We start from the raw sequence: 55048 nt of genomic DNA on the forward strand, positions 1-55048 counted from the left end.
ATCACCGCACTGTCGGGGGAAACGTCCTTGAACCATTGCTTGAATTCAGTACATTGCGGGGCCGGCAAGTCCGTCAGGTTCAGTTGCGCCTTGAGCCAGCGGGTGCGTGCCGGGTAGACGCATTGCGCGTGTTGTTCGCCTTTGCTTGCCGGGGCGTACAAGGCCTGCACAGTGGCGGCCAGTTCGCGGTCCGGATGTTCGTTGCCGTCCGGCGCGAGGAAAAACTTGCGGTCACTGACATAGCTGCGCCAGCCACCGAGCTTGGCAGTTTCGTAGTGGCCCAGGGAGATCCAGAATGGGTCGTTAGCCAGTTGCTGCAAACGTTCAGAGTCGATGTTTGGCGCGGCGGACAGCGGGGCGCAGGCACAGAGCGCCAACCAGGCAAGGCGTTTGAGCATAGTGGGCAACTTAATGGAAAGAAACAAAGACCCAAGGGGGCGCAGGTCCAAAAAATAAAACCCGCCCCCCAAGAGGAGCGGGTGGGTCGAGCTTATGCTTGAGTGGCGTATTTGGCCAGGCGAGCATCGTTCTTGATAACGGACAGGGTGTTGGTATGCACGTCTTCAGCGGTCACATCAGCCTTGCTGAAGATCTGCTGGAAGTGCTCGTGGGTAACTGCTGCGAAATGCTCACGATCTTCCGGCGCCACGCCCAATACCACGGCATAGGTCGTCAGCGCTTCGCCGTTGCCTTTAGCCATGTCTTCGGACAACTCATTCATCATGCCATTCATGGCCAGCCAGGATTTGCCGCCATAGGTCAGCGACGCGTTAGTCGAGCAACCGTTGGTACCCGATGTCATACCGAACGTTGCGTTACCGGAAGTGCCGTTGGTGGTGGATGCCAGGAAGTGAGCCGGGGTGCCACGCTGACCTTCGAACAGCATGTTGCCCCAACCGCAATCCGGACCGCCTGGCGCCTGAGCCATGGCGTTGATGGATACAGCGGTGAAGAGAGTACCGAGAAGAATCCGTTTCATAGCTTTGTTCTCTTTATGTGCATACCAATGGACAGGGTCTGGCCCGATCTGGCGCCAGTGGGCCGGTTATTGTTCCAGCCGCGCAATTTGGAGTTTAGGCACGTTCCAAGGGTTCCGTTACTTTTTGCTAAATATTCGTCAAAACATCGATTTAGCCCCGGCCAGCCTGACGATGGCGGTTTGGCTACGCTTTGACTGAAGGCGCGCCTTGCAAGTGGAGTGGAGGCAGCGCCAGAATGCCGCTATCTGCCCCGCCTGATGTAAGGAAGCCCGATGCCTGATCCTGTTGCTGCCAGCTTGCGTCTAGCGCCCGAAGCGCTGACCCGTCCGTTTTCCGCTGAACAGTTCAGCTTCTCTACCACCAATGATCTGGAGCCCTTTCGCGGTGTGCTTGGCCAGGAACGTGCGGTCGAAGCATTGCAGTTCGGCGTGGCCATGCCACGCCCCGGCTACAACGTATTTGTCATGGGTGAGCCCGGCACCGGCCGGTTCTCGTTCGTCAAGCGCTACCTGAAAGCCGAAGGCAAACGCCTGCAGACCCCGGCAGACTGGGTCTATGTCAATAATTTCGACGAGCCGCGCGAACCCCGGGCCCTGGAACTGCCTTCAGGCACCGCCGGCGCGTTTATCGGCGATATCAACACCTTGATCGACAATCTGGTGGCGACGTTCCCTGCGGTGTTTGAACACCCGTCCTACCAGCAAAAGAAAAGTGCCATCGACCGTGCATTCAACCAGCGCTACGACAAGGCGCTGGATATCATTGAGCGTCTGGCGCTGGAGAAGGACGTCGCGCTGTACCGCGACGCCAGCAACATTGCGTTCACCCCGATGGGGGATGGTAAGGCCCTGGACGAAGCAGAGTTCGCCCAACTGCCCGAAGCCGATCGCGAGCGTTTTCACGATGACATTTCCGGCCTCGAGGAACGGCTCAACGAAGAGCTCGCCAGCTTGCCGCAATGGAAGCGTGAGTCGAGCAATCAACTGCGCCACCTTAATGAAGAAACCATCACCCTGGCCTTGCAGCCATTGCTGTCACCGTTGTCGGAGAAGTATGCCGAGAACGCCGCGGTCTGCGGTTACCTGCAGGCGATGCAGGTCTACCTGCTGAAAACGGTTGTCGAGCAATTGGTCGACGACAGCAAGATCGACGCTGTCGCCCGCAAGATGCTGGAAGAACAATACGCCCCGAGCCTGGTGGTCGGTCATTCGGCCAGCGGCGGCGCACCGGTGGTGTTCGAGCCGCACCCGACTTATGAAAACCTGTTCGGGCGCATCGAGTACAGCACTGACCAGGGCGCGCTCTACACCACGTATCGGCAGCTGCGCCCGGGTGCACTGCACCGCGCGAACGGCGGTTTTCTCATCCTGGAAGCGGAGAAAATGCTCAGCGAGCCATTCGTATGGGATGCGCTCAAGCGGGCCCTGCAGTCGCGCAAGCTGAAGATGGAATCGCCACTGGGTGAGCTGGGCCGCCTGGCCACCGTGACGCTGACCCCGCAAAACATCCCGCTGCAGGTCAAGGTCGTCATCATCGGGGCTCGGCAGCTGTACTACACGCTGCAGGACCTCGATCCAGACTTCCAGGAGATGTTCCGCGTGCTGGTGGATTTCGACGAAGACATTCCGATGGTCGACGAAAGCCTGGAACAGTTTGCCCAACTGCTGAAAACCCGCACCTCGGAAGAGGGCATGGCGCCCTTGACTGCCGATGCGGTGGCGCGCCTGGCGACCTACAGCGCGCGTCTGGCTGAACACCAGGGGCGCTTGTCGGCGCGCATCGGCGACCTGTTCCAGCTGGTCAGCGAGGCGGATTTCATTCGTCACCTGGCGGCGGATGAAATGACCGACGCCGGGCATATCGAACGAGCCCTCAAGGCCAAGGCCACCCGTACCGGGCGGGTCTCGGCGCGAATCCTCGATGACATGCTGGCCGGAATCATCCTGATCGACACCGATGGCGCGGCCGTGGGCAAGTGCAACGGCCTGACGGTGCTGGAAGTCGGCGATTCGGCCTTCGGTGTGCCAGCGCGTATTTCTGCCACGGTTTACCCGGGTGGCAGCGGCATCGTCGACATCGAGCGTGAGGTCAATCTGGGCCAGCCGATTCACTCCAAGGGCGTGATGATCCTGACCGGTTACCTCGGCAGCCGCTACGCCCAGGAATTTCCGCTGGCGATTTCCGCGAGCATCGCGCTGGAGCAGTCCTACGGTTACGTGGACGGTGACAGCGCGTCGCTGGGCGAAGCTTGCACGCTGATTTCGGCGTTGTCGAAAACACCGCTCAAGCAGTGCTTTGCGATCACCGGCTCGATCAACCAGTTCGGTGAAGTGCAGGCGGTAGGCGGGGTCAACGAGAAGATCGAGGGCTTTTTCCGACTCTGCGAGGCCCGCGGCCTGACGGGTGAACAAGGTGCAATCATTCCGCAGGCCAACGTGGCCACGCTGATGCTCGATGAGAAGGTCCTGGCGGCGGTGCGCGCCGGGCAGTTCCATGTGTACGCAGTGCGCCAGGCCGATGAGGCCCTGAGCCTGCTGGTCGGCGAACCAGCCGGTGCACCGGACGAGAATGGCGAGTTCCCGGAGGGCAGCGTCAACGCCCGGGTAGTGGAGCGCCTGCGGGTGATTGCGGAAATGATCAGCGAAGAGGACATGAGGGAGGCGGAGAAGGAAGCGGCGCAGGAAGCCTTGGTGGAGGCCAAGCCGGCCTGATAGGCCCCTGAGGTTTCACCACTTACCTGTGGGAGCGAGCCTGCTCGCGATGACGGAGTGTCAACCAGCTGATATTTTGGACGACACACCGCCATCGCGAGCAGCCTCGCTCCCACCTGTGCATCCGATTAAACTGTGCAAAGTGCCATCACTCTGGCGCCAATATTCACACAATGACCATTCGGCGCCTTGTGGTTCTACCTGGCATGCTTTCCAGACTTTTCTTCTATTCTCAGGTCAAGGATATCGACAGTATCACTGGATCGAAACAGTCTTCTGATGGAGGCTGAATACCGGATCTACCGAGGGTCGCCGCCATGTCGCGCAACCTCTGCCTCACCCGACAATGCCTGGGCCTTGTGACCCGTATCGAATGCGCCGTGCGCCCCCTGGCAGGAGACAAGGGCATGTGGACCTTGCTGTTTGCTGCCGGAATGGCGGGCGAACAACCTTCTGCCATCAAGGCACAGGGACCTTTCCATGGCCCATTTGTGGCTGAATCAATCCTCGACACTATCGTTGAAAGCCTGACCTTGCATGGTTATCAACTGGCCGACGACCCGCAAATCTGGTGCCTGCACTTGCAAGCCCAGCTGCGGGAAATCAATGGCGGACGCACGCGCAACCTGGCCGGTTTCGAGTTCCGCCCGGATCACTGAGTGGGCTATTGATCAAGGCTGGCGGTATCAGCCTTGTCGAGCTTGACCTCAAACCCATATTGCACGGTGGTGAGATCGATCCGCTGATAGGTTTCCAGGCGGGCAGGCCGGCCATAGAAGTAGTGCACGCCCGTCAAAGCCGGGCCCTCCGGGCTCGCATCGTGACTCACAGCAAGTATTTCCTTCAGGTAATTACCACTGTCGTCCCGGGCGTAGAAACGCCAGTCCTGCTCCGGGAATGCCTTCAGGTCGACCAGCAGGGCATTGCCTTTGAGCTCCAGGCCCTTGGGCAGTTGACCAGCGTCCAGGTTTTTCTTCTCGATGCTGGCCAGGAACAGCGGGATCGAGCCTACGGTATAGGCAGGCGTCTGCGGGAACAGGTTCAGGTCATAGGTGATGGTGCCGCGCAGAGGATCGACCTGGAACGCTTCGGGTGGCAATTCGATCGGCTCGTCACGTTTTCCACTGGCGTCTTCGGTGAAGAAGCTGACCGGGCTGTCACCGGGGTTGAAGGAGCTGCCCAGCAGTTCGTCGTTAAAACTTCTCCTGTGATCGAACTCGATCTGCGCGGCGCTCGGGTCATCGACCGACTGACGGATGCTCACGCCTTTTTTCAGTTGGTCTTCACTGAGGGTCGCGCCTTTGAGCCAGTTCGCAGCCTGGTCGTCGTACACCACCACTGGTAGCTCAAGGGTCTGGATGGTTTTTTCCGTGGTGCGAGGATCGAACCGGCGTACCGGCAAATCGAGGTCCTTGCGGGTCACTGTGGCGGTGGAGAAATCCAGTACGCTAACTTCCAGGGCGTCGATCGGCCCGTTGAAATAGACCTTCGAGTAATGCCTGGTTTGCTGCTTCTCAAAGGCCCGCTGCTGCGATTCGAGTTGTTTCTCGAAGGCCTCGCTCCAGGTTTTCTGCTGCTGCAATAACGCCAATTGCTTTTGATAAAACGCAATTTGCTCGGCCGTTTGGTTGATCGAGCCCGAACGCGAGAGAAACTGCCCGGTGCTGTCCCTGGCCTGGACGATCAATGGATTCAGGGGCGTGTCAGCCACCTCGGCAGCCATTGGGGCGCTATTGCTGAACTCGATTTCGGCGTAATTTTTTTCAAGCTTCAACAGTTTGACGCTGAGGTTGTCGTTACTGCGAGTCTGGCCGACGTCCTTTTTGGTCAGATTGAAGCTGTACAAACGACGCGGCGCGATAACTTCCACTTTGCCCTGCAGGCTGACGGGCTGAGGCTGGTGTTTGTTGTCGACGTCAAGGCCATCGATGAAGGGGTAGGTGACGGTCAGGTCATCGGGATTGGTCAGGTTGGAGCTCGAGGGGCTCAACTGGATGCCGGGATCGGTCTCCGACCACTCCGGCTGGAACCCGATGACGCGTTTGTTGCTCAGTGTCACCGACAGCCATTCCACTCCATGGGGGAACACAAAGGTATCCGGAATGTTGAAATTGAAGGGGAACACCGGCTGCAGGTCGGTCAGGTAGTCGGAGCTGGAATCCTTGTGCAGCACGAACAGGCCGTTGATGTAGGTGTCGACCAGCGCCTGAGGCGTGGGGTAGTGCTTGAGCACGGCGAGCGCATCGTCGCTGTATTCGGTTTCCAGCGGCTTGCTGTCGAGCTTGAGTTGCGCACGTTCGAGCAATAACAGCGAGCCACCCAATTCGGCGACGGCATCCTTGAGTTTGGGATCTTCGATGGCGTCCAGGGACTTTTCGAACCGGGCCGTTTTCTCTTCGAGGCTGACCTGGGCTTTTTCATCGCTGGGCGAGCAGGCGCTCATCAGTAAAGCCAGGCACATTCCGGCGCCCGTCAAAGGCAATCGCACATCCATTTTCCCGTCTTCCTGTCCGATGTCGCTGAGCTGTCAATTGTTTCGACACTAGCAGAAAAAACTTGTCACATATGTGCAGGTTGTGGATTTTCCGCCTGTTTCTGGGTGTAACAGCGGACTGTTATACTCGCGACCATTTCAGCCCAGGTGTGAGATTTAATGGAACGCTTTATCGAAAATGCAATGTACGCCTCGCGCTGGCTGCTGGCGCCGATCTATTTTGGCTTGTCGTTGGGATTGCTGGCTTTGGGGCTGAAATTCTTTCAGGAGGTCTTCCACGTCATTCCCAGCGTGTTCTCAATGGCCGAATCGGATGTGATCCTGGTGCTGCTGTCGCTGATCGACATGGCGCTGGTGGGTGGCCTGCTGGTGATGGTGATGATTTCCGGGTACGAGAACTTCGTTTCCCAACTGGACATCGACGACCACAAAGAGAAGCTCAACTGGCTGGGCACCATGGACTCGTCTTCGCTGAAGATGAAAGTGGCAGCGTCGATCGTGGCGATTTCCTCGATCCACCTGCTGCGGATCTTCATGGACGCCAAGAACGTCGACCCCGAGCACCTGAAGTGGTACGTGATCATTCACATGACTTTCGTGGTGTCGGCCTTCGCCATGGGTTACCTCGACAAGCTCACCAAGCACTGATCACGGCCACTGTGGGAGCGAGCTTGCTCGCGATGGACTTCAACGATAACGCGGGGTTCTGAATGAGCGCGGGCCTTGAGTTCTCCGTCGGAACGCCGCCCGGAGCGAGCTCGCTCCTGCAGTCTCAGGCAGTGAACCGGACGAGCGGTGTGGTTTTTGGCTTGTGCTTTGAAGCGACGAAGCCTATCCCTGTAAAGGTACTGGCCCGCCACCGTTCGAGGTGCATCAATGAACCTGCAAGAGCTCAATGCCTTTGCCATCGCCCACAAGGTCGATGAGCTGAACCTGATTTCCCTTGAAGGCGGCATCTACCTGTTGGAGGCGCGCATGCACGGCGCAGCCTATCCATTGAGTGATGCCCGCGGCAAAGTGCTTCATCTGCGCTCGGTGGAGCATGCCCGTGAAGTGCTGCATGCTTTTCCCACCTTGCCATTCAACCTGGTGCACACCTCGGTACATGACGAAATGTGCGGCCTGGGCGCCAGTGCCGAGGAGAGCCTGAAGGTGCCGATCGCCTTCCGTTCTGCCTGGCAGGGCTGAGGGCTCTAATCAACCGATTGGCAACTGTGCTAGTCTGCTGGCCCTTTTGGTTCCGGGCGCTCCGGGACGCGCTGTGTACGCACGGCATGTTCCGGGGCCGTCCGCACAGCGGAGCAGTGTCATGTCCGAAGTAAATCTGTCCACCGACGAAACCCGCGTCAGCTACGGTATCGGCCGTCAGCTGGGCGACCAGCTGCGCGACAACCCGCCACCGGGCGTTAACCTGGACGCGATCCTGGCAGGTCTGACCGACGCCTTTTCTGGCAAGGAAAGCCGTGTAGGCCAGGAAGAAATGTCCGCCAGCTTCAAGGTCATTCGCGAAATCATGCAAGCTGAAGCCGCTGCCAAGGCTGAAGCTGCAGCAGGCGAAGGCCTGGCCTTCCTGGCTGAAAACGCCAAGCGTGACGGCATCACCACCCTGGCTTCGGGCCTGCAATTCGAAGTGCTGACCCAGGGCGAAGGCGCCAAGCCAACCCGTGAAGATCAGGTTCGTACTCACTACCACGGCACCTTGATCGACGGCACTGTGTTCGACAGCTCCTACGAGCGCGGCCAGCCTGCAGAATTCCCGGTTGGCGGCGTGATCGCTGGCTGGACCGAAGCCCTGCAACTGATGAACGCTGGCAGCAAATGGCGTCTGTACGTGCCGAGCGAATTGGCTTACGGCGCTCAAGGCGTTGGCAGCATTGCGCCGCACAGCGTTCTGGTGTTCGACGTCGAGCTGCTCGACGTTCTGTAAGCCTATGCCTGTCCCTGTGACAGGCTAATGTGGGAGCCAGCCTGCTGGCGATGGGGCGACCGGGTTTTGTTCAAGACCGAGTTGACACCATCGCCAGCAGGCTGGCTTCCACAGTTTTTATCGTACAGGTCATATTTCGATCTTGTGTTGCAGCTCATGCGCAGGGCGCAATGCCCGGGCGTAGCAGAACAGAAACAGGTTACGCACCAGCTCCTTGAGTACGACCGGTTCGCTGGAACTCAGGCCGTTGACGTCCAGATCCCCCTGGTCCTGCAGTTCGTTCAGGGCTTCTTCTTCAAGCACCGCACAGACTTCACCGGTTTCCCGATGCAGGATCCTGAGGTAAGGGTGTGGACGGTCAAGCCAGGCATCGATCAAATAAGTCATCAGTCTCATCTCCATTGATTTGGGATTCAATGAGAATAATTCTTATTCATTAAATAGCAAGGACCTATTGGCGGTTTGCGCTTTTTTTCGGGTTAAGATTGCGTAAGGTCAATACGGCTGGCGCCTGGCCATCGCGGGGGGAGGGGCGCCATCCGGCGCAGAGCGCAGGATGGGCTACAGCAGGATCAGACTTTTCTGACGAACTCGGATTTGAGTTTCATCGGGCCAATGCCGTCGATCTTGCAATCGATATCGTGGTCGCCATCGCACAGGCGGATGTTCTTGACCTTGGTGCCGACCTTGACCACCAGCGAAGTGCCCTTCACCTTGAGGTCCTTGATCACGGTGATGGTATCGCCGTCCTGCAGGACGTTGCCGACCGAATCTTTCTTCACGGTGTCATCGGCCGCCACTTCGATTTCGCCGCCAGTCGACCACTCGTGGGCACACTCAGGGCAGATCAGCTGCGCGCCGTCTTCGTAGGTGTATTCGGAATTGCATTTCGGGCAGGGTGGCAACGTGCTCACTAGGGCTCCTTGGATTGAGGATCGCTAAAAGTCGCACATTATATAGGGTTTTGTTCGAAGAGGGTGTCACGGCAAAAGATCGCAGCCTTCGGCAGCTCCTACAGGGTTTTGTGTACACCTGTAGGAGCTGCCGAAGGCTGCGATCTTTTGATTTTGCGTTTGCCTTTAATGCGTGCGGGCTACCGCAAACTCGCTCAGCTCAACCAATGCATCGCGGTATTCGCTGGCTGGCAGCGCCTCGAGGCATTTGATCGCGCGGGCTACGTAGTCCCGTGCGAGTTGCGCTGTGTATTCCAGCGAGCCCGACGCCTCCACTGCTTCTCGGATGCTTTCCAGGTCTTCGATACCGCCTTTCTGGATCGCCTTGCGTACCAGGGCCGCCTGTTCCGGCGTACCTTCGCGCATGGTGTAGATCAGCGGCAGGGTCGGCTTGCCTTCAGCGAGGTCGTCGCCGACGTTCTTGCCCAGGGTCTCGGCATCGCCCTTGTAGTCGAGCAGGTCGTCGACCAGCTGGAAGGCAACCCCCAGGTGATCACCGAAAGTGCGCAGGGCTTCGCTCTGCTCCGGTGTCGCACCTGCCAGGGCCGCAGCGCTGTGGGTCGAGGCCTCGAAGAGCATGGCGGTCTTGCCGCGGATGACTTCCATGTAGGTTTCTTCGGTGGTGCTGGCGTCGCGGACCTTCGACAGCTGCAACACTTCGCCTTCGGCGATGATGCGGGTCGCTTGCGAAAGGATTTTCATCACCGGCATGGAGCCCAGTTCGACCATCATTTCGAAGGAGCGCGAATACAGGAAGTCGCCCACCAGTACGCTCGGGGCGTTGCCCCACATGGCGTTGGCGGTCGAGCGGCCACGGCGCATGCCGGACATGTCGACCACGTCGTCGTGCAGCAGGGTGGCGGTGTGCAGGAACTCGATGGTCGCGGCCAGCAGACGCATGTCATCGCCTTCGCGGCCGAGGGCCTTGCCACACAGCAACACTAATAAGGGTCGCAGGCGTTTGCCGCCAGCCGAGGTAATGTAATCGCCGATTTTCGATACCAGCGGCACTCGGGAAGTCAGCTGCTTCTTGATGATGCCGTCGACGGCGCTAAAATCGTCCGCCACCGCGCGGTAGAAAGCTTGGGGTTGCATCAGCGACAGTTGCTCCAGAAGGGTTGCGCGGCATGCTAGGACCCACGTCGGCGGGTGTCAAGGCACGATGGACGGCCTCTTGCATCAGCCCGGCAGCTTGCGTACAATCGCGCACCCTGAACTTCCTGGGCAGCACCTGCCTTACGCAATTGCAATCGGGCCTTCCAGCCCAATGCAGCCATGCCAGCCAATACCTCTTCTTATAAAGAGCTGGGTGAGCAGGATTATCGGAGAAATACCATGTCTTATGCAGTAATCGTTACTGGTGGCAAGCAGTACAAAGTTGCTCCAGGTGAATACCTGAAGATCGAAAAACTGGAAATCGCTACCGGCGAATCCGTTACTTTTGATCGCGTTCTGTTGGTTGCCAATGGCGACGACGTGAATATCGGCGCTCCAGTTGTTGCTGGCGCTACCGTTGTGGCTGAAGTGATCTCCCAAGGTCGTCACGATAAAGTCCGTATCATCAAGTTCCGTCGTCGTAAGCACCACATGAAGCGTATGGGCCACCGCCAGTGGTACACCGAGATCAAAATCACCGGTATTCAGGCTTAATTTCAGCCTAATTCCTCACTAGGAGAATTGACTCATGGCACACAAAAAAGCTGGTGGTAGTACCCGTAACGGTCGCGACTCAGAAGCCAAACGCCTTGGCGTGAAGATGTATGGCGGCCAGAAAATCATTCCGGGCAACATCATCGTGCGTCAGCGCGGCACCCAATTCCACGCCGGTTATGGCGTTGGCATGGGTAAGGATCACACCCTCTTCGCGAAAATCGAAGGCGTGATCAAGTTTGAAGTAAAGGGCGCTTTCAACCGCCGTTACGTGAGCGTTGTCGCCGCTTAATTGCGCGATCGCTGGAAAAGCCCTGTCTCGCGACGGGGCTTTTTCGTTTGTGGGGTGAGTCTCTTGCAAAGCTGTTTGTAATGAGCTCCAGCGCTGTATTTGCGGTCGTTGATTGAGGTCGCTGCGCTCATTTTTGCAAGAGTCTTATGTCTGGATTTTTTCGGCTCGTCCGCATGACGAGAGGCGTTTTGTTATGAAGTTTGTTGATGAAGTATCGATTCGAGTAAAGGCCGGTGACGGCGGCAACGGTTGCATGAGCTTCCGTCGCGAAAAATTCATTGAGAATGGTGGTCCTAACGGCGGTGACGGTGGTGATGGCGGCTCGGTCTACATGGTCGCCGACGAAAACCTCAACACCCTGGTGGACTACCGCTACACCCGCCACTTCGATGCCGAGCGTGGCTCCAACGGTGGCAGCACCGACTGCACCGGCAAGAAAGGTGAAGAGCTGGTGCTGCGCGTTCCGGTAGGCACGACGGTTATCGATTCGGCGACCCAGGAAGTCATTGGCGACCTGACCAAGGCTGGCCAGAAACTGCTGGTGGCTCATGGTGGCTGGCACGGTCTGGGTAACACCCGTTTCAAATCCAGTACCAACCGTGCTCCGCGCCAGACCACTCCGGGCAAGCCGGGTGAGGCGCGTGACCTGAAGCTGGAGATGAAGGTGTTGGCTGACGTGGGCCTGCTGGGTCTGCCGAATGCTGGCAAAAGTACTTTCATCCGCTCGGTTTCGGCCGCCAAGCCGAAAGTCGCCGACTACCCGTTCACCACGCTGGTACCGAACCTGGGTGTGGTCAGTGTCGATCGCTGGAAAAGTTTTGTGGTTGCGGACATTCCGGGTCTGATCGAAGGTGCTTCCGACGGTGCTGGCCTGGGGATTCGCTTCCTCAAGCACTTGTCGCGTACCCGTCTGCTGCTGCATCTCGTGGACATGGCGCCGCTGGATGACGCCAGTGCTCCGGATGCTGCTGAAGTGATCGTCAGCGAGCTGACCAAATTCAGCCCGTCCCTGGCGGAGCGTGATCGCTGGCTGGTGCTGAACAAGTGCGACCAGATTCTTGAAGAAGAGCATGATGAGCGCGTCAAGGAGATCGTTGATCGCCTGGAGTGGACGGGTCCGGTTTACGTGATTTCCGCCATTTCCAAGCTGGGCACCGAGCGCCTTTGCCATGACATCATGCGTTACATGGAAGATCGTGCAGATCGTCTGGCCAATGATCCAGCCTACAAGGAAGAGCTGGCCGAGCTCGATCAGCGCATCGAAGACGAAGCCCGTGCCCAGCTGCAGGCTCTGGATGACCAGCGTGCCCTGCGTCGCAGTGGCGTGAAGTCGGTCCATGATATCGGTGACGATGATTGGGACGAAGAAGACGTGGATGATGAAGACGGTCCGGAAATCATTTACGTGCGCGACTGATCTGTTGCTATAAACTTGAACGCCGCTCAATCGAGCGGCGTTTTAGTATCTGGAAATCGATTGTTGGTCACGAATAACCACGAATAACGTCACGGGCAGTGCCAGGTCGCGCTGTCCTCAAGCTAAGGTTGAAGATGATGCGGAGCAAGGTGACAGGTGCGCAGCGTTGGGTCGTGAAGATCGGCAGCGCTTTGCTGACGGCGGATGGCAAGGGCCTGGATCGCGCGGCAATGGGTGTCTGGGTCGAGCAGATGGTGGCTTTGCATGAGGCTGGCGTTGAGCTGGTGCTGGTGTCCTCAGGGGCGGTAGCAGCGGGGATGAGTCGCCTGGGCTGGAGCGTACGACCCAGTGCCATGCACGAACTCCAGGCGGCGGCGGCCATCGGCCAGATGGGCCTGGTACAGGCGTGGGAGTCGAGCTTCGCCGAGCATGGCAGGCACACCGCGCAGATCCTCCTGACCCACGACGACCTGTCCGACCGCAAGCGCTACCTCAACGCCCGCAGTACCTTGCGTGCATTGGTCGAGCTGAAAGTCATCCCGGTGATCAATGAAAACGACACCGTGGTCACTGATGAAATCCGTTTCGGCGACAACGACACCCTGGCGGCGCTGGTGGCCAATCTGGTCGAGGCTGATCTGCTGGTGATCCTGACTGATCGCGACGGTATGTTCGACGCTGATCCGCGCAACAACCCCGATGCCAACCTTATCTACGAGGCGCGGGCCGATGATCCGGCGCTGGATGCGGTTGCTGGCGGCACGGGTGGTGCCCTGGGTCGTGGCGGCATGCAAACCAAGTTGCGTGCCGCACGACTGGCCGCGCGCTCTGGTGCTCACACTATCATTGTTGGTGGGCGTATCGAGCGCGTGCTGGATCGTCTGAAGGCGGGCGAGCGCATTGGCACGTTGTTGTCACCTGAGCGCGGCATGCTGGCGGCGCGCAAGCAGTGGCTGGCCGGGCATCTGCAAACCCGTGGCACCCTGGTGCTGGACGCGGGTGCGGTGACCGCTTTGTCCCAGGGCAACAAGAGTTTGCTGCCGGTGGGTGTCAAGCGGGTGCAGGGCAGTTTCCGGCGCGGCGAAATGGTGGTGTGCGTAGCGCCGGATGGTCGTGAGATCGCCCGCGGCCTGGCCAACTACAGCGCGCTGGAGGCACAAAAAATCATTGGTCAGTCGTCTGAGGCGATTGTCGGTCTGTTGGGTTACATGGCGGAGCCGGAGCTGGTTCACCGCGATAACCTGATTCTGGTCTGAGGGAATATTCGAATGCGTGTGGCAAAAGGATTGTTGGGTCTGCTGTTGGCGATGCCGCTGCTGGCCTCGGCCGAAGAGATTGGCCAAGTGTCGACGGTGTTCAAGATCGTCGGCCCGAACGACCGCATCGTCGTCGAGGCGTTTGATGATCCGAAGGTTGAGGGCGTGACTTGCTACCTGTCGCGCGCCAAGACTGGCGGAGTGAAGGGTGGGCTGGGATTGGCGGAGGATCGCGCTGAGGCGTCTATCGCCTGCCGCCAGGTCGGGCCGATCAGCTTCAAGGGTGAGTTGAAGGATGGCGATGAGGTGTTCAAGGAGCGCACCTCGCTGGTATTCAAGACCATGCAGGTGGTGCGTTTCCTCGACAAGAAGCGCAATACCCTGGTGTATCTGGTCTACAGCGATCGCCTGATCGAAGGCAGTCCGCAGAATGCGGTGACGGCTATCCCGATCCTGCCGTGGGCCCAGTAGGAGCGAGCTTGCTCGCGAAAACCAGAGTGCGCCGCGTACATTCAGGCGGCGCACGTAATAGTTGACGACCTTCGCGAGCAAGCTCGCTCCTACAGTTTTTTTCGCTCCCATCAAATCGCAGGCAATAAAAAACCGACCCTGAGGTCGGTTTTTCAACAAGCTTATCGCTTAAGCGGCAACAGCAAGGTTCAGAGCCTTGACGTGACCGTTCAGGCGGCTCTTATGACGAGCTGCCTTGTTCTTGTGGATGATGCCTTTATCGGCCATACGGTCGATAACTGGCACGGCCAGAACGTAAGCAGCTTGAGCTTTTTCAGCGTCTTTTGCGTCGATGGCCTTAACTACATTCTTGATGTAGGTACGAACCATGGAACGCAGGCTGGCGTTGTGGCTGCGACGCTTCTCAGCCTGTTTTGCACGTTTTTTGGCGGAAGGTGTGTTGGCCACCGTCGAGCTCCTCGAAAGACTTTTTAGGAAATAGCAAACAAAATAGGCCGCGAATCATGCCGATGAGTTGATGTCTTGTCAAGGGCGGTTGAAACGTTCCGCTAAGTGGTAGGTATAAAGAGGCGGGATATTTATTTCCGGCGCTTGACCTGTAAACTCGCGAGCTTTGGCTCTGTGCTGCTGCGGCGCGGAGTATCGCATAAGTAGGCGCTTTGTTCGCCTGCTGTTTATCGACAGGCACAAACTCTTTCAATGAATCTGCTCAAATCGTTGGCCGCCGTCAGCTCTATCACAATGGTTTCCCGGGTTCTGGGATTCGTTCGTGACACGCTTATCGCACGCACATTCGGCGCCGGAATGGCGACTGATGCCTTCTTTATCGCGTTCAAGCTGCCCAATCTGCTGCGCCGGATCTTCGCCGAGGGCGCGTTTTCCCAGGCTTTCGTGCCAATTCTTGCCGAATACAAAAGCCAGAAGGGCGAGGAGGCGACCCGCACGTTCATTGCCTACGTTTCGGGCCTGCTGACCCTGGTGCTGGCGCTGGTTACGGCCTTGGGTATGCTCGCCGCGCCCTGGGTTATCTGGGCGACGGCCCCCGGTTTCACCGACACCCCGGAAAAATTCGAGCTCACCACCAGCCTTTTGCGGGTGACGTTCCCGTATATTCTGCTCATCTCGTTGTCGTCGCTGGCCGGCGCGATTCTCAATACCTACAACCGTTTCTCGGTGCCGGCTTTCGTACCGACGCTGCTCAATGTCAGCATGATCATCTTTGCGGTGTTCCTCACGCCGTACTTCGATCCGCCGGTCATGGCGCTCGGCTGGGCAGTGCTGGTCGGTGGCCTGGCGCAGTTGCTGTATCAGCTGCCGCACCTGAAAAAGATCGGCATGCTCGTGCTGCCGCGCCTGAGCCTGCGCGATACCGGCGTGTGGCGGGTGATGAAGCAGATGTTGCCGGCAATCCTGGGGGTGTCGGTGAGCCAGATCTCGCTGATCATCAACACCATCTTCGCCTCGTTCCTGGTGGCCGGTTCGGTGTCCTGGATGTATTACGCCGACCGCTTGATGGAGTTGCCATCCGGTGTGCTGGGCGTGGCGCTGGGCACGATTTTGCTGCCAACCCTGGCCAAGACATACGCCAGCAAGGACCGCCAGGAGTATTCGCGGATTCTCGATTGGGGCCTGCGCCTGTGCTTCGTGCTGGTGCTGCCGTGCTCCCTGGCGCTGGGTATCCTCGCCGAGCCGTTGACCGTGTCGTTGTTCCAATATGGCCAGTTCACCGCATTTGATGCGTCCATGACCCAGCGCGCCCTGATCGCCTATTCCGTCGGTCTAATGGGCATTATTGTGATCAAGGTGCTGGCGCCGGGCTTTTATGCGCAACAAAACATCCGTACCCCGGTGAAAATCGCGATTTTTACCCTGATCATCACGCAGTTGTTCAACCTGGTGCTGATCGGGCCGTTGGCGCATGCCGGACTGGCCCTGGCCATCAGCGCCGGCGCCTGCATCAACGCCGGCCTGCTGTTTTACCAGCTGCGCAAGCAGCAGATGTATCAGCCGCAACCTGGCTGGTGGAAATTCGCCCTGAAGCTGATAGTGGCCGTGCTGGTCATGTCCGCCGTGTTGCTGGCGGGCATGCATTTCATGCCGGTCTGGGATCAGGGACATATGCTGGAACGCTTTCTGCGCCTGGGGGCGTTGGTCGCCGCCGGTGTGATCGCTTATTTCGGCATGTTGTTTGTGCTGGGCTTCCGTTTGCGCGACTTCAACCGCAGGGCGCTCAGCTGAGGACGCAAGAACAGGGGCGAGCCGGTGTTTTGGTCGGCTTGATGACTTTGGTTACGGTGTTGCCTGTCGTCGGCCGCCGGGTGTGGTTATAATCGACCACTTTATGAGCAAGAAGCGCGTTATGCAGCTGGTTCGAGGCCTCCACAACCTGCGCCCCCAGCATCGGGGCTGTGTCGCCACTATTGGCAACTTTGACGGTGTTCACCGTGGCCACCAGGCAATCCTGGCGAGGCTGCGTGAGCGTGCGCTCGAGTTGGGCGTGCCCAGCTGCGTGGTGATTTTCGAGCCGCAGCCCAGGGAGTTTTTCGCCCCGGACACGGCCCCGGCCCGTCTGGCCCGGCTGCGGGACAAACTGCAGCTGTTGGCCGACGAAGGCGTCGACCGGGTCCTGTGCCTGGCCTTTAACCAGCGGCTGAGCAAGCTCAGCGCCAGCGAGTTCGTCGAAACCATCCTGGTGGACGGGCTTGGCGTGCAGCACCTGGAGGTCGGCGATGATTTCCGGTTTGGCTGTGATCGCATCGGCGATTTCGAATTCCTGCAGCAAGCCGGGCTGGTTCACGGTTTTACCGTCGAGGCGGCACAAACCGTGGAGCTTGAAGGTATTCGCGTCAGCAGCACCCAGGTTCGCAATGCGCTGGCCGCCGCCGATTTCGCCCTGGCTGAACGGCTGCTCGGCCGGCCGTTCCGTATCGCCGGGCGGGTCTTGCACGGCCAGAAGCTGGCGCGCCAACTGGGTACGCCCACGGCCAACATTCAGCTCAAGCGTCGTCGTGTTCCATTGACCGGGGTGTACCTGGTCAAAGTCGATATCGACGGCAAGACCTGGCCCGGCGTCGCCAATATCGGTGTGCGCCCCACGGTCCAGGGGGATGGCAAAGCCCATCTCGAGGTTCATCTTTTAGATTTTGCCGGCGATCTGTATGACCGGCGTTTGACGGTGGTCTTCCACCACAAGCTGCGTGAAGAGCAGCGTTTCGCCTCTCTGGAGGCGCTTAAGACGGCAATCAATGCGGATGTTGCCGCCGCCCGTGCCCTGTCGCACCTAGCGCCAATCGCTAATGAAGAGCCTTAAATGACCGACTATAAAGCCACGCTAAACCTTCCGGACACCGCCTTCCCAATGAAGGCCGGCCTGCCTCAGCGCGAACCGCAAATTCTGCAGCGCTGGGACAGCATTGGCCTGTACGGTAAGTTGCGCGAGATTGGCAAGGATCGTCCGAAGTTCGTGCTTCACGACGGTCCTCCGTACGCCAACGGCACGATTCACATCGGTCATGCGCTGAACAAGATTCTCAAGGACATGATCATCCGCTCGAAGACCCTGTCGGGCTTCGACGCGCCATACGTTCCGGGCTGGGACTGCCATGGCCTGCCGATCGAGCACAAAGTCGAAGTGACCCACGGCAAGAACCTGGGCGCGGACAAGACCCGCGAACTGTGCCGTGCCTACGCCACCGAGCAGATCGAAGGCCAGAAGTCCGAATTCATCCGTCTGGGCGTGCTGGGCGACTTCGCCAACCCGTACAAGACCATGGATTTCAAGAACGAGGCCGGTGAAATCCGCGCCCTCGCTGAAATCGTCAAGGGCGGCTTCGTGTTCAAGGGCTTGAAGCCTGTGAACTGGTGCTTCGACTGTGGTTCGGCCCTGGCCGAAGCGGAAGTCGAGTACGAGAACAAAAAGTCGTCGACCATCGATGTGGCGTTCCCGATTGCCGATGAAGCCAGGCTGGCTGCCGCTTTCGGTCTGCCATCGTTGGGCAAGCCGGCTTCGATCGTGATCTGGACCACCACCCCGTGGACCATCCCGGCCAACCAGGCGCTTAACGTTCACCCGGAATTCAACTACGCCCTGGTCGACGTCGGCGACAAGCTGCTGGTGCTGGCTGAAGAGCTGGTCGAGTCGTGCCTGGCCCGCTACAGCCTGGAAGGTTCGGTCATTGCGACCACCACCGGTAAAGAACTGGAACTGATCAACTTCCGTCACCCGTTCTACGATCGTCTGTCGCCCGTTTACCTGGCCGAGTACGTGGAACTGGGCGCTGGCACCGGCGTGGTTCACTCCGCCCCGGCCTACGGCGTGGACGACTTCGTGACCTGCAAGAAATACGGCATGGTCAACGACGACATCCTCAACCCGGTTCAGAGCAACGGCGTGTACGTTCCGGCGCTGGAATTCTTCGGCGGCCAGTTCATCTGGAAGGCCAACCCGGCAATCGTCGACAAGCTGACCGAAGTCGGTGCGCTGCTGCACACCACCATCATCGAACACAGCTACATGCACTGCTGGCGGCACAAGACCCCGCTGATCTACCGCGCTACCGCGCAGTGGTTCATCGGCATGGACAAAGAGCCAGTGACCGGCGACACCCTGCGCAAGCGGGCAATCAAGGCCATCGAGGAAACAAAGTTCGTTCCGGCCTGGGGCCAGGCGCGCCTTCACTCGATGATCGCCAACCGTCCGGACTGGTGCATCTCCCGCCAGCGCAACTGGGGCGTGCCGATCCCGTTCTTCCTGAACAAGGAAAGCGGCGAGCTGCACCCACGGACTTCCGAGCTCATGGAAGAAGTCGCCAAGCGCGTCGAAGTCGAAGGTATCGAAGCCTGGTTCAAGATGGACGCTGCCGAGTTGCTCGGTGATGAAGCGCCGCAGTACGACAAGATCAGCGATACCCTCGACGTCTGGTTCGATTCGGGCACCACGCACTGGCACGTCCTGCGCGGTTCGCACCCGATGGGCCACGAGAGCGGCCCGCGTGCCGACCTGTATCTGGAAGGCTCGGACCAACACCGTGGCTGGTTCCACTCGTCGCTGCTGACCGGTTGCGCCATCGACAATCACGCGCCGTACCGCGAGCTGCTGACCCATGGCTTCACCGTCGACGAGTCCGGTCGCAAGATGTCCAAATCCCTGGGCAACGTGATCGCGCCGCAAAAGGTCAACGACACCCTGGGCGCCGACATCATGCGCCTGTGGGTGGCTTCCACCGATTACTCGGGTGAAATGGCGGTTTCCGAGCAGATCCTGCAACGCAGTGCGGACGCCTACCGGCGCATCCGTAACACCGCGCGCTTCCTGCTTTCCAACCTGACCGGTTTCAACCCGGCCACCGACATCCTCCCGGCCGAAGACATGCTCGCGCTGGACCGTTGGGCCGTGGACCGTACCTTGCTGCTGCAACGCGAGCTGCAAGAGCATTACGGCGAATACCGTTTCTGGAACGTCTACTCCAAGATCCACAACTTCTGCGTGCAGGAGCTGGGCGGTTTCTACCTCGACATCATCAAGGACCGCCAGTACACCACTGGCGCCAACAGCAAGGCCCGTCGTTCGGCGCAAACCGCGCTGTACCACATCTCCGAAGCGCTGGTGCGCTGGATCGCGCCGATCCTCGCGTTTACCGCCGACGAACTGTGGGAATACCTGCCGGGCGAGCGCAACGAATCGGTGATGCTCAACACCTGGTACGAAGGCCTGACCGAGCTGCCGGACAACGTCGAACTGGGGCGCGCCTACTGGGAGCGGATCATGGCGGTGAAGGTGGCGGTCAACAAGGAAATGGAAATCCAGCGTGCGGCCAAGGCCGTCGGTGGCAACCTGCAGGCCGAAGTGACCCTGTTTGCCGAAGACGCGCTGAGCGCAGACCTGGCCCAACTGAGCAACGAACTGCGCTTCGTCCTGATCACCTCGACCGCCAGCGTGGCGCCTTTTGTCCAGGCCCCGGCGGACGCGGTAGTCACCGAAGTCAGTGGCCTGAAACTGAAGATCGTCAAGTCCGCCTTCGCCAAGTGCGCCCGTTGCTGGCACTGCCGCGAAGACGTCGGCGTGAACCCGGAGCATCCGGAAATCTGTGGCCGTTGCGTTGATAACATCAGCGGCGCTGGCGAGGTTCGTCACTATGCCTAACGCCGTTGGCCGTTTCGGACGGCTGGGCTGGCTGTGGTTGAGCTTGCTGGTCCTGGTGATTGACCAGGCCAGCAAGTTCTACTTCGAAGGCTCCCTGAGCATGTACCAGCAAATCGTGGTGATCCCTGATTACTTCAGCTGGACCCTGGCCTACAACACTGGCGCGGCGTTCAGCTTCCTGGCTGATAGCTCCGGCTGGCAGCGCTGGTTGTTTGCCCTGATCGCTATCGTGGTCAGTGCAGTGCTGGTCGTGTGGCTCAAGCGTCTGGGACGCAACGAGACCTGGCTGGCAGTCGCCCTGGCACTGGTGCTGGGTGGCGCGTTGGGCAATTTGTATGACCGCATTGCTTATGGCCATGTGATCGATTTCATCCTGGTGCACTGGCAGAACCGCTGGTACTTCCCTGCATTCAATTTCGCCGACAGTGCCATCACTGTCGGTGCCGTGATGCTGGCGCTGGATATGTTCAAAAGTAAAAAGACCGGAGAAGCCGTTCATGACTGAGCACGTATTGGCTGAGCAACGCATCCGCCAGAACACCGAAGTCACTTTGCACTTCGCCCTGCGCCTGGAGAACGGCGACACCGTCGACAGCACCTTCGACAAAGCCCCGGCGACCTTCAAGGTGGGCGATGGCAATTTGTTGCCGGGTTTTGAAGCGGCGCTGTTCGGCTTCAAGGCCGGTGACAAGCGCACGCTGACGATTGCACCGGAAAACGCGTTTGGCCAGCCGAACCCGCAGAATGTGCAGGTCATCCCGCGCTCGCAGTTCCAGGACATGGACCTGTCGCCAGGTTTGCTGGTGATCTTCAACGATGCGGCCAATACCGAACTGCCAGGCGTGGTAAAAGAGTTCGATGACGAGCAGGTGACCATCGACTTCAATCACCCGCTGTCGGGCAAGACCTTGACCTTTGACGTCGAGATCATCAGCGTCGTATCGCTGTAACTAACAAATCGGCTTTCTGTAGGAGCGAGCTTGCTCGCGATGGTCGTCAACGATAACGCTTACATCCTGGATGTACGCGGTGCCTGCTCGTTTTTCGCGAGCAAGCTCGCTCCTACAGGGCAAGACACGAGGCACAGCATGCAAATCAAACTCGCCAACCCCCGTGGCTTCTGCGCCGGTGTGGACCGTGCGATTGAAATCGTCAATCGCGCCCTGGAAGTCTTCGGGCCACCGATCTACGTGCGCCACGAAGTTGTCCACAACAAATTCGTGGTCGAAGACCTGCGCGCCCGCGGAGCCATTTTCGTCGAGGAACTCGAACAGGTGCCCGACGACGTCATCGTGATCTTCAGTGCCCACGGCGTATCCCAGGCTGTGCGTACCGAAGCCGCCGGCCGTGGCCTGAAAGTGTTCGATGCCACTTGTCCGCTGGTGACCAAGGTTCACATCGAAGTGGCGCGTTATAGCCGCGACGGTCGTGAGTGCATTCTGATTGGCCACGCCGGGCACCCGGAAGTCGAAGGCACCATGGGCCAGTATGACGGCACGAATGGGGGCGCGATCTACCTGGTCGAAGACGAAGAAGACGTCGCGAACTTGCAGGTGCGTGATCCCGGGAAGCTTGCATTCGTGACCCAGACCACCTTGTCCATGGACGATACCAGCCGGGTCATCGATGCCCTGCGAGCGCGTTTCCCGGCGATCGGTGGTCCGCGCAAGGACGATATCTGCTACGCGACGCAAAACCGCCAGGATGCGGTCAAACAACTGGCCGATGAGTGCGACGTGGTGTTGGTCGTGGGCAGCCCGAACAGCTCCAACTCCAATCGCTTGCGTGAACTGGCTGAACGCATGGCCACTCCGGCCTATCTGATCGACGGCGCCGAGGACCTGCAAAAAAGCTGGTTCGACGGCGTTCAGCGGATCGGCATCACCGCAGGCGCTTCGGCACCGGAAGTGCTGGTGCGCGGTGTGATCCAGCAGTTGGAGGCGTGGGGCGCTACCGGTGCCGACGAATTGGCAGGTCGTGAGGAGAATGTGACGTTCTCCATGCCCAAGGAATTACGCGTCCGCTCCCTGCTCTGAATCTTCTGCGCCGACGCAGAGGGCCTGTTGCAGCTTGTTGCTGCGAAGGCTGACTCGACCGGTTGAGGCCAGTACCACCTGATACTGGCTGACCGGCTCGCGTGACGCGCACACATGCAACGTCCCCGCTTGAAAGCCGCCTTGCAGCGGTTCGCCGAGATGGCTGAACCGTATCGCGCTTTTGACATTCTTGTTGCCGACCACCTTTGTACCTGCGCTACCCTGACGTTCGACCAGCAGTGGATTGCTGCTGTCTTCATAGCCCTGGCTGCTGGCATCGACAATGATTCGCCATCCCTGGCTCCAATCGCCGTTAATACCGTGGATCATGATGGTCTGGCTGCGGGTGATTGCCTCGCTTCGCGCGCTGCGCAAGCCACCGACCAGCGACTTCGCCGCCTCTTCGCGATAAATTGACTCGGTGAGCGTCGCGTACACCGGGGTGACCAACGCCAGAACAATCCCGGCGATCGTCAGTCCCATAAGCAATTCGACCAGGTTGAAGCCTCGCTGATGCATGTCATTGCGTCCCTGGAGTGTGATCATGCGCATTCCCTGCGCGAGTGAAGGCAAAACAACCGAACATCTTGCGGCTGAATGTTCTAGCGTGTAGCAGCAGGTATAGCCGACGGCAACGGAGGGCACTGATGGATCGTGGTACAAAAGGTTTCACGCTGATCGAGTTGCTGGTTGCACTGGCCATTTTTCTGATCCTGATCACCATGGCCGTGCCGGCGTTTACCAGTTCAGTGCAACGTACCAAGGCCGACACCGAGGTTGGGGACCTGCGACGGGCCCTGAGTTACGCGAGGCTGGAGGCGATTGACCGAGGCATTACCACTCAGGTTCTTCCGAAAGGCGGCGCATGGACCGGCGAATTGACGGTTTCCGACATTTCCAGCTCGCCAGCCAATGTATTGCGGGTTGTTCCTGCAATGAGCAGCGGGGCGAGTCTGGCGCTAACCTCAGGAGTGACCGCCATCAGTTTCAATAACCTGGGCGGGCTGGCGGCACCTGCTACTGCAGTGGCGATCACTTATGTGCTGGGGGCACAGAGCCGAACGCTGAATGTGTGTTTGAACGGACGTATTCTATTGGGTGGAAACTGCGGATGAGGCAAGGGAGCAAGCGTGCCCAGGAGGGCATGACGCTGATCGAGGTGCTGGTTGCAGTGTTGATTCTGACCGTGGGGCTATTGGGCGCAGCGGCGATTCAGCTCAATGCCCTGAAGTACACCGACAGTTCGCGGATGACCAGCCAGGCGAGCTTCATTGCCTACGACATGATGGACCGCATTCGCGCCAACTCCGGCGCCGATTATACGATCACGCCCCCGACCTCGGGCAACCTGAGCGTGGCCCGGGATCAGGACCTTTTCGACTTCACCGGCAACATCGCCAGCGCCTTGGGTGCCACTGCCACGGGTACCATTGCCTTGAGCCAACGGGTGTACACCATCACGATCACCTGGGATGATTCACGCGCCGCCAATACTAATACTCGCCGCAGTTTTGTATTAACCAGTCGCGCCACCGTCGACCCGGTATCAACGCCATGAATCGCGCTCAAAAAGGTTTTGGCCTGATCGAGCTATTGATCGCCCTCGCGTTGAGCCTGGTGGTCGTCCTGGGCGTGGCGCAGATTTTTATCGCCGCCAAGAACACTTACGTCAGTCAGAACAACGCGTCCAACATGCAGGAAGACGCCCGGTTCGTGCTGGGCAAAATGATTCAGGAAATTCGCATGGTCGGCATGTTCGGTTGCCTCGGGATCATCACTGATTCCAGTTCTGCGAGCGACTTCAGTGCCAGCCAGATCACGCCCATCAGCTGGGACAGCACCAACCTCAAGCTCACGCTGGTGACTGGCGATGTCGGCGTAAATGGTGGAGCGCCCACCTGGACAGTGATTTCCGATTGTCGAAACAGCGCCACGGCCTACAGTCAGGCGAAGGCCCCGGTCGCGGGGCAGTTGGCGTTTCCGATCCGGCGACTTGTCTACAGCCTGAAAAACGGACAGCTGACGATGGGCGTACATGGTGGTACGCCCACCCAATTCGTACTGGTGGACAATGTCAGTGCCTTCGACGTCAGCTTCGGCCTCGCCAGCTCTGCCAGCGAAGTGGCCGCTTCCAGCTACAGCAGTAACCCCTCTGATCCGGCGCGTATTCGCAGCGTGCGCCTGACGTTGACCCTTACCGACCCTGAAAAAAGGGTACGTGATCAAACCTTCAACGTGGTTGCCGCCTTGCGCAATCGCCTGCAATGAGAGAGGGGCCGATGAGTATTCCCGATGCGGTTCCTCGCTCCCAGCGCGGTATGGCGCTGTTGGTCAGCCTGGTATTTCTGCTACTGCTGACGCTGATTGGTCTTTCCTCGATGCAGAGCGCCACCCTGCAGGAAAAAATGGCCACCAGCGTGTCGTTGCGCAATCAGTCGTTCCAGAATGCAGAAGCGGCATTACGCATGGGCGAAAATGCGGTGCAACTGTCCACCTATACCTTGGCCGTGTGCAGTGGGACCATCCAGTGTGCGCCGCCCGCAGAGTCCACCTTGATGACTGGCGCCGGGTTCAATACGACGTCAGGAGTGACCTGGATCGCCGCCGGCAGTGGCTTCTACGGAGTACAGAACATCGGAACCACAGTGAATGCGGTGAATGTGCCGAGCAATACCTCGGCAACGCTTTACCGCGTCACGGCCGTGGCCGTGGTCGGTGACAACATTCGCAGTGTGGTGGAGAGCATCTATGCGAAGTACTGAGCGGCGCGCCGGCTGGTGGCAGATACTCTGCGGCATGCTGGTGAGTTTTTACCTGGCGGCTCCGGCCTATGCCTTCACCCCGTCCGACTCGCCCCTGCTGAGTGCGGCCGCGGTGGCGCCGAACGTGATGTTGCTGATCGATAACTCGGGGAGCATGAACAACATCATCTATGCCGCCGCTTTCGATCCGAACATCAATCGCACACCGGCCCGTGAGTGCAACACGTTCCTGGGGGTGTGTTACGCCTCGACGGCCATCACCGGGGATTCGATATTCCTGTCGAGCCTATCCACGTCAGGCTGTTCGAACGGCTACTCCTCGTTTTACAACAACAGCGTTTCACCACTGTGCATCAAACTGCCAGACCCCGCAGGCAACGGCGATACCCGCTACTCGGCGAATTACATCGCCTACGTTGTAGGCCTGGCCAACGGCCAGAGAACGGATTTTTCCACGTCCAGCTCGCCCATTCCCATCGAATCACGGATCAGCGTGGCGCGCAGCGTATCGACTTCGCTGGTTACCGCCAACCGCACGCTACGCATCGGCCTCGCGACGTTCAACGCTGTAACCAGCAACAACCGGGGTAACGGCGGCTACATCGCCGTCCCCATCGACGATCTGACCACGGATGCCAAATTCAACGCGCTGACCGATTCCATCGACGCCTTGCGGGCTGTCGCCAACACGCCATTGGCGGAAACCTACTACGAAGTCACCCGCTACATGCGCGGCCTGGGTTCGTACTACAACGGCTCCAGGACCTATACCAGCCCGATCCAGTACCGCTGCCAGAAAAACTACGGTGTGGTGATCACCGATGGTTTGCCAACCTTCGACCGAACCTTTCCCACTGACGACCCCCAGGCCACGGCCAAGGGCGGCCCAAGACTGCCCAACTGGGACGGCATCAACAATGATGGTGACAATCCGCTGGGTGGTGACGACGAGGGTGATTCGCTGTTTCTGGATGACATCGCCAAGTTCGCCTTTGATATCGACATGCGTTCCACCGGGGTTGATCTGGCGAAAAAAGCCTGGGATTCGGCAGATTTTCCCAGGCAGAACATGAACACCTACACCGTAGGATTTACCACGGCCAACCAGATGCTGGAAGACGCGGCAAGGTACGGCCAGGGCAAGTACTACCTCGCCACCGATAGCACCGACCTGACCACTGCGCTGTCGTCGGCCTTGAGCGAAATCACCTCCAAGGCCGGTTCGGGTGGCAGCGGCACCACCAGCAGCGCGGTGGTCGGGATCGGTTCTTCGTACTACCAGACCAGCTACGACCCCAAGGACTGGCGCGGCACTATCAAATCCTTTGGCTTCACTGCCACGGGTGCGGTGGATACTGGCTCGTTGCTGTGGAGCACGGACAAGACGATAGTTCCCGGCGCGACTGCACCGACTTACCAGTCCTGGAATACCCAGGACAATGTGCCGGTGACCCTGGGGTTCAACAACTTCTCGACGGCGCAACAGGCGGTCCTGAACCAGGGGCTGCCCACCACCATCAAGGGCACCGATCTGGTGGAGTGGAGCAAAGGCATCAACAAGGCCGGGTTGAAGGTACGCAGCGCTTTGCTCGGCGACATCATCAACTCGCCGCTGGTGCTGGCCTCGCCTACGGAGAAAACGGCTTCCGACCTGGCCGGTGATAGCAGCTACAGCACCTACCTGGCCAATAAGGCTGCCAATATGACTGCCAGCCTGGTGGTCAACGGCAACGACGGTTTTGTCAGCGTCATCAACGCCAGCCCCACGAGTAACGCCAGCAATGGCAGCCGGCGTTACGCCTACATGCCCTCCAGCGTCCTGCCGTCGCTGCGATATATCGCCGATCCCACCTACATCAACGGCACCAGCCACAAGTTTCTGGTAGACGGCCAGGTCGGCGTGTTCGACGCCAAAATCGGCTCCGGCTGGAAAACCATGGCCGTGGGCGGAACCGGGGCGGGCGGCAGGACGTTTTACGGGCTGCAGCTGTTCGACGCTACGGCGGGCAACGTGACCAAGGCGGCCTGGGAGATCAGTGCGCCGGCCACGCCGACCCCTGCAAATGCTTTTAATGACCTGGGTTATGCCTACGCTCGTCCTGAAGTGGCGCGCCTGGACGATGGCCGCTGGGCGGCGTTTATCTCCAACGGTTACGGGAGCAACTCAGGGGTTGCGGCGTTGTACGTCATCGACCTCAGCAACGGCTCGCTGATCAGGAAAATCGTGGCCGACAGCACCGGAAACGACAACGGGCTGTCCTCGGTGAAGCTCAAGGTCAACTCGCAGAATGTGGTACAGGCCGCTTATGGCGGTGACCTCAAGGGGCGGCTGTGGAAGTTTGACCTCAGCAGTACCAGCAGCGATGCGTGGAACGTGGCGTTTGCCGGCAAGCCTTTGTTTACCGCTACCACCGCCGGCGGCACGTTGCAGCCCATCACTGCGCAACCCTTGCTGGCCGACAATGCCCTGGGCGGTAAAGTGGTATTTTTCGGCACGGGCAAGTTCAATGAGACCGCAGACAAGACCAACAAGGATCTGCAGGCCTTTTACGCCGTATGGGACGCCGACGGTGGTTCAGGACAGTTCACCCCGGCCAATCTGCAGCAGCAATCGGTGCAGAGTGTATTCTCGGGCAGCGCCGGACAATTCATCACCACCAGCCAGGAGGAAGTGACCTACCCGGCAGAGAAGGGCTGGTACCTGCCACTGGTCTACAACAGCGCGCTGACCGGTGAACGAGTGATCAACCAGGCGGCCCTGGTGCTGGGGCGGATCGTCTTCACCACCGCCAGCGTCGATACCACCGACCCCTGTGCCAGTTTTGGTACCGGCAAACTGGTCGAACTGGATGCGTTCAACGGTAAGATGCTTAATTATGCTGTGCTCGACACCAACGGTGACGGGCTGGTGGACGGCACGGATGCGATTTCCAGCGGCGTGGTGTTCACGGGCGGAATACCGGTGCTCAACGCTATCGTCAACGGGGGCGCCCGCAAGATCGTCAACGACTCCAGCGGAACGCCAACCTCGTTGGTTGAAAAGGCCGGCGGAGGCAGCCGGCGCATCATGTGGCGACAAATTCAGTAAGCGAGAGTGCAGGCATGCGTAGATCGAACCGCGGTTTTACCCTGATCGAGATCATGATCGTGATTGCGATCATCGGTATCGTCATCACCATTGGCTATCCGAGCCTGACCGAATATGTAAAAAAGGGCCGCCGGGCTGAAGTGGCAGGTTTGCTCTCCGAGCAGGCGCAGATACTCGAGCGGTTCTATTCCAACTCGAAAACCAGTGTGTACACCGGCGCGACCTTGAGCGCGGGCAACGACTACTACACCATCGTGCCCACCCTGGCCGATCAGACTTTCAAACTGACGGCCACCCGGAAAGTCGGTTCGGCGATGGCCACTGACAAGTGTGGGGATTTCACGATTACCAACACCGGCGCCAGAGGCATGGAAAATGCCGCAGCCGGGCTGACCACCAAGGATTGCTGGGGGCGCTGAGTTTTTTTCGGGTGCGTTTTGTGCCCCTGTCTATCTAATGGTTGGATCAGAACATGACCAGGCAACAGCACGTGGTGATCGTCGGCGGCGGAGTGATTGGCCTGCTGACGGCATTCAATCTCGCCTCTGAAGTACAAAGCGTTGTACTGCTGGATCGATCAAATGTCGGCCAGGAAGCGTCCTGGGCCGGTGGCGGTATCGTTTCGCCGCTGTACCCGTGGCGTTATAGCCCGGCGGTTACCGCGCTGGCGCACTGGTCACAGGATTTTTATCCACAACTTGGCGCGCGCCTGTTCGCGGCCACTGGTGTGGACCCCGAAGTGCACACCACCGGCCTGTACTGGCTGGACCTGGACGATGAAGCCGAAGCGCTGGCCTGGGCGCTACGCGAACACCGGCCGCTGCGGGCGGTGGACCTCTCGGCGGTGCATGATGCCGTACCTGTACTCGGGCCGGGGTTTTCCCGGGCGATCTACATGGCCGATGTCGCCAACGTGCGCAATCCGCGGCTGGTGAAGTCCCTCAAGGCTGCGTTGCTGGCATTGCCGAATGTGACTGTTCATGAGCAGTGCGAGGTGCGCGAGTTCATTCGTGAAGGCGAGCAGGTGGTGGGCGTGCGGACTTCGGCGGGCGCGATTGCGGCTGACCAGGTGGTACTGACTGCGGGGGCGTGGAGCGGGGATCTGCTCAAGACCCTCGGGCTTGAGCTGCCGGTGGAGCCGGTGAAAGGCCAGATGATTTTGTACAAATGCGCTGCCGATTTTTTGCCGAGCATGGTGCTGGCCAAGGGGCGATACGCGATTCCTCGCCGCGATGGGCATATTCTGATCGGCAGTACCCTGGAGCACGAGGGCTTCGACAAGACGCCGACCGAGACCGCGCTGCAGAGCCTGAAAGCTTCAGCGGTGGAGTTGATTCCGGCATTGGCGGACGCTGAAGTCGTCGGGCATTGGGCTGGATTGCGTCCGGGTTCACCGGAGGGTATTCCGTACATTGGCCAGGTGCCCGGGTTCGAGGGGCTGTGGCTCAATTGCGGACATTATCGCAACGGCCTGGTACTGGCGCCGGCGTCGTGTCAGTTGTTTGCGGATGTGATGCTGGGGCGCGAGCCGATCATTGATCCGGCGCCCTATGCGCCAACCGGGCGGCTCTGACAGAGGATCAAAAGATCGCAGCCTGCGGCAGCTAATACGGGGAGTGCGATCTTCCTGCTTTAATCCAGCCCCAATTTCTTGAGCCTGTAGCGCATCGAGCGGAATGACAGATTCAGCCGCTGAGCCGCTGCCGTGCGGTTCCAGCGGGTTTCCTCCAGCGCCTGGAGGATGAGTTTGCGTTCCACGTTTTCCAGGTAATCTTCCAGGTTGTCGATCTGCGTCAGGTCCGGTAAGTCTCCATCCGCTGTGCAATTGCCCTCCATGAGCCGAAGGTCGCTGGATTCAATCTGCTGGTTTTCGCATAAGGTATAAGCGCGCTCAAGAACATTCTCCAGTTCCCTGACGTTGCCCGGAAAGCGATAGTTCTTCAAGGCTTCCAGCGCGTGGGGGTGGAGTTTCACCGCTGGCTCGCCGCTGTTGCTGGCCAGTCGCTTGAGCATATGGCTCGCCAGGGATTCGATGTCGTCACGACGTTCGCGCAGCGCTGGCACCCGCAATTCGATCACGTTGAGGCGGTAATACAGGTCCTGGCGAAAGCGTTCAGCGGCAACTTCGGCGTCGAGGTCCTTGTGGGTGGCGCAGAGAATTCGCACATCCACCACGGTTTCCTGTTGTCCGCCGACGCTGCGCACGGCTTTCTCCTGAATCGCCCGCAGCAGCTTGACCTGCATGGCTAACGGCAAGTCAGCCACTTCGTCGAGAAACAGGGTGCCGCCATTGGCGGCCTGGAACAGTCCGGGTTTGTCGTCGATGGCGCCACTGAAGCTGCCTTTGCGATGCCCGAAAAACTCGCTTTCCATCAACTCGGACGGAATCGCCCCGCAGTTCACCGGAACGAATGGCTGGTTGGCGCGCGGACCTTGTTCGTGGATCAGTCGAGCGACCAGTTCCTTGCCACTGCCGGATTCACCGCTGATGTACACCGGGGCCTGGCTGCGTGCCAGTTTGTCGATGTGTTTGCGCAGGTTGCGCATGGGCAGGGACTCACCCAGCAACCGGCGTTCGATTGAAATCGCGGTGCCACCCACGGGTGACAGGCGCAGCGCGGTGGTGACCAGCTCACGCAGACGGGTCAGGTCGACCGGCTTGGTCAGGAAGTCGAAAGCACCGGCCTTGAGCGCGTTGATGGCCGTTTCCAGGCTGCCATACGCCGTGATCATGGCCACTGGCAGCTGTGGATAACGTTGCTGGATGTATTGCACCAGCTCCAGCCCCGTGCCGTCCGGCAGGCGCATGTCGGTCAGGCACAGGTCGAAGGTTTCCCGCGCCAGCAAGGCCTGGGCTTCGCCAAGGTCGCGGGCACTGAAGGTGTCGAGCTTCATCCTGCCCAGGGTGATTTCCAGGAGTTCGCGGATATCCGGTTCATCGTCGACGATCAGAATTTTTTGCAGTGGGCTCATGTTCAACTTTGTTTCCGTCCGTGAGCAAAGGTGATGCGAAAGCAGCCGCCGCCTTGGCGTGGTTTGAAGTCTAGGCGGGCCTGGTTGCTTTCGCACAGCTCACGGGACAGATAAAGCCCCAGGCCTGTGCCTTGGGGGCTCGTTGTGAAGAAAGGTTCGAACAGATGAGCCTGGGCTGGTGCCGGGACCCCGGGGCCGTTGTCGCGGACCTCCAGGGTCGGCAGCTGACTGTGCGGGTCCAGGAACAACTCCAGCCAGACCTGCGCCTGGGCATTTATCTGGGCGCTGTGGCGCCAGGCATTGCGCAACAAATTGTCGAGAATCTGGGTCAGCTGATTGGGATCCATCAAGGTCCTGAAGTCTCCCGGTGCAATGCTCAGATGAAGCTGCCGGGTTTCTGTCGCGGCCTCGCGGGCTTCAGCGACAAACTGCTCAAGCCAAGGCTTCAGATCGAGCCGCTGGGGTACTGTTTGTTGGCGCCGGGACAATTGCAGGACGTTTTCGATGACCCGGTTCATCCGCTGGGAGTGATCTTGAATGATCTGCGTCAGACGCCGATCGGCGCTGTTCAGTTCCTCGGATTCCTGTAATAGCTGGGCGGCGTGACTGATGGCGCCCAGTGGATTGCGAATTTCATGGGAGATGCTCGCGGTAAGACGCCCCAGCGCGACAAGTTTGAGTTGCTGGGCCTGTTGGGCGATCTGCGCCAGGTCTTCAAGGAATATAAGGGTTTGCTGCCTTGGACTCCGCTCAAGGGCAATGAAACTGGGCTGCAGCTCAAGGCCATTGCTGTCGATTCTCAGGCTCTGGGGACGCAATGTCGGGTTGTTAAGCCATAGTTGCAGGCGTTCGACCAGTTCTGGAAAGTCCTGGTCGAGCGCGCGCCCTTCAAGCGCGCCATGGTCCAGAAGTTTCAGCGCGCTGTGGTTGGCCAGTTGAATGCGCCGTAAATCGTCGACCACCAGAATACCGGTACGCATGCGCTGCAGAATCAGCGAGTTCAAAGTTTCAAGCCCCACCACTTCGCTGGCACGCTGTTCGGCCAGGGTCTCGCTGACCTCCAGGCGTCGGATCAGGCCTTGCACCAGCAATGCTGCCGCAAAGCAAAGCGCCCCCAGCGTGCCGACCTGCAAGTAATCGTTGGGGCTGGTGGTTTGGCTGAAACTCAGCAGGAAGCCGGACCCTACGATGCCGAGCGCGCCGATGGCGGCGATCAGCAGGCCGATGCGTCGACGCAACAGGGTATTGCTGATGGCCACGGAGACAATCAGCAGGTTGCCGATCGCACTGTGCACGCCACCAGCGGCGTAGAACAGCGCGCACAACAGCAGCACGTCGACCAGTGCCAGGGTGAGAAGCTGGCCAGGGCGCCGGGTGTTCTCCAGGAACACTACCAGCAGAATGTTCAATACCAGGTACAGCCAGCTGCCACTGCGCAGCAGCTCGCCATTGGCGAGCGAAAGCAGCTGGCTGTCCATGTTGCTGGAAATCAGCAGCACCAGGGTGATGCCGACGCTCAGGCGGTAGAGATGATAGAGACGCAGCAGTCGCTGGGCTTGTTTGTGGCCGGGACGGGGGGTCTCAGCGGTCACTGGAACCCGGGCCTTGCTCGAGGTGAGCCTGGCTGCAATACCATTGCTGTTGAAGGCTCAGGGCTCGCTCCCGGGGCAGGTGCACGCCGCAATGAGCGCAACGAACCATGGGGGCCGCTTCCCGCTCGGCAGGCGAGCGAGGCGCTGCCGCCTGGCCCTTGAACTTGCGCCACAACCAGATGGCGGCGGCAATCAGGGCGATCCAGAACAATAAACGAAGCATGTTGAGCTGCTTTATGGCGAGTGATGGAGCAGTTTAGCCAAGGAGCTGATCAGCGCACAGCGATATAACGCTGCGAGACGCTTCTCTATTGCAGGAGCGAGCAAGCTCGCTCCTGCAGAGCCTGCAGATGTCAGTCGAACACGCCGAGGGTCATGTAGCTGAACCAGGAACGGTCGTCATTGTTGCCTTCCGACTCCTGTTCTTCTTCCTCGATCACGTCGCCGTTTTCATCTCTGGGCTTGAGATCGCTCGGGATTGCATCCTTGGCATCCTGGAACTGCTTCTGCACGTCCTGGTTGGCGCGGGTTTCACCCGGTGGCAGAGGCGGGCGGGATTCGATCAGGCCCAAAGTTGCCTTGCTCAGCCACGAGCGGTTGTCCGCTTCGTCCACCGAAGGCTTGAACTGACCGTCTTCCAGGCTTGGGTGGTTCGGGTAGTTGAGCTTCAGGGTTTCCAGGCTGGTGTTGGCCAGCTCGTCCAGATGCAGGCGCTGGTAGGATTCGACCATTACCGCCAGGCCGTCGCCGACCGAAGGCGTTTCCTGGAAGTTTTCCACTACATAGCGGCCACGGTTGGCAGCGGCTACGTAAGCCTGGCGGGTCAGGTAGTAGTCGGCCACGTGGATTTCGTAGGCGGCCAGCAGGTTGCGCAAGTAGATCATGCGCTGCTTGGCGTCAGGCGAATAACGGCTGTTCGGGAAGCGGCTGGTCAGCTGGGCGAACTCGTTGTAGGAGTCGCGGGCAGCGCCCGGGTCACGCTTGGTCATGTCCAGCGGCAGGAAACGCGACAGCAGGCCGACGTCCTGGTCGAAAGACGTCAGACCCTTGAGGTAATAGGCGTAATCGACATTCGGATGCTGCGGGTGCAGGCGAATGAAGCGCTCGGCGGCGGATTTCGCAGCCTCAGGCTCGGTGTTCTTGTAGTTGGCGTAGATGAGCTCGAGTTGAGCCTGATCGGCGTAGCGACCGAACGGATAACGCGACTCCAGCGCCTTCAGCTTGGCTGTGGCGGCGGTGTAGCTGTTGTTGTCCAGATCGTGCTGAGCCTGCTGGTACAGCTCGGCCTCGCTCAGGTTTTCGTCAACGACTTCCTTCGATGAGCAAGCAGCGGTCAATGCGAGGATGGCGATCAGCAGCAGGTGTTTCACTTGCATGGCGGCTTGCGTCCCTATGACGGCCGCTGTCTTGGGCGGGGCCGTCCTGTTATGATGAGCGCCCCGTTGCATAGCCTCGGGGCAAAAGACGCCGTATTTAACCACAAGCGCGCAGCCGAAACCAAAAGCTGTGCCGACGCCTAGTCTGAGCATGTCCGATAAAATTGAACTTCGCGCAGAGGTGCCGTCCGAATTGGGCGGCCAACGCCTCGATCAAGTCGCCGCACAATTATTCGCTGAGCACTCGCGCTCGCGCCTTTCCGCCTGGATCAAAGACGGCCGCCTGACTGTGGATGGGGCGGTTATCCGCCCGCGAGACATCGTTCACGGTGGCGCCATTCTTGAGCTGACTGCCGAGCAGGAAGCTCAGGGCGAATGGATCGCTCAGGACATCGAGCTGGACATCGTCTATGAAGATGACGACATCCTGGTGATCAACAAGCCTGCGGGCCTGGTGGTGCATCCGGCTGCCGGTCACGCTGACGGCACTTTGCTCAACGCCTTGCTGCACCACGTGCCGGACATCATCAATGTGCCCCGCGCCGGTATCGTGCATCGCCTGGACAAGGACACCACCGGTCTGATGGTGGTGGCCAAGACCATTCAGGCGCAGACCCAGCTGGTCACCCAGCTGCAAAGCCGCAGCGTCAGCCGGATCTACGAGTGCATCGTGATTGGTGTGGTCACCGCCGGCGGCAAGATCAACGCGCCGATCGGTCGTCACGGCCAGCAACGCCAGCGCATGGCCGTGATGGAAGGGGGCAAGCAAGCCGTCAGCCATTACCGCGTGCTTGAGCGTTTCCGCTCCCACACGCATGTGCGGGTCAAGCTGGAAACCGGGCGTACTCACCAGATTCGTGTGCACATGGCCCACATCAACTACCCGTTGGTTGGAGACCCCGCCTACGGCGGACGCTTCCGTATCCCGCCGGCAGCCAGTGTGACCATGGTCGAGTCGCTGAAGGCGTTTCCGCGCCAGGCTCTGCACGCGCGGTTCCTGGAGCTGGATCATCCGACGACCGGTAAGCGCATGAGCTGGGAATCGCCACTGCCGGACGATTTCGTCTGGTTGCTGACCCTGCTCAAGCAAGACCGCGAGGCGTTCATCGGATGAGTGACTGGCTGATTCCCGACTGGCCTGCGCCTGCCGGGGTGAAAGCCTGTGTTACCACCCGAGCGGGCGGCGTCAGTCTGGCGCCGTTCGACAGCCTCAACCTGGGCGATCATGTCGACGACAGCCCCCTGGCTGTTGCCGAGAATCGCCGACGTCTCACTGAACATTTCGCTATTGAGCCAGCCTGGTTGCAGCAGGTGCATGGCATTGCCGTGTCTCACGCTGACCCGGGCACGGTCGCTACGGCCGATGCCAGCTGGACGGCAACCCCCGGCATTGCCTGCGCGGCGATGACGGCCGATTGCCTGCCGGTGCTGTTCTGCGACCGTGCGGGCACTCGCGTGGCGGCGGCTCACGCCGGTTGGCGCGGGTTGGCGGCGGGAGTGCTGGAAGCCACGCTTGATACCCTGGCGCTGCCGGCAGCAGAAGTGCTGGTCTGGCTCGGCCCGGCGATAGGCCCACAGGCCTTCGAAGTGGGGCCGGAGGTACGCGAAACCTTCGTGGCGCAGTTGCCTGAAGCAGCCGTGGCCTTCACGCCAGGCGTCAGTGCCGGCAAATTCATGGCCGACATCTATCAGCTCGCGCGTTTGCGCCTGGCCGTTCACGGTGTCACGGCTGTTTACGGTGGCGGTTTCTGTACCGTGACCGATCCGCGTTTCTTTTCCTACCGTCGCAACCCGCGCACGGGAAGATTTGCCTCCCTTATTTGGCTTAACCGCTAGACTTCCCTGACCTGCGTCAACCTCACGACGCTTGAATCTCCCAGAATCGACCACATCTAATGGGGTATCTGGCAGGTTTCTTCATTCAGGATGTTTATAGGTCCGGCCTGCTCAAAAGGAAGGTGACTTATGCGTATAGACCGTTTAACCAGCAAATTACAGTTAGCCCTGTCCGACGCCCAATCCCTGGCCGTCGGCCTTGATCATTCGGGCATTGAACCTGCGCATCTCATGCAGGCCATGCTCGAACAGCAGGGTGGGTCGATCAAGCCGCTGCTGATGCAGGTGGGCTTTGACGTCAACAGCCTGCGAAAAGAGCTGACCAAAGAACTCGACCAGCTGCCGAAAATCCAGAACCCAACCGGCGACGTCAACATGTCGCAGGACCTGGCGCGCCTGCTTAACCAGGCCGATCGCCTGGCCCAGCAGAAGGGCGACCAGTTCATTTCCAGCGAGCTGGTACTGCTTGCCGCGATGGACGAAAACAACAAGCTCGGCAAATTGTTGCTGGGGCAGGGCGTGAGCAAAAAGGCCCTGGAAAATGCCATCAACAACCTGCGTGGGGGCGATGCCGTCAATGACGCCAACCACGAAGAGTCGCGCCAGGCGCTGGATAAATACACCGTCGACCTGACCAAGCGCGCCGAAGACGGCAAGCTCGACCCGGTCATCGGCCGTGACGACGAGATTCGCCGGACGATCCAGGTGCTGCAGCGTCGTACAAAAAACAACCCGGTACTGATCGGTGAGCCGGGTGTGGGTAAAACCGCGATCGCCGAGGGTCTGGCCCAGCGCATTATCAATGGTGAAGTGCCGGACGGCCTCAAGGGCAAGCGCCTGCTGTCCCTGGACATGGGTGCGCTGATCGCGGGTGCGAAGTATCGCGGTGAGTTCGAAGAGCGCCTCAAGTCTTTGCTGAACGAGCTGTCGAAGCAGGAAGGGCAGATCATTCTGTTCATCGACGAACTGCACACCATGGTCGGCGCCGGCAAGGGCGAAGGCTCGATGGATGCTGGCAACATGCTCAAGCCGGCTCTGGCGCGCGGTGAACTGCACTGCGTGGGCGCCACTACGCTCAATGAGTACCGTCAATATATAGAGAAGGACGCGGCCCTCGAGCGACGCTTCCAGAAAGTACTGGTGGATGAGCCGAGCGAAGAAGACACCATCGCGATTCTGCGTGGCCTCAAGGAGCGTTACGAAGTTCACCACAGGGTGGCGATCACCGATGGCGCGATCATCGCGGCAGCCAAGCTCAGTCACCGTTACATTACCGACCGTCAGTTGCCGGACAAGGCCATCGACCTGATCGACGAGGCCGCCAGCCGCATCCGCATGGAGATCGACTCCAAGCCGGAAGTGCTCGACCGTCTGGAGCGCCGTCTTATTCAGCTGAAGGTGGAATCCCAGGCGCTGAAGAAAGAGAGCGACGACGCGGCGAAGAAGCGCCTGGAAAAACTCCAGGAAGAAATCGCCCGTCTCGAGCGTGAGTATTCGGACCTCGAGGAGATCTGGAACGCGGAGAAAGCCGAAGTCCAGGGGTCTGCGCAGATCCAGCAGAAAATCGAGCAGTCCCGTCAGGAGCTGGAAGCAGCCCGTCGCAAGGGCGACCTGAACCGCATGGCCGAGTTGCAGTATGGGGTGATCCCGGACCTGGAGCGCAGCCTGCAAATGGTCGACCAGCACGGCAAAACCGAAAATCAGTTACTGCGCAGCAAGGTCACTGAGGAGGAGATTGCCGAAGTGGTGTCCAAGTGGACCGGCATCCCCGTGTCGAAGATGCTCGAAGGCGAGCGCGACAAGCTGATGAAGATGGAAAGCCTGTTGCACCAGCGTGTCATCGGCCAGGACGAAGCGGTGATTGCCGTATCCAACGCAGTGCGGCGTTCGCGGGCCGGTTTGTCCGATCCGAACCGTCCGAGCGGCTCGTTCATGTTCCTCGGCCCGACCGGCGTGGGTAAAACCGAGCTGTGCAAGGCGCTGGCCGAGTTTCTCTTCGATACGGAAGAGGCGATGGTGCGGATCGATATGTCCGAATTCATGGAGAAACATTCCGTGGCCCGGCTGATTGGTGCGCCACCAGGGTACGTAGGCTATGAAGAGGGCGGTTACCTGACCGAGGCGGTGCGTCGCAAGCCTTATTCGGTGATCCTCCTGGATGAGGTCGAGAAGGCCCACCCGGATGTATTCAACATCCTGCTGCAAGTGCTGGAAGACGGCCGCCTGACCGACAGCCATGGGCGCACGGTGGACTTCAAGAACACTGTGATCGTCATGACCTCGAACCTTGGGTCGGTGCAGATCCAGGAACTGGTGGGCGATCGTGAGGCGCAGCGCGCGGCGGTGATGGATGCGATTTCCACGCACTTCCGGCCGGAGTTCATCAACCGGGTCGACGAAGTGGTGATTTTCGAGCCATTGGCGCGCGATCAGATCGCCGGTATTACCGAGATCCAGTTGAGTCGTCTGCGCAGCCGCCTGACCGAACGGGAGCTGAAGCTCGAACTCAGCCCGGAGGCGATGGACAAGCTGATCGCTGTCGGTTACGACCCGGTATATGGTGCGCGGCCGCTTAAACGCGCCATCCAGCGCTGGATCGAGAACCCGCTGGCACAGTTGATCCTGTCGGGTCGGTTCATGGCTGGTGACACTGCCAAAGGTGTCGTGGAGAACGACGAAATCGTGTTTGTCTGAGCCACGATGGCAACAAAACCTGGGAGGCCTCGCTTTGCGAGGCCTTTTTTTCGTTAGGCTGTTGAACTCAAAGGAAAAGGCTTGTAAAGTGCGCCCCGCAGCAAGTCACCCGCCAGGGTTTCTGCTCCCCAAGCAGAAATCTGAAATAAGTTGCAAATCATTAACTTGAATGCAAATTAGGGGGTTGACAGAGGTGCTTAAGATTGTAGAATAGCGCGCCTCAGACACACGAACGCAGCGATGCAGACGGGTCGAAGAGACGCAGTAAAAGCTTCAAATGTTGTAATTGAAATATGCAGTTCCGTGATAGCTCAGTCGGTAGAGCAAATGACTGTTAATCATTGGGTCCCAGGTTCGAGTCCTGGTCACGGAGCCAATTTCAAACCGGGGTATAGCGCAGTCCGGTAGCGCGCCTGCTTTGGGAGCAGGATGTCAGGAGTTCGAATCCCCTTACCCCGACCATTTTTGGGTCGTTAGCTCAGTTGGTAGAGCAGTTGGCTTTTAACCAATTGGTCGTAGGTTCGAATCCCACACGACCCACCATTTTTGAAACCAGTTAAAACTGGGATCGAATCTTAAGATCAGAGGCCAAAAGCGCTGATCGAAGAAGGCGATCTTTGAAAGGTCGCCTTTTTTTTACCGGGGTATAGCGCAGTCCGGTAGCGCGCCTGCTTTGGGAGCAGGATGTCAGGAGTTCGAATCCCCTTACCCCGACCATATTAAAAATCCTCGTATCGAAAGATACGGGGATTTTTTTTGTCTGCTGATAATTGCCGGGCAAAAAGCGCCTGCAAAAAAGGCCCCGCTTTTGCGCTGGGGAGAAGCGGGGCGCAGGTTCGCTGCTTCAGGACTCAGCTGTTGTCCTTGAGATGTTCGAACAATCCTTTGGGCATTTTCTTGTCATTGGCTTCGTAGTTGGCCTTTACGTTATCAAAGGCTTCCTGCTCGTCGATCTGGCCGTCATGGTTGGTGTCGATCTTGTCGAAATCAGCCTTGGGGGCCACTTTCAGGAATTCCGCACGGGATACTTTGCCGTCCCCATCGGTATCAGTCTGGGCCATGGACTCATCACCGCATTTGCCTTCGCCACATTTGCCTTCCGGGGTTTTCACCACCTGCTCAGCCGACGCCAGCAGATATCCCTGGGCCAGGGGCTGGGAGGCGAACACCGAGCCAGACAGCATCATGCCACCGGCCAGAACCGCGCCGAGCAAGCCAAAGGTGTTAGAGGTACGGGACATTTCAATTCTCCTGGGTTGCACGACACAACCGCTCGATAAAGGGTCTGATCACCGGAGCAGGCAGGATGCCTTGCCCGGGTGTGGCCATTTAGCGGGTTGGGTGTATCGCTACTGTGTCGTGCAAGGGGGAGTTTGTATGCGAAGGGGCTGAATCGGGGAGGGGGATACAATGTGAAACGGATGTTTTCGCAGGTTATACCGAGGCGCCTGTATCGCGGGCAAGCCACGCACCCGCAAGTTGAGTGTCGAACCCGGATTCCAAGGTCGACACAATAACCAGTGGGAGCGGGCTTACCCGCGATCAGGCCCTGACGGGCACCGAATACTTAATGCAGTTTCAGGCGTGGCTCGGTGCCGCGGCCGATCTTGCTGCCCAGCATCAGCATCGCAGTACGAAACGCGCCGTACAGCGCCATCTGGTGCATGCGATACAGCGACACATAGAACATCCGCGCCAGCCAGCCTTCCAGCATCACGCTACCGGTCAGGTTGCCCATCAAGTTACCCACAGCCGAAAACCGTGACAGCGAAATCAGTGAGCCATAGTCGGTGTACTTGTACTCCGGCAAGGCCTTGCCTTCGATGCGCAATTTCAGGGATTTTGCCAGCAAGGATGCCTGCTGGTGCGCTGCCTGGGCCCGCGGCGGCACGTTGCGATCAGTGCCCGGTTGCGGGCAGGCGGCGCAGTCACCGAAGGCGAAGATATTTTCGTCGCGGGTGGTCTGCAGCGTCGGCAGTACTTGCAGTTGATTGATGCGGTTGGTTTCCAGGCCGTCGATGTCCTTGAGGAAGCCCGGCGCGCGAATCCCGGCGGCCCAGACTTTCAGGCTGGCGTTAATGACTTTGCCGTCGGCGGTGATCAGGCTGTCGGCCGTCACTTCGCTCACCGCGGCATTGGTCATGACGTTGACCCCAAGCTTCTCCAGGGTTTTATGCACAGGCCCGCCAATGCGCTCCGGCAGGGCTGGCAAGACGCGTGGCCCGGCTTCGATCAGGGTGATGTGCATGTTTTCCGGTTTGATCCGGTCCAGGCCGTAAGCCGCCAGTTCATGCGCGGCGTTGTGCAGCTCTGCTGCCAGCTCGACCCCGGTGGCCCCGGCGCCGACGATGGCCACGCTGATCTGCTCGACTTTGTCAGTCTGCCCGGCATGGGCTCGCAGGTAGTGATTGAGCAGTTGCTGGTGAAAGCGCTCCGCCTGTTTGCGGGTGTCGAGGAACAGGCAATGTTGCGCCGCACCCTGGGTGCCGAAATCGTTGGTGGTGCTGCCGACCGCGATCACCAGCGAGTCGTACGCCACTTCCCGTGCGGGCACCAGTTCGATGCCGGCTTCGTCGTAAGTGGCGGCCAGCTGGATTTTCTGCTGGGCGCGGTCGAGCCCGCTCATGCGCCCCAGCTGAAACTCGAAATGGTTCCATTTCGCCTGGGCAACATAGTTGAGTTCGTCTTCGGAGGAGTTCAGGGAGCCGGCTGCCACTTCATGCAGCAAAGGTTTCCAGATGTGGGTCAGGTTCGCGTCGACCAGCATCACACTGGCCGTGCCGCGCTTGCCCAGAGTCTTACCCAGACGGGTAGCCAACTCCAGACCGCCGGCGCCGCCGCCAACGATGACAATACGATGAGTCATGGGGATATCTCGCAAGGCTAAAAGAAATCGGTGCAGTCACCCTCGCGAGCGCAACGCGGCTCATAGCGCCAGGTAACTGATAAATCGGCTCAACAGGCCCAAACCAATGGTCACTGCCAATACCATCACCAGGAGCATCCACGGCCGGAATGGCCGGCGCTCGACTCGGTGCTGGGACAAGTGCAGGTACTCTTCGACATGCTTTTGGTCGTCGGGGTTCAGGCGGCTGGTCATAAAGCCCTCGTCAGATAGACGTTGGTGAATGTATGAAAGCTACAGCTGATTCAATAAAGGGTGTACGCAGCATAGCCGATGGGGGCCGGCGACTCACAGGCTGATGCCGACATCGAAGACGATGCTGCGCCCGAGGTTGCTGCGCAGGAAGTCGGGAGCATCCGGATGGGCGAACAGCACCCTGGCGAAGGTCGGCCCCACCAGTGATAACGAGCGCCAGCCCTGGCGCAAGTATTCGGTGGGGGGTGGAAAATGGCTGTTGAGGTCCAGCACTTCGCGCTTGAGGCTGGCGAAGGCGATGATATCGAGCTCCCCAAGGTCCATGCCCCGCTCTTTGTAGTTGTGCGCTTTCTTGCGCAAGGTCGGTGCGAGCCTGAGCAGGAACTCGTTGGCGGGAATGCGCTTGGGCTTCGCCTCCCGACGCACCAGCGAGCTCAGGGAAAACGCACTGCGCCGACGCTGCAATTCATCGCGCCACTCATCGTTGAGGCGCCGACCTTCGTCCAGCACAAAGAACACCTCGAAACTGGCGTCGCGAAACAGCACATCTGGCGGCTCCCCGGCAGGCGCAAACTCGTCCACTCGGTAGGGAATGTTCAGCCCTTGCAGCAGGCGCTGGCACACCCAACGCTCGCGCTCCCATTTGCGGGCATTGGACAGGAACGCGTTGGCTTGCTCGGCCGCAATGGTCAGCAGGCGTAAGTAATCAGAGTCATCCATAGGCCCAAGCTTAGCGTTCAAATGCGCTGGCAAAGAAGACAATTTGTTGTACAGGGGCAAAGGCCATCGGCAAGACAGCCTCTTTTCGCGCCCGCTCCAAGGCCCTGCACAAAACGGATAGTGATCTGCGCGCAGCGGATATTTCCACGCGTCCGCCAGCTTTACCCTCGGCTTTAAGGGACGTTAGCCGCTTTTGCGACGCTCTGAAATAAAAACAACAAGAGAAAAACGCCATGCGCAAAATTGACGTACATGAGGTTATCGACAACGCACGCTTCAATCGCTTCCACTGGATGGTGCTGTTCTGGTGTGCCCTGATCATCATCTTCGACGGTTACGATTTGGTGATATACGGCGTGGTGCTGCCGATGCTGATGAAAGAGTGGGGGTTGACTCCCCTGCAGGCTGGAGCGCTGGGCAGTTACGCTTTGTTTGGAATGATGTTCGGCGCGCTGTTTTTCGGACCGCTGTCGGACCGCATCGGCCGCAAGAAAGCCATCACGATCTGCGTGATGCTGTTCAGCGGGTTTACCGTACTCAATGGGTTTGCCCGTAATCCCACCGAGTTCGGTGTGTGCCGCTTCATCGCCGGCCTCGGCATTGGCGGGGTCATGCCCAACGTCGTGGCGCTGATGAACGAGTACGCGCCGAAGAAAATCCGCAGCACGCTGGTGGCGATCATGTTCAGCGGTTACTCCGTGGGCGGCATGCTCTCGGCGGGGCTGGGTATTGTGTTGATCCCCAGCTTCGGTTGGCAGTCAGTGTTCTACGTCGCGGTACTGCCGTTACTGCTGTTGCCGCTGATCATGTACTTCCTGCCTGAATCGGTGGGTTTCATGCTGCGCCAGGGACGCAATGAAGAAGCACGCAACATTCTTCAGCGGGTCGATCCGGCCTACGTCGCGCAAATAGACGATCAACTCGACATGAGCGAAGTGAAGGGCACCGGCACTCCGGTGTTGCAATTGTTTCGCGAGGGCCGGGCGCTGCGCACGCTGATGCTGTGGCTGGCATTCTTCTGTTGCCTGCTGATGGTGTACGCCTTGAGTTCGTGGCTGCCGAAGCTGATGGCCAACGCCGGTTACAGCCTGGGCTCGAGCCTGTCTTTCCTGTTGGTACTCAACTTCGGGGCGATTTTCGGCGCGGTCGGAGGCGGTGTGCTGGGTGACAAACTGAACCTGCCACGGGTGTTGGCGGTGTTCTTTGCCATGGCGGCCGTATCAATCACCTTGCTTGGCTTCAACAGCCCGATGCCGTTGTTGTACCTGCTGATCGCCATCGCCGGCGCCACCACCATCGGCTCGCAGATTCTGTTGTACGCCTGCGCGGCGCAATTCTATTCGATGACGATTCGCTCCACCGGTCTGGGCTGGGCCTCGGGTGTCGGGCGCAATGGCGCGATCGTGGGCCCACTGCTGGGCGGTGCCTTGCTTGGCATCAACCTGCCACTGCAGCTCAACTTCATGGCGTTTGCCTTGCCCGGTGCGGTGGCGGCGATTGCCATGACCGTGTTTGCCATCAGCAGTCAGCGCAGCGCCAGGCACGCCCAGTCCATGCGCGCCGTTGCGCCGGCCGGGGCCGTCGGCGACGCGTCATGAAATCATTGCTACGGGACTTCTCCCTGTCGGCCGCCGTCGCCGGTTTTATCGCGACGGTTATTTCCTACGCGGGCCCGCTGGTGATTATTTTCCAGGCCGCCGACAGCGCACAGCTTTCCCGAGAAGTGCTGTCGTCGTGGGTCTGGGCAATTTCCATCGGCAGTGCGGTGCTGGGGATCGGCTTGAGCCTGCGTTACCGCGTGCCGGTGATCATTGCGTGGTCGGCGCCTGGTTCGGCGTTGCTGGTGGCGCTGCTGCCGGGTATTTCCATGCCGGAGGCGGTGGGCGCGTATCTGGTCAGCAGCCTGATTATATTTTTGGTCGGGGTGTCTGGTGCGTTTGACCGGATCATCAGCAAACTGCCTGCGGCGATTGCCGCAGCGATGCTGGCGGGAATTTTGTTCAGCTTCGGCACTGGTTTGTTCGTCTCGTTGCAGGGCAAGCCGCTGCTGGTGCTGGCGATGTTCGTTACTTATCTGGTCTGCAAGCGTCTGCTGCCGCGGTATGCGGTGTTGATGGTGCTGCTGGTGGGCTGCTCGATAGCCTTTGTAGCTGGCGATCTGCGCAGCGAAGCATTGGTCATTGGCTTGGCGACACCGGTCTGGATCACGCCCGAGTTTACCTTGAGCGCGACCCTGAACATCGCCTTGCCCCTGGTGATGGTGGCACTGACCGGCCAATTTGTGCCCGGCATGGCGGTCTTGCGCGCCAGTGGGTACTCCACGCCTGCCGGGCCGATCCTCGCCAGCAGCGCGTTGGGCACGGCGCTGTTGGCACCGTTCGGTTGCCATGGGCTGAACCTGGCGGCGATTACGGCGGCCATCTGCACCGGTCGTGACGCCCATGAAGATCCGCACAAGCGCTATATGGCCGGCGTTGTCGGCGGTCTGTGTTACCTGGTGCTGGGGATCTTCGGTGCCACCCTGGTTTCGTTGTTCTCGGCGTTTCCCAAGGAGCTGATTGCGGCGCTCGCAGGCCTGGCGTTGTTCGCTGCGATTGCCGAGGCTTTGGCCGGCGCAATGGCCGTGCCGGGTGATCGCGAGGCGGCGTTGGTCACCTTTCTTGCTACGGCTTCGGGCATGTTGCTGTTCGGACTGTCTGCGGCATTCTGGGGCCTGATTTTCGGCATGGCCACCCACCTTCTGTTAAACGCCCGCCGCGAAAACGCAGCGGCTGATGCACTCCCCACTGTCGATCAATAAAAACAAGAGAAAAGACGATGAAACAGATTGTTCCAACAACCGGTTCGGTGTTGTCCATGGCGCTCGTCTCGAGTTTCTCCGCCGGTGCGCTGGCGGCAGAGGCTGGCTTTATCGAAGACACCACGGCCACCTTGCAAGCGCGCAATTACTACTTCAGCCGGGACTTCTCCGACATCGTCGGGGCAAACCGGCAGTCGAAGGCTGAAGAGTGGGCGCAGGGCTTCATTCTCAACGTCAAATCAGGCTACACCCAGGGGCCCGTGGGATTTGGCGTGGACGTGATCGGCCTGCTCGGCCTCAAGCTCGACAGCGGTCCCGACCGGGTCAATACCGGTTTGCTGCCGGTGAAAGATGATGGGCGCGCGGCCAACGATTACAGCCGACTCGAAGCAGCCTTGAAGGTCCGCTACTCGAAAACCGAAATCAAGGTGGGGGAGTTGCAACCAAATGTGCCGGTGCTGGCGTTCAGTGATATCCGCCTGCTGCCGCCGAGCTATCAGGGTGCGAGCATCAGTTCCAGTGAGATCAACGGCCTGACATTGCAGGGCGGCCACTTGAACTCCACCAGTCTGCGCAACGAAGCGGGCGACGAAAAAATGCAGGCCATGCTGGGTCACGTGCCGCAGCGTCAAGTCAGCAGCGACGGCTTCAATTTTGCCGGTGGCGATTACGCCTTCAACGATAAACGCAGTTCCGTCAGCGCCTGGTACGGGCAGTTGGAAGATATCTACAACCAGCGTTTTCTGGGCCTCAAACACAGTCAGCCGACGGGCGACTGGATTCTGGGAGCCAACATTGGTTATTACGATTCACGCGAAGATGGCAAAAAACTGCTGGGTAATATCGACAACCAGGCGTTCTTTTCGCTGTTGTCGGCCAAGCGTGGCGGCCATACGTTCTATGTCGGTTACCAGGGGATGTTCGGTGACAGCGCCTTTCCACGGGTGTTTGCCAACATATCGCCACTGGGCAACGAGGTGCCGACCTATGAGTTTGCCTCCACCGACGAGCGCTCGTGGCAAGCGCGTTACGACTACGACTTCGCCGCTTTAGGCGTGCCGGGTCTGACCAGTACCGTGCGTTACATTTCCGGTAATAACGTCGACACCGGGAAAGGGTTCGAGGGCAAGGACCGCGAGCGTGATCTTGACCTTGGATATGTCGTGCAAAGTGGTAGCCTCAAAGGCGTTGGGGTTCGTGTGCGCAATGCAATGGCGCGCTCAAACTACCGCAGTGACATTGACGAGAATCGCCTGATCCTCAGCTACACATGGACCTTGCTGTGATGCGTTGATTACAGGTCGCAATTGCCCATGACTTGATAGGTGACTCGCTGAGTCTGGCCCTGATGATCGATGTAGACCATGGTGGCCGGTACGACATCGCAGCCGGTCGGGGTGTCGCTGACGGACACTACCTTGGCGATGTCCAGCGGATGTGCCGGGTCGTAGGGAGTGGCAGCGGGTTCGTTGGTGGCGGCCATGGCCGAGGTGGCGACGAAGGCCAAAAGCAGGGCGGTGAGGGTTTTCATCTGGATTCTCCTGGTTGATTCTGTTGGTTGAATTTTAGTCTTTGCTTCCATTGGATAAAGGGGGGTGGGGCCGATTCAGCGTTGCAGGCTACGTAACAATCGATGGTGTCCACTTCGATCGGTGCGGTGCAACCACCACGGTGTAGACTGAAAATCCTCCCGGTACGGAAAAGGAGCAAGCACAGCCATGATCGGCGCCGAGCTAATGTCAGCTGAAACCCTGACCATCGGATGGGTGATCTACGTTCCGATTCTGCTCTGGGCCATTGCACGCTCGCCCTGGGTCGAACTGTTCAGCGATCGCCGCCGCCAGCATCTGTTGTTTGGTACCGTGTTCGCCCTGTTCATGCTCTGGCTGGTCAGGCGGGATTTTGATACGGGCGTGTCCTATCACTTTCTCGGCATGACTGCGGTGACCCTGCTGCTCGACTGGCCACTGGCAATAGTCGGCGGGTTTGTTGCGCAAGCGGGGTTGGTCATGCTCGGGCGCCAGGACCTGGCGGCGATGGGGGTGAACGGTGCTTTGCTGATCATGCTGCCGGTGTTGATCACCGAGTGCTGCGCCATCCTGGTCGAGCGCGCACAACCGCGTAATCCCTTCGTCTACATCTTCGTATCCGGTTTTTTCGCCGCAGCGCTTTCGGCCCTGCTGTGCCTGCTGCTGGCGCTGTGGTTGCTGTGGTTCGACGAGCGCTTCGTGATGCCTTACTGGCTGGAGGATTTCGTCGGTTACCTGTGGCTGATCATTTTCCCCGAAGCGTTTATCAACGGCATGATCGTCAGCGCACTGGTGGTGTTCAGCCCCGAGTGGCTCGAAACCTTCAATCGCACGCGCTACCTGTCCGCGCCGTGGAAAGACGACGACCCCAAGGCATGATCCTCACCTGGCGGCCGACGTCGTGCAGGTCGGCCATCAATGACGAGGTTCAAAGTCCTCGCTGAACAGGTCGTCTTCGGCATCCGGGCTCACCGGAATCTTGTGTTCTTCCGACGCCCAGGCGCCCAGGTCGATCAGTTTGCAGCGGTCCGAGCAGAACGGCCGGAAGGTGTTGTCAGCACTCCATTCGACCGGGGCGCCGCAGGTGGGGCAGTTGACGGTTGGGGTTTGGCTCATGACTGGCCTCCACGCAATGTTAGGTAAAAGTGGTGCAGGCGCTCGACCTCGCTGTGCAGCCAGGCGAGGTCGCGGTCGTTGACCACCACATCGTCGGCATGGCTCAAGCGGTCCTGGCGACTGGACTGTGCCTTGAGGATCGCCTGGACTTGCTGTTCGCTGGTCTGGTCGCGCTGCAAGGTGCGTTCTATCTGCAGCTGCTCGGGTGCATCGATCACCAGCACCCGCTGGGTCATGGCGTACTGGCCGGACTCGATCAGCAATGGCGAAACCAGAATCGCATAGCGCGATTGTGCCTTGGCCAGGTGATCGCTGATTTCCCTGGCGATCAGCGGATGCAGCAGCGCCTCGAGCCAGCGACGTTCTTCGGGAACTTCGAAGATCAGTTTGCGCAACGCCGCGCGGTCGAGTTGGCCGTCGGCTTGCAGCACGTCGGCACCGAAGTGCCCGGCGATCTGCGCCAGCGCCGGGCGACCGGGTTCAACCACCCAGCGCGCGGCATGGTCGGCATCGATCACGTGCACGCCCAGGTCAATGAAGTGCTGGGCGGCCGCGCTTTTGCCGCTGCCGATGCCGCCGGTCAGGCCAAGAATCCAGGGTTTTTCCACAGGGGTATTCATTTCAAACCGACAAACTGCCAATAGAAGTCGGTTATTTGACCACCCCAGAGCAAGGCAATCCAGCCGGCAATTGCCAGATACGGCCCAAAGGGCATCGGCGTCGAGGTTTTTGCGTTGCGCATACGCAGCATGGTCACGCCAATGATGGCGCCGACCAGGGAAGACAGGAGGAGCGTCAGGGGCAGGATCTGCCAGCCACCCCAGGCGCCGAGCATCGCCAGCAGCTTGAAATCACCGTGCCCCATGCCGTCCTTGCCGGTCACCAGCTTGAACACCCAGAACACCGACCACAGCACCATGTAACCGGCGATCGCGCCCCACAGCGCTTCGTGGAGCGGCACGAACAGGGTAAAACTGTTGGCGATCAACCCCAGCCACATCAGTGGCAATACCAGGACATCCGGGAGCAATTGATGCTCGGCGTCGATCAGGCTCATGGCCAGCAGGCCCCAGGTCAGGAACAGCACCAGGCAGGCTGGCCAACCGAAGCCAAAGTGCCAGGCGATGAACCCTGACAGCAGGCCACAGGCCAGCTCGGTCAACGGGTAGCGCTTGCTGATCGGCGCAGCGCAGCCGGAGCAGCGGCCGCGCAAGAACACGTAACTGATGACCGGGATGTTCTCCCACGCCCGGATCGAATGGCCACAGTGGGGGCACTGGGAGTGAGGCAGCATCAGGTTGTAAGTCGGCAGTGGTGCAGGAGCGGGATGGCCGAGCATGTCTTGCGCTTGCAGGCGCCATTCACGCTCGAGCATCTTGGGCAGCCGCCAGACCAGCACATTCAGGAAACTGCCCACCAGCAAGCCAAGCACCAGGGCCAGAGCAACGAAGCCCAGTGGGGAGTGCTGCAGAATTTCATTCAAGGGCATGTCAGATCGCTGCGCCGAGTTGGAAGATAGGCAGGTACATCGCAACCACCAGGCCGCCGACGACAACCCCCAGCACCACCATGATAAACGGCTCCATCAGGCTGGTGAGGTTATCGACCATGTTGTCGACCTCGTCCTCGTAGAAGCTCGCGACTTTGTCGAGCATGTCGTCGAGGGCACCCGACTCTTCGCCGATGGCTGCCATCTGGATGGCCATGTTGGGGAAAACCCCGGAAGTACGCATGGCGAAGTTCAGCTGCATCCCGGTCGATACGTCCTGCTTGATCCGCAGCACCGCACGCTTGAACACGATGTTACCGGTGGCGCCGGCCACCGATTCCAGGGCCTCCACCAGCGGCACACCGGCGGCGAAGGTGGTGGAGAGGGTGCGGGCGTAGCGGGCCACGGCCGATTTATACAGCAGGTTGCCGACCAGGGGCAGCTTCAACAGCCAGACGTCGGTGCGATCACGGAATTTCTCGGAAGTCTTGAAGGCGCGGCGAACTCCGAAAAACCCCGCAATCAGGACGCCGAGCAACAGCCACCACCATTGCTGGAGGAATTCGGAGAGACCGATGACCATCACGGTAAACGCCGGCAACTCGGCGCCAAAGCCCTTGAACACGGATTCGAACTGCGGCACGACCTTGACCAGCAGAATCCCGGTCACGATGATTGCGACGAACACCACGGCCAGCGGATAGGTCATGGCCTTCTTGATCTTGGCCTTGAGGCTTTCGCTTTTTTCCTTGTAGGTCGCCACCCGTTCCAGCAGGGTGTCCAGGGCGCCGGCCTGTTCGCCCGCGTCCACCAGGTTGCAGTAGAGCTCGTCAAAATACTGCGGCTTTTTGCGCAGGGACGCGGCAAAGCTGTTACCCGCCGCAACCTCCTGTTTGACCTCGTCCACCAGTTTGCGCATGGCCGGATTCTCGAAGCCCTCGCCGATGATGTCGAACGATTGCAGCAGCGGTACGCCGGCTTTCATCATCGTCGCCATCTGCCGGGTGAACAGGGCGATGTCCTGGGCCGTGATGCGTTTACCCAGGTTAAGAATCGACACCGACTTCTTGCGTACCTTGCCCGGGTTGATGCCTTGCTTGCGCAACTGCGCCTTGACCAGTGCCGGGCTCTGACCGTTCAGTTCGCCGGTCATCTTCGTGCCTTTCCTGTCCGTGCCTTCCCAGGCGTAGACACTGACTTTCGCTGCTTTGACCGCCATATTCAGTCCTTGGTGACCCGGTTGATTTCTTCAAGGCTGGTAATACCCTGCATGGCCTTGTGCAGACCGGAAGTACGCAGGTCATCAAAACCGTCCTTGCGCATCTGGATATCGATTTGCAGCGAGTTGCCTTCGGCCATGATCAGGTGTTGCAGCGCCGGGGTGTTTTTGACCACTTCGTAAATCCCCACCCGTCCCTTGTAGCCGCCATTGCACAGATCGCAGCCAACCGGCTCATAGATGGTGAAGGAGCCGATGCGGTCCTCGGGAAACCCTTCCTTGATCAAGGCTTCGCGGGGAATATCGATGGGTTTCTTGCAATGGCTGCACAGTTTGCGTGCCAGGCGTTGGGCGATGATCAGGCTCACCGAGGTCGCAATATTGAAACCCTGTACGCCCATGTTCTGCAGGCGGGTAAGGGTTTCTGCCGCGCTGTTGGTGTGCAGGGTCGACAACACCAGGTGTCCGGTCTGAGCCGCCTTGATGGCAATTTCTGCGGTCTCGAGGTCGCGAATCTCGCCGACCATGATCACGTCCGGGTCCTGGCGCAGAAAGGAGCGCAGGGCCTGGGCGAAATCCAGGCCTTGCCGGGGATTGACGTTCACCTGGTTGATACCTTCCATGTTGATCTCCACCGGGTCCTCGGCGGTGGAGATATTGATGTCCACGGTGTTGAGGATGTTCAGCCCGGTGTAGAGCGACACGGTCTTGCCCGAGCCCGTGGGCCCGGTGACCAGGATCATGCCCTGTGGCTGCTTCAGCGCGGCCATGTACAGGTCTTTTTGTACCGGCTCGTAACCCAGGGCGTCGATGCCCATCTGGGCGCTGGAGGGATCAAGGATCCGGATCACCACCTTTTCGCCCCACAGGGTCGGCAGGGTGTTGACCCGGAAGTCGATGGACTTGCTCTTGGACAGGCGCATCTTGATCCGCCCGTCCTGGGGTTTGCGGCGCTCGGAGATGTCGAGACTGGCCATGACCTTCAGGCGTGCGGCGATCCGCCCTGACAGTTGAATCGGCGGCTTGGCGACTTCGCGCAGCATGCCGTCGGTGCGCATGCGCACGCGGTAGCTCTTTTCGTAGGGCTCAAAGTGCAGGTCGGAAGAACCGCTCTTGATCGCGTCGAGCAGCATCTTGTGAACGAAGCGCACCACGGGCGCGTCATCGGCATCCTGACCGCCAACGGAGTCCTGGCTGTCGTCGGCAGATTCGATATCCAGGCCGTCGAGGTCGACGTCGGCCATGTCTTCCAGCCCGGTGGACTGGGTGTCGAAGAGCTTGTCGATGGCATCGCTGAGCTTGTCATCCTCGACCAGGATGGCTTCGGTGGTCAGCCCGGTACTGAACTGGATGTCATTGATGACCTGGTGATTGCTGGGGTCGGACATGCCGATGAACAGCTTGTTGCCGCGTCGCCACAGAGGCAGCACATGGTGCTGACGAACCAGTTTCTCGCTGACCAGCCCTTTGGGCAGGACTTCCTTGTCGAGGGCATTGAGATCGAACAGGGCCATGCCGAAATGCTCGGAAGCGATTTCGGCGACCAGCCGACTCTTTACCAGCTTGTTCTGCACCAGGTGGTTGACCAGCGAGGTGCGGTTTCTTTGGGACTGCTGATACGCCTGTTGCGCGCTTTTTTCAGTCAACAGCTCGGCCAGGACCAATTGTTTGGCCAGGCCGCTAAGAGCGATGTCATTCATTGGGATACCGGACGCAGACAGTTCATGACTTATAGCCTAGTCAAGGGACGGAGCCAAACCATGGCTGTAGAAGTGACAAAAAATGTCAGTTAGTGCGGTTTTCCAGGGCCTAGGAAGGGCCTGACAGAATCCGGCGCCCAAGCCGGCTGGGGAGCAGGCAATTGGCATGGGCTGTGCTGGAGATAATCCAGATCATGAGATTCCGACTCATGCATGGAGTTTTCTATGAATAACCAAAAAGGTTTTACCCTGATCGAGCTGTTGATCGTGGTGGCGATCATCGGGATTCTGGCGACGTTTGCCATTCCGGCTTATTCGAAGTATCAGGCCAAGGCGAAAGTGACGGCAGGTCTGGCGGAGATTTCCGCGTTGAAGGTGCCTTTTGAGGATTCGATGAATCAAGGTACCGACATCGCTGCAACGAATACTGCGTTCAACGCCACGACCTCAAATTGTGTAACAGCTTCGACGGGAACAGGCAGTACAGGCGTCGGTAGTATTGTGTGCACGATTGCCAATGCGCCTGCTCCTGTCGTAGGTAAAACGATCACGCTGACCCGCTCAGCTACGACTGGTTGGACTTGCGCTACCAAGGTCGAACAGCAGTACGCGCCTAAAGGCTGCACAGGTGTTGCGGATACGTAAGTCTTGATTTCATTGTCTACATAGCTCTTCGAGTACCCCGCCCTGTGACAGAGGCGGGGTATTTTTTTGCGCGTGCTCCGGGTGACTTCAAAAAAACCTCACAATTCATGGCCTTAGGCCCACGCCAAAACCCGCAACTTGCATGTCGATAAATTCCAACTCATGCAATTTGCATGATTTCGAAAATTGTCCAAAATACCAAGCCATTGATATATAAGGATTTTTTGTTCGTTTCAAAGTTGGCACAGCGTTCGCAATATACCCAGTAACCCTGCTGACAAGACACGCAGCAGACTTTCCAGAAAAACAGGAGTTACTCGTATGAAGAAGTTCGCTATCACTGCCGCTGCTGCTACCGCGCTGACCCTGACCATGGCCGGTTCCGCATTTGCACAAACTACCCAGGCTACCCAGGCACCAATGGTGCTGGCGGCTGGTGAAATGACCGAAGCCAAAGAAGCTACTTCCGATACCTGGATCACCACCAAAGTCAAAGCTGACCTGGTTACCGAAAAAGGCATTCCTGGTACCGACATCAAAGTCGAGACCAACAAAGGCGTGGTATCCCTGTCGTCCACCGTTGCTGTGACTGACGCTCAGAAAGATATGGCCGTAGCTATCGCCAAGAAAATCAAAGGCGTCAAAGCGGTCTCCGCTGATGGCCTGAAAGCCGAGTAAGGCAAGGCTTCTCGCCTGGACCGGGAGAAGGCGCGACAGACGGGCCGAGCTATACGTCTGTTGCTGCTTTGGAGTTCATGCGAAAGGTCATAAGGATGTGACCATTACAGGCCCCGGCATTCGTGTCGGGGCCTGTTTTATTGTGTCGGGAGGAAAGGATTTCTATTGAGTCGGTAGGAAAAGATCGCAGCCTCGTTTCACTCGACAGCTCCTACACAGCTTCCTACGCCCTACGCCCTACGCCCTCTACAGGCCGCGTTTGCTGGTGATCTGCACCAGGCGATTACCTTCAAATCGCAAGAACTGATACATCCCGCCGTTCGGCCCGTAGGTCCATTCCTCTACCTGATACTCCTCGCGCCGGTTCACGCTGCGCTTGTAGCCCAGCGAATCCCGGGCGACCGGCTCGCCGCATTTTTGCAGAACCTCTGCAGTGCGGTCGCCGACGCTGATCAGTTGGCTGCCGCAGCGCAGGGTGTCGGCTGCCCAGGCCTGCCCGGCGAATGCCAGCAGAGCCAGGCCAAGGACGTGTATTCGGATCATCATTCGGCATCCAGGTGCAGGGGTGTAATGACTCGGCCGTCGCTCTGCGGTTCGCCGAGCGTGGCGTCGATGAAGTACACACGGTCGTCGGCCAGTTGGCACTTGTCGACCAGGTAATCCTTGATGCTGCTGGCGCGATCCTGACCAAGCTGACGCAACAGCACTTCGTTGGAACTCCAGAACCTGATCACGGCCTCGCGCATCTTCGCAGTGCGCTCTTCCTTGCCCAGGTCTTTCCATTCGGCAGGCGGCTGGGTCTTCAGGCGAGTGCGGTAGATGCCTTCCAGCAACGGACCTTTCTCGCTGTCCGGTACCTGCAGCAACCCGGCGTTGGCCGGTACTTTGTCGCCGCGACGCTGGAGCATCTTGTAGTAGTTGTACTGGTATTCCCGCTCAAGCCGTTGCTCGGCGATCAGTGGGCCGTCGCTGCTGGCGGCCGCAGTGCCTTCAATTTCCAGACGTAGCGCCGGGCGTTCCTTGAGGGCTTGCGAGAGCTTGACCAGGGCGGCCTCGGCGTCCTTGCTCAGCTCACTGGAACCTGGGGCAAAGGAGACGGTGCCCAGGTCCTGGGAACCGCCACCGCTGACCAGGCCGCCGATCAGCTTGAATGGCGCGGCAGCGGCTTTCACGATCAGGTTGCGCAGGGTTTGCCAGACAATCGGCATGACGCTGAATTGCGGATTGTTCAAATCGCCGGTCACCGGCAGCTCGATGGAAATCTTGCCGTCGACATCCTTGAGCAGGGCGATCGCCAGTTTCAGGGGCAGACTGACGGCGTCGGGGCTGTCGACTTTTTCGCCCAGTTGCAGTTGCTCGACCACCACCTTGTTTTCGGCCTTCAGCTGGCCTTTGGTGATCA

56 protein-coding genes and 4 tRNA genes (2 of these 60 only partly in view) are annotated in these 55048 nt (G+C 59.3%); 36 read left to right on the forward strand and 24 right to left on the reverse strand.

Annotation, left to right across the window (positions count from 1 at the left end):
- Positions 1-398, reverse strand: partial view of an Lnb N-terminal periplasmic domain-containing protein gene (locus AAEZ09_RS10620; protein WP_350599462.1) — the beginning only. It extends 1456 nt beyond the left edge of the window; the window shows 398 of its 1854 coding nt (coding positions 1-398); it begins with the start codon at positions 396-398; the stop codon falls past the left edge of the window.
- A gap of 92 nt (positions 399-490) precedes the next feature.
- Complete coding sequence (locus AAEZ09_RS10625) at positions 491-979, reverse strand: DUF3015 domain-containing protein (protein ID WP_045059341.1); 489 nt, start codon at positions 977-979, stop codon at positions 491-493.
- 273 nt (positions 980-1252) lie between these two features.
- Between AAEZ09_RS10625 and AAEZ09_RS10630 the strand changes: the two genes are divergently transcribed.
- Together AAEZ09_RS10630 and AAEZ09_RS10635 are read left to right on the forward strand one after the other, a co-directional pair.
- A complete protein-coding gene (locus tag AAEZ09_RS10630) occupies positions 1253-3691 on the forward strand; it encodes a Lon protease family protein (protein ID WP_045059342.1) in 2439 nt (812 codons plus the stop codon).
- 317 nt (positions 3692-4008) lie between these two features.
- The gene (locus AAEZ09_RS10635) at positions 4009-4350 is read left to right on the forward strand and encodes a PA4575 family protein (RefSeq protein WP_045059343.1); all 342 of its coding nucleotides are present in this window, start codon (positions 4009-4011) and stop codon (positions 4348-4350) included.
- 5 nt (positions 4351-4355) lie between these two features.
- Here the strand turns inward: AAEZ09_RS10635 and AAEZ09_RS10640 are convergent, their stop codons facing one another.
- Positions 4356-6185: a hypothetical protein gene (locus AAEZ09_RS10640; protein ID WP_350599463.1), complete on the reverse strand. Its 1830-nt coding sequence runs from the start codon at positions 6183-6185 to the stop codon at positions 4356-4358.
- Positions 6186-6344: 159 nt separating this feature from the next.
- Here AAEZ09_RS10640 and AAEZ09_RS10645 point away from each other — a divergent pair, with 159 nt between their 5' ends.
- The 3 genes from AAEZ09_RS10645 to bamJ all read left to right on the forward strand — a co-directional run bounded on the left by AAEZ09_RS10645 (position 6345) and on the right by bamJ (position 8112).
- Entirely contained in the window at positions 6345-6833 is a 489-nt protein-coding gene (locus AAEZ09_RS10645; RefSeq protein ID WP_045059345.1) for a TIGR00645 family protein, read from the forward strand.
- A 228-nt stretch (positions 6834-7061) separates the two neighbouring features.
- A complete protein-coding gene (locus AAEZ09_RS10650) occupies positions 7062-7373 on the forward strand; it encodes a DUF6482 family protein (RefSeq protein ID WP_205893981.1) in 312 nt (103 codons plus the stop codon).
- A gap of 121 nt (positions 7374-7494) precedes the next feature.
- Complete coding sequence (bamJ, locus tag AAEZ09_RS10655; protein WP_045059347.1) at positions 7495-8112, forward strand: BamJ family beta-barrel-assembly machinery protein; 618 nt, start codon at positions 7495-7497, stop codon at positions 8110-8112.
- A 129-nt stretch (positions 8113-8241) separates the two neighbouring features.
- On the opposite strand, the gene AAEZ09_RS10660 is transcribed toward bamJ, so the two are convergent.
- The 3 genes from AAEZ09_RS10660 to AAEZ09_RS10670 all read right to left on the reverse strand — a co-directional run bounded on the left by AAEZ09_RS10660 (position 8242) and on the right by AAEZ09_RS10670 (position 10160).
- Positions 8242-8499: a PA4570 family protein gene (locus AAEZ09_RS10660; RefSeq protein ID WP_045059348.1), complete on the reverse strand. Its 258-nt coding sequence runs from the start codon at positions 8497-8499 to the stop codon at positions 8242-8244.
- Positions 8500-8684: 185 nt separating this feature from the next.
- Positions 8685-9026, reverse strand: a complete 342-nt coding sequence (locus AAEZ09_RS10665; protein ID WP_045059349.1) for a zinc ribbon domain-containing protein YjdM — start codon at positions 9024-9026, stop codon at positions 8685-8687.
- 165 nt (positions 9027-9191) lie between these two features.
- Positions 9192-10160, reverse strand: a complete 969-nt coding sequence (locus AAEZ09_RS10670) for a polyprenyl synthetase family protein (protein ID WP_045059350.1) — start codon at positions 10158-10160, stop codon at positions 9192-9194.
- Between the two features lie 240 nt (positions 10161-10400).
- Here AAEZ09_RS10670 and rplU point away from each other — a divergent pair, with 240 nt between their 5' ends.
- The 5 genes from rplU (at position 10401) to AAEZ09_RS10695 (ending at position 14151) form a co-directional block, all read left to right on the forward strand.
- Positions 10401-10715 carry a 50S ribosomal protein L21 gene (gene rplU / locus AAEZ09_RS10675; protein ID WP_003176051.1) on the forward strand — a complete coding sequence of 105 codons (315 nt, stop codon included), beginning with the start codon at positions 10401-10403 and terminating at the stop codon, positions 10713-10715.
- 34 nt (positions 10716-10749) lie between these two features.
- Positions 10750-11007, forward strand: coding sequence for a 50S ribosomal protein L27 (gene rpmA, locus AAEZ09_RS10680; RefSeq protein ID WP_003176049.1), 258 nt, complete (start codon positions 10750-10752; stop codon positions 11005-11007).
- A gap of 193 nt (positions 11008-11200) precedes the next feature.
- Entirely contained in the window at positions 11201-12424 is a 1224-nt protein-coding gene (gene cgtA, locus AAEZ09_RS10685; RefSeq protein ID WP_045059351.1) for an Obg family GTPase CgtA, read from the forward strand.
- A gap of 137 nt (positions 12425-12561) precedes the next feature.
- Complete coding sequence (gene proB, locus AAEZ09_RS10690) at positions 12562-13680, forward strand: glutamate 5-kinase (RefSeq protein ID WP_350599504.1); 1119 nt, start codon at positions 12562-12564, stop codon at positions 13678-13680.
- A 12-nt stretch (positions 13681-13692) separates the two neighbouring features.
- On the forward strand, positions 13693-14151 hold the full coding sequence (locus tag AAEZ09_RS10695; RefSeq protein WP_045059353.1) for a CreA family protein: 459 nt from the start codon (positions 13693-13695) through the stop codon (positions 14149-14151).
- A gap of 168 nt (positions 14152-14319) precedes the next feature.
- Here the strand turns inward: AAEZ09_RS10695 and rpsT are convergent, their stop codons facing one another.
- The gene (gene rpsT / locus AAEZ09_RS10700) at positions 14320-14598 is read right to left on the reverse strand and encodes a 30S ribosomal protein S20 (protein WP_008154937.1); all 279 of its coding nucleotides are present in this window, start codon (positions 14596-14598) and stop codon (positions 14320-14322) included.
- Between the two features lie 252 nt (positions 14599-14850).
- On the opposite strand from rpsT, the gene murJ reads away from it, so the two are divergent.
- From murJ to ispH, 6 genes are all read left to right on the forward strand, one after another.
- Complete coding sequence (gene murJ / locus AAEZ09_RS10705) at positions 14851-16389, forward strand: murein biosynthesis integral membrane protein MurJ (protein WP_350599466.1); 1539 nt, start codon at positions 14851-14853, stop codon at positions 16387-16389.
- A gap of 121 nt (positions 16390-16510) precedes the next feature.
- Positions 16511-17461 (forward strand): bifunctional riboflavin kinase/FAD synthetase, encoded by a 951-nt coding sequence (gene ribF, locus AAEZ09_RS10710; RefSeq protein ID WP_350599467.1) that lies wholly within the window; start codon positions 16511-16513, stop codon positions 17459-17461.
- Complete coding sequence (gene ileS / locus AAEZ09_RS10715; protein ID WP_045059356.1) at positions 17462-20293, forward strand: isoleucine--tRNA ligase; 2832 nt, start codon at positions 17462-17464, stop codon at positions 20291-20293.
- Entirely contained in the window at positions 20286-20798 is a 513-nt protein-coding gene (gene lspA / locus AAEZ09_RS10720) for a signal peptidase II (RefSeq protein WP_045059357.1), read from the forward strand. The genes ileS and lspA overlap by 8 nt, the downstream gene beginning before the upstream one ends.
- On the forward strand, positions 20791-21243 hold the full coding sequence (fkpB, locus tag AAEZ09_RS10725; RefSeq protein WP_122839002.1) for an FKBP-type peptidyl-prolyl cis-trans isomerase: 453 nt from the start codon (positions 20791-20793) through the stop codon (positions 21241-21243). Before lspA ends, fkpB begins: the two co-directional genes overlap by 8 nt.
- A gap of 138 nt (positions 21244-21381) precedes the next feature.
- Positions 21382-22329 carry a 4-hydroxy-3-methylbut-2-enyl diphosphate reductase gene (ispH, locus tag AAEZ09_RS10730; protein ID WP_045059418.1) on the forward strand — a complete coding sequence of 316 codons (948 nt, stop codon included), beginning with the start codon at positions 21382-21384 and terminating at the stop codon, positions 22327-22329.
- On the opposite strand, the gene AAEZ09_RS10735 is transcribed toward ispH, so the two are convergent.
- Positions 22306-22848 (reverse strand): GspH/FimT family pseudopilin, encoded by a 543-nt coding sequence (locus AAEZ09_RS10735; protein WP_350599505.1) that lies wholly within the window; start codon positions 22846-22848, stop codon positions 22306-22308. The two genes, ispH and AAEZ09_RS10735, sit on opposite strands and share 24 nt — an antisense overlap.
- 128 nt (positions 22849-22976) lie before the next feature.
- On the opposite strand from AAEZ09_RS10735, the gene AAEZ09_RS10740 reads away from it, so the two are divergent.
- From AAEZ09_RS10740 to thiO, 7 genes are read left to right on the forward strand one after another with little or no spacing between them, the layout of a single operon-like run.
- Complete coding sequence (locus AAEZ09_RS10740; RefSeq protein ID WP_045059359.1) at positions 22977-23444, forward strand: GspH/FimT family pseudopilin; 468 nt, start codon at positions 22977-22979, stop codon at positions 23442-23444.
- Positions 23441-23887, forward strand: coding sequence for a type IV pilus modification protein PilV (gene pilV / locus AAEZ09_RS10745; RefSeq protein ID WP_045059360.1), 447 nt, complete (start codon positions 23441-23443; stop codon positions 23885-23887). The genes AAEZ09_RS10740 and pilV overlap by 4 nt, the downstream gene beginning before the upstream one ends.
- Positions 23884-24597, forward strand: a complete 714-nt coding sequence (locus AAEZ09_RS10750; RefSeq protein WP_205893366.1) for a PilW family protein — start codon at positions 23884-23886, stop codon at positions 24595-24597. Before pilV ends, AAEZ09_RS10750 begins: the two co-directional genes overlap by 4 nt.
- An 11-nt stretch (positions 24598-24608) precedes the next feature.
- Complete coding sequence (locus tag AAEZ09_RS10755) at positions 24609-25091, forward strand: pilus assembly PilX family protein (RefSeq protein ID WP_045059362.1); 483 nt, start codon at positions 24609-24611, stop codon at positions 25089-25091.
- Positions 25078-28179: a pilus assembly protein gene (locus AAEZ09_RS10760; protein ID WP_045059363.1), complete on the forward strand. Its 3102-nt coding sequence runs from the start codon at positions 25078-25080 to the stop codon at positions 28177-28179. The genes AAEZ09_RS10755 and AAEZ09_RS10760 overlap by 14 nt, the downstream gene beginning before the upstream one ends.
- Positions 28180-28193: 14 nt before the next feature.
- Positions 28194-28598: a type IV pilin protein gene (locus tag AAEZ09_RS10765; protein ID WP_045059364.1), complete on the forward strand. Its 405-nt coding sequence runs from the start codon at positions 28194-28196 to the stop codon at positions 28596-28598.
- 53 nt (positions 28599-28651) lie between these two features.
- Complete coding sequence (gene thiO, locus AAEZ09_RS10770; protein ID WP_045059365.1) at positions 28652-29752, forward strand: glycine oxidase ThiO; 1101 nt, start codon at positions 28652-28654, stop codon at positions 29750-29752.
- 59 nt (positions 29753-29811) lie between these two features.
- On the opposite strand, the gene AAEZ09_RS10775 is transcribed toward thiO, so the two are convergent.
- The 4 genes from AAEZ09_RS10775 to AAEZ09_RS10790 form a co-directional block, all read right to left on the reverse strand.
- A complete protein-coding gene (locus AAEZ09_RS10775) occupies positions 29812-31152 on the reverse strand; it encodes a sigma-54-dependent transcriptional regulator (RefSeq protein ID WP_045059366.1) in 1341 nt (446 codons plus the stop codon).
- 2 nt (positions 31153-31154) lie between these two features.
- Complete coding sequence (locus tag AAEZ09_RS10780; protein WP_350599470.1) at positions 31155-32744, reverse strand: sensor histidine kinase; 1590 nt, start codon at positions 32742-32744, stop codon at positions 31155-31157.
- On the reverse strand, positions 32734-32967 hold the full coding sequence (locus AAEZ09_RS10785; RefSeq protein ID WP_122839012.1) for a PP0621 family protein: 234 nt from the start codon (positions 32965-32967) through the stop codon (positions 32734-32736). The genes AAEZ09_RS10780 and AAEZ09_RS10785 overlap by 11 nt, the downstream gene beginning before the upstream one ends.
- Positions 32968-33097: 130 nt before the next feature.
- Positions 33098-34120 carry an outer membrane protein assembly factor BamD gene (locus AAEZ09_RS10790; RefSeq protein WP_045059369.1) on the reverse strand — a complete coding sequence of 341 codons (1023 nt, stop codon included), beginning with the start codon at positions 34118-34120 and terminating at the stop codon, positions 33098-33100.
- Positions 34121-34271: 151 nt separating this feature from the next.
- Between AAEZ09_RS10790 and rluD the strand changes: the two genes are divergently transcribed.
- The 7 genes from rluD to AAEZ09_RS10825 all read left to right on the forward strand — a co-directional run bounded on the left by rluD (position 34272) and on the right by AAEZ09_RS10825 (position 39367).
- Entirely contained in the window at positions 34272-35234 is a 963-nt protein-coding gene (rluD, locus tag AAEZ09_RS10795) for a 23S rRNA pseudouridine(1911/1915/1917) synthase RluD (protein ID WP_007942311.1), read from the forward strand.
- Positions 35231-35956, forward strand: coding sequence for a peptidoglycan editing factor PgeF (gene pgeF / locus AAEZ09_RS10800; RefSeq protein ID WP_350599473.1), 726 nt, complete (start codon positions 35231-35233; stop codon positions 35954-35956). Before rluD ends, pgeF begins: the two co-directional genes overlap by 4 nt.
- Before the next feature lie 129 nt (positions 35957-36085).
- A complete protein-coding gene (gene clpB / locus AAEZ09_RS10805) occupies positions 36086-38650 on the forward strand; it encodes an ATP-dependent chaperone ClpB (protein WP_122839016.1) in 2565 nt (854 codons plus the stop codon).
- Between the two features lie 300 nt (positions 38651-38950).
- Positions 38951-39026: transfer RNA gene (locus AAEZ09_RS10810), tRNA-Asn, on the forward strand.
- A gap of 9 nt (positions 39027-39035) precedes the next feature.
- Positions 39036-39112 (forward strand) — tRNA-Pro (locus AAEZ09_RS10815).
- A 5-nt stretch (positions 39113-39117) separates the two neighbouring features.
- A tRNA-Lys gene (locus tag AAEZ09_RS10820) sits at positions 39118-39193 on the forward strand.
- 97 nt (positions 39194-39290) lie between these two features.
- Positions 39291-39367: transfer RNA gene (locus AAEZ09_RS10825), tRNA-Pro, on the forward strand.
- A 134-nt stretch (positions 39368-39501) separates the two neighbouring features.
- Here AAEZ09_RS10825 and AAEZ09_RS10830 read toward each other — a convergent pair.
- The 4 genes from AAEZ09_RS10830 to AAEZ09_RS10845 form a co-directional block, all read right to left on the reverse strand.
- The gene (locus AAEZ09_RS10830) at positions 39502-39891 is read right to left on the reverse strand and encodes an HvfA family oxazolone/thioamide-modified RiPP metallophore (RefSeq protein ID WP_350599474.1); all 390 of its coding nucleotides are present in this window, start codon (positions 39889-39891) and stop codon (positions 39502-39504) included.
- 326 nt (positions 39892-40217) lie between these two features.
- Positions 40218-41516: an NAD(P)/FAD-dependent oxidoreductase gene (locus AAEZ09_RS10835; protein WP_045059373.1), complete on the reverse strand. Its 1299-nt coding sequence runs from the start codon at positions 41514-41516 to the stop codon at positions 40218-40220.
- A gap of 60 nt (positions 41517-41576) precedes the next feature.
- Positions 41577-41750, reverse strand: coding sequence for a DUF3094 domain-containing protein (locus AAEZ09_RS10840; protein WP_045059374.1), 174 nt, complete (start codon positions 41748-41750; stop codon positions 41577-41579).
- A gap of 93 nt (positions 41751-41843) precedes the next feature.
- The gene (locus AAEZ09_RS10845) at positions 41844-42470 is read right to left on the reverse strand and encodes a DUF1780 domain-containing protein (protein WP_045059375.1); all 627 of its coding nucleotides are present in this window, start codon (positions 42468-42470) and stop codon (positions 41844-41846) included.
- 233 nt (positions 42471-42703) lie between these two features.
- Here AAEZ09_RS10845 and AAEZ09_RS10850 point away from each other — a divergent pair, with 233 nt between their 5' ends.
- Genes AAEZ09_RS10850 through AAEZ09_RS10860 form a run of 3 tightly spaced genes read left to right on the forward strand, consistent with a single transcriptional unit; the run spans position 42704 to position 46556 of the window.
- Entirely contained in the window at positions 42704-44068 is a 1365-nt protein-coding gene (locus tag AAEZ09_RS10850) for an aromatic acid/H+ symport family MFS transporter (RefSeq protein WP_045059376.1), read from the forward strand.
- The gene (locus AAEZ09_RS10855) at positions 44065-45270 is read left to right on the forward strand and encodes a benzoate/H(+) symporter BenE family transporter (protein ID WP_350599476.1); all 1206 of its coding nucleotides are present in this window, start codon (positions 44065-44067) and stop codon (positions 45268-45270) included. The genes AAEZ09_RS10850 and AAEZ09_RS10855 overlap by 4 nt, the downstream gene beginning before the upstream one ends.
- A gap of 17 nt (positions 45271-45287) precedes the next feature.
- Positions 45288-46556: an OprD family porin gene (locus AAEZ09_RS10860; RefSeq protein WP_045059378.1), complete on the forward strand. Its 1269-nt coding sequence runs from the start codon at positions 45288-45290 to the stop codon at positions 46554-46556.
- An 8-nt stretch (positions 46557-46564) separates the two neighbouring features.
- Here the strand turns inward: AAEZ09_RS10860 and AAEZ09_RS10865 are convergent, their stop codons facing one another.
- A complete protein-coding gene (locus AAEZ09_RS10865; protein WP_045059379.1) occupies positions 46565-46801 on the reverse strand; it encodes a DUF2790 domain-containing protein in 237 nt (78 codons plus the stop codon).
- Between the two features lie 187 nt (positions 46802-46988).
- Here AAEZ09_RS10865 and AAEZ09_RS10870 point away from each other — a divergent pair, with 187 nt between their 5' ends.
- Entirely contained in the window at positions 46989-47678 is a 690-nt protein-coding gene (locus AAEZ09_RS10870) for an energy-coupling factor ABC transporter permease (RefSeq protein WP_205893373.1), read from the forward strand.
- A gap of 36 nt (positions 47679-47714) precedes the next feature.
- On the opposite strand, the gene yacG is transcribed toward AAEZ09_RS10870, so the two are convergent.
- Genes yacG through pilB form a run of 5 tightly spaced genes read right to left on the reverse strand, consistent with a single transcriptional unit; the run spans position 47715 to position 52323 of the window.
- Positions 47715-47915, reverse strand: a complete 201-nt coding sequence (gene yacG, locus AAEZ09_RS10875) for a DNA gyrase inhibitor YacG (RefSeq protein WP_045059381.1) — start codon at positions 47913-47915, stop codon at positions 47715-47717.
- Complete coding sequence (coaE, locus tag AAEZ09_RS10880; protein WP_045059382.1) at positions 47912-48535, reverse strand: dephospho-CoA kinase; 624 nt, start codon at positions 48533-48535, stop codon at positions 47912-47914. The genes yacG and coaE overlap by 4 nt, the downstream gene beginning before the upstream one ends.
- Positions 48532-49404, reverse strand: a complete 873-nt coding sequence (locus AAEZ09_RS10885; RefSeq protein ID WP_205893375.1) for a prepilin peptidase — start codon at positions 49402-49404, stop codon at positions 48532-48534. The genes coaE and AAEZ09_RS10885 overlap by 4 nt, the downstream gene beginning before the upstream one ends.
- A gap of 1 nt (position 49405) precedes the next feature.
- Positions 49406-50623 (reverse strand): type II secretion system F family protein, encoded by a 1218-nt coding sequence (locus AAEZ09_RS10890; RefSeq protein WP_045059384.1) that lies wholly within the window; start codon positions 50621-50623, stop codon positions 49406-49408.
- A gap of 2 nt (positions 50624-50625) precedes the next feature.
- Positions 50626-52323: a type IV-A pilus assembly ATPase PilB gene (gene pilB, locus AAEZ09_RS10895; RefSeq protein WP_350599478.1), complete on the reverse strand. Its 1698-nt coding sequence runs from the start codon at positions 52321-52323 to the stop codon at positions 50626-50628.
- Positions 52324-52548: 225 nt separating this feature from the next.
- Here pilB and AAEZ09_RS10900 point away from each other — a divergent pair, with 225 nt between their 5' ends.
- Complete coding sequence (locus tag AAEZ09_RS10900; protein WP_350599479.1) at positions 52549-52968, forward strand: pilin; 420 nt, start codon at positions 52549-52551, stop codon at positions 52966-52968.
- Positions 52969-53289: 321 nt separating this feature from the next.
- Positions 53290-53646 carry a BON domain-containing protein gene (locus AAEZ09_RS10905; RefSeq protein WP_045059387.1) on the forward strand — a complete coding sequence of 119 codons (357 nt, stop codon included), beginning with the start codon at positions 53290-53292 and terminating at the stop codon, positions 53644-53646.
- A 246-nt stretch (positions 53647-53892) separates the two neighbouring features.
- Here AAEZ09_RS10905 and AAEZ09_RS10910 read toward each other — a convergent pair whose 3' ends face one another.
- Positions 53893-54189, reverse strand: a complete 297-nt coding sequence (locus AAEZ09_RS10910) for a DUF2845 domain-containing protein (protein ID WP_502947576.1) — start codon at positions 54187-54189, stop codon at positions 53893-53895.
- Positions 54189-55048: the final stretch of a DUF748 domain-containing protein gene (locus AAEZ09_RS10915; protein ID WP_350599481.1), read on the reverse strand. It continues 2092 nt past the right edge of the window; 860 of the gene's 2952 nt are visible here — the last part of the coding sequence; its start codon lies off the right edge, out of view; it ends in the stop codon at positions 54189-54191. Before AAEZ09_RS10915 ends, AAEZ09_RS10910 begins: the two co-directional genes overlap by 1 nt.

This window comes from Pseudomonas sp. 65/3-MNA-CIBAN-0223, assembly GCF_040310425.1.
GTDB lineage: Bacteria > Pseudomonadota > Gammaproteobacteria > Pseudomonadales > Pseudomonadaceae > Aquipseudomonas > Aquipseudomonas gregormendelii.

Excerpts from the sequence above, each read along its gene's own strand:
- AAEZ09_RS10625 (WP_045059341.1), bottom strand. The coding sequence starts at position 979 with ATGAAACGGATTCTTCTCGGTACTCTCTTCACCGCTGTATCCATCAAC.
- AAEZ09_RS10630 (WP_045059342.1), top strand. The coding sequence starts at position 1,253 with ATGCCTGATCCTGTTGCTGCCAGCTTGCGTCTAGCGCCCGAAGCGCTG.
- AAEZ09_RS10635 (WP_045059343.1), top strand. The coding sequence starts at position 4,009 with ATGTCGCGCAACCTCTGCCTCACCCGACAATGCCTGGGCCTTGTGACC.
- AAEZ09_RS10640 (WP_350599463.1), bottom strand. The coding sequence starts at position 6,185 with ATGGATGTGCGATTGCCTTTGACGGGCGCCGGAATGTGCCTGGCTTTA.
- AAEZ09_RS10645 (WP_045059345.1), top strand. The coding sequence starts at position 6,345 with ATGGAACGCTTTATCGAAAATGCAATGTACGCCTCGCGCTGGCTGCTG.
- AAEZ09_RS10650 (WP_205893981.1), top strand. The coding sequence starts at position 7,062 with ATGAACCTGCAAGAGCTCAATGCCTTTGCCATCGCCCACAAGGTCGAT.
- bamJ (WP_045059347.1), top strand. The coding sequence starts at position 7,495 with ATGTCCGAAGTAAATCTGTCCACCGACGAAACCCGCGTCAGCTACGGT.
- AAEZ09_RS10660 (WP_045059348.1), bottom strand. The coding sequence starts at position 8,499 with ATGACTTATTTGATCGATGCCTGGCTTGACCGTCCACACCCTTACCTC.
- AAEZ09_RS10670 (WP_045059350.1), bottom strand. The coding sequence starts at position 10,160 with ATGCAACCCCAAGCTTTCTACCGCGCGGTGGCGGACGATTTTAGCGCC.
- rplU (WP_003176051.1), top strand. The coding sequence starts at position 10,401 with ATGTCTTATGCAGTAATCGTTACTGGTGGCAAGCAGTACAAAGTTGCT.
- rpmA (WP_003176049.1), top strand. The coding sequence starts at position 10,750 with ATGGCACACAAAAAAGCTGGTGGTAGTACCCGTAACGGTCGCGACTCA.
- cgtA (WP_045059351.1), top strand. The coding sequence starts at position 11,201 with ATGAAGTTTGTTGATGAAGTATCGATTCGAGTAAAGGCCGGTGACGGC.
- proB (WP_350599504.1), top strand. The coding sequence starts at position 12,562 with ATGCGGAGCAAGGTGACAGGTGCGCAGCGTTGGGTCGTGAAGATCGGC.
- AAEZ09_RS10695 (WP_045059353.1), top strand. The coding sequence starts at position 13,693 with ATGCGTGTGGCAAAAGGATTGTTGGGTCTGCTGTTGGCGATGCCGCTG.
- murJ (WP_350599466.1), top strand. The coding sequence starts at position 14,851 with ATGAATCTGCTCAAATCGTTGGCCGCCGTCAGCTCTATCACAATGGTT.
- ribF (WP_350599467.1), top strand. The coding sequence starts at position 16,511 with ATGCAGCTGGTTCGAGGCCTCCACAACCTGCGCCCCCAGCATCGGGGC.
- ileS (WP_045059356.1), top strand. The coding sequence starts at position 17,462 with ATGACCGACTATAAAGCCACGCTAAACCTTCCGGACACCGCCTTCCCA.
- lspA (WP_045059357.1), top strand. The coding sequence starts at position 20,286 with ATGCCTAACGCCGTTGGCCGTTTCGGACGGCTGGGCTGGCTGTGGTTG.
- fkpB (WP_122839002.1), top strand. The coding sequence starts at position 20,791 with ATGACTGAGCACGTATTGGCTGAGCAACGCATCCGCCAGAACACCGAA.
- ispH (WP_045059418.1), top strand. The coding sequence starts at position 21,382 with ATGCAAATCAAACTCGCCAACCCCCGTGGCTTCTGCGCCGGTGTGGAC.
- AAEZ09_RS10735 (WP_350599505.1), bottom strand. The coding sequence starts at position 22,848 with ATGCATCAGCGAGGCTTCAACCTGGTCGAATTGCTTATGGGACTGACG.
- AAEZ09_RS10740 (WP_045059359.1), top strand. The coding sequence starts at position 22,977 with ATGGATCGTGGTACAAAAGGTTTCACGCTGATCGAGTTGCTGGTTGCA.
- pilV (WP_045059360.1), top strand. The coding sequence starts at position 23,441 with ATGAGGCAAGGGAGCAAGCGTGCCCAGGAGGGCATGACGCTGATCGAG.
- AAEZ09_RS10750 (WP_205893366.1), top strand. The coding sequence starts at position 23,884 with ATGAATCGCGCTCAAAAAGGTTTTGGCCTGATCGAGCTATTGATCGCC.
- AAEZ09_RS10755 (WP_045059362.1), top strand. The coding sequence starts at position 24,609 with ATGAGTATTCCCGATGCGGTTCCTCGCTCCCAGCGCGGTATGGCGCTG.
- AAEZ09_RS10760 (WP_045059363.1), top strand. The coding sequence starts at position 25,078 with ATGCGAAGTACTGAGCGGCGCGCCGGCTGGTGGCAGATACTCTGCGGC.
- AAEZ09_RS10765 (WP_045059364.1), top strand. The coding sequence starts at position 28,194 with ATGCGTAGATCGAACCGCGGTTTTACCCTGATCGAGATCATGATCGTG.
- thiO (WP_045059365.1), top strand. The coding sequence starts at position 28,652 with ATGACCAGGCAACAGCACGTGGTGATCGTCGGCGGCGGAGTGATTGGC.
- AAEZ09_RS10775 (WP_045059366.1), bottom strand. The coding sequence starts at position 31,152 with ATGAGCCCACTGCAAAAAATTCTGATCGTCGACGATGAACCGGATATC.
- AAEZ09_RS10785 (WP_122839012.1), bottom strand. The coding sequence starts at position 32,967 with ATGCTTCGTTTATTGTTCTGGATCGCCCTGATTGCCGCCGCCATCTGG.
- AAEZ09_RS10790 (WP_045059369.1), bottom strand. The coding sequence starts at position 34,120 with ATGCAAGTGAAACACCTGCTGCTGATCGCCATCCTCGCATTGACCGCT.
- rluD (WP_007942311.1), top strand. The coding sequence starts at position 34,272 with ATGTCCGATAAAATTGAACTTCGCGCAGAGGTGCCGTCCGAATTGGGC.
- pgeF (WP_350599473.1), top strand. The coding sequence starts at position 35,231 with ATGAGTGACTGGCTGATTCCCGACTGGCCTGCGCCTGCCGGGGTGAAA.
- clpB (WP_122839016.1), top strand. The coding sequence starts at position 36,086 with ATGCGTATAGACCGTTTAACCAGCAAATTACAGTTAGCCCTGTCCGAC.
- AAEZ09_RS10830 (WP_350599474.1), bottom strand. The coding sequence starts at position 39,891 with ATGTCCCGTACCTCTAACACCTTTGGCTTGCTCGGCGCGGTTCTGGCC.
- AAEZ09_RS10835 (WP_045059373.1), bottom strand. The coding sequence starts at position 41,516 with ATGACTCATCGTATTGTCATCGTTGGCGGCGGCGCCGGCGGTCTGGAG.
- AAEZ09_RS10840 (WP_045059374.1), bottom strand. The coding sequence starts at position 41,750 with ATGACCAGCCGCCTGAACCCCGACGACCAAAAGCATGTCGAAGAGTAC.
- AAEZ09_RS10845 (WP_045059375.1), bottom strand. The coding sequence starts at position 42,470 with ATGGATGACTCTGATTACTTACGCCTGCTGACCATTGCGGCCGAGCAA.
- AAEZ09_RS10850 (WP_045059376.1), top strand. The coding sequence starts at position 42,704 with ATGCGCAAAATTGACGTACATGAGGTTATCGACAACGCACGCTTCAAT.
- AAEZ09_RS10855 (WP_350599476.1), top strand. The coding sequence starts at position 44,065 with ATGAAATCATTGCTACGGGACTTCTCCCTGTCGGCCGCCGTCGCCGGT.
- AAEZ09_RS10860 (WP_045059378.1), top strand. The coding sequence starts at position 45,288 with ATGAAACAGATTGTTCCAACAACCGGTTCGGTGTTGTCCATGGCGCTC.
- AAEZ09_RS10865 (WP_045059379.1), bottom strand. The coding sequence starts at position 46,801 with ATGAAAACCCTCACCGCCCTGCTTTTGGCCTTCGTCGCCACCTCGGCC.
- AAEZ09_RS10870 (WP_205893373.1), top strand. The coding sequence starts at position 46,989 with ATGATCGGCGCCGAGCTAATGTCAGCTGAAACCCTGACCATCGGATGG.
- yacG (WP_045059381.1), bottom strand. The coding sequence starts at position 47,915 with ATGAGCCAAACCCCAACCGTCAACTGCCCCACCTGCGGCGCCCCGGTC.
- coaE (WP_045059382.1), bottom strand. The coding sequence starts at position 48,535 with ATGAATACCCCTGTGGAAAAACCCTGGATTCTTGGCCTGACCGGCGGC.
- AAEZ09_RS10885 (WP_205893375.1), bottom strand. The coding sequence starts at position 49,404 with ATGCCCTTGAATGAAATTCTGCAGCACTCCCCACTGGGCTTCGTTGCT.
- AAEZ09_RS10890 (WP_045059384.1), bottom strand. The coding sequence starts at position 50,623 with ATGGCGGTCAAAGCAGCGAAAGTCAGTGTCTACGCCTGGGAAGGCACG.
- pilB (WP_350599478.1), bottom strand. The coding sequence starts at position 52,323 with ATGAATGACATCGCTCTTAGCGGCCTGGCCAAACAATTGGTCCTGGCC.
- AAEZ09_RS10900 (WP_350599479.1), top strand. The coding sequence starts at position 52,549 with ATGAATAACCAAAAAGGTTTTACCCTGATCGAGCTGTTGATCGTGGTG.
- AAEZ09_RS10905 (WP_045059387.1), top strand. The coding sequence starts at position 53,290 with ATGAAGAAGTTCGCTATCACTGCCGCTGCTGCTACCGCGCTGACCCTG.
- AAEZ09_RS10910 (WP_502947576.1), bottom strand. The coding sequence starts at position 54,189 with ATGATCCGAATACACGTCCTTGGCCTGGCTCTGCTGGCATTCGCCGGG.